General features: G+C 68.3%; 52 protein-coding genes, 1 pseudogene and 1 riboswitch (2 of these 54 only partly in view). Of the genes and pseudogenes, 31 read left to right on the forward strand and 22 right to left on the reverse strand.

What is annotated here, in order from left to right; translation table 11 throughout:
* The 3 genes from thrS to KBC94_RS12085 all read right to left on the reverse strand — a co-directional run.
* A protein-coding gene (gene thrS, locus KBC94_RS12075) for a threonine--tRNA ligase (RefSeq protein ID WP_294370281.1) crosses the window boundary here: on the reverse strand, positions 1-1,779 show its 5' portion. 129 nt of this gene lie to the left of the window's left edge; only the first 1,779 of its 1,908 coding nucleotides appear in the window; it begins with the start codon at positions 1,777-1,779; its stop codon lies beyond the left edge, outside the window.
* Positions 1,780-2,164: 385 nt separating this feature from the next.
* A complete protein-coding gene (gene aceA / locus KBC94_RS12080; protein ID WP_043113209.1) occupies positions 2,165-3,496 on the reverse strand; it encodes an isocitrate lyase in 1,332 nt (443 codons plus the stop codon).
* A 339-nt stretch (positions 3,497-3,835) separates the two neighbouring features.
* A complete protein-coding gene (locus tag KBC94_RS12085) occupies positions 3,836-4,285 on the reverse strand; it encodes a gamma-glutamylcyclotransferase (RefSeq protein ID WP_294370286.1) in 450 nt (149 codons plus the stop codon).
* Positions 4,286-4,401: 116 nt separating this feature from the next.
* Between KBC94_RS12085 and KBC94_RS12090 the strand changes: the two genes are divergently transcribed.
* Together KBC94_RS12090 and KBC94_RS12095 are read left to right on the forward strand one after the other, a co-directional pair.
* Positions 4,402-5,289, forward strand: coding sequence for a DMT family transporter (locus KBC94_RS12090; RefSeq protein WP_294370288.1), 888 nt, complete (start codon positions 4,402-4,404; stop codon positions 5,287-5,289).
* Positions 5,290-5,449: 160 nt separating this feature from the next.
* Complete coding sequence (locus tag KBC94_RS12095; protein ID WP_294370290.1) at positions 5,450-5,848, forward strand: SWIB/MDM2 domain-containing protein; 399 nt, start codon at positions 5,450-5,452, stop codon at positions 5,846-5,848.
* A gap of 114 nt (positions 5,849-5,962) precedes the next feature.
* Here the strand turns inward: KBC94_RS12095 and KBC94_RS12100 are convergent, their stop codons facing one another.
* The gene (locus KBC94_RS12100; RefSeq protein WP_294370293.1) at positions 5,963-7,669 is read right to left on the reverse strand and encodes a thiamine pyrophosphate-binding protein; all 1,707 of its coding nucleotides are present in this window, start codon (positions 7,667-7,669) and stop codon (positions 5,963-5,965) included.
* A gap of 102 nt (positions 7,670-7,771) precedes the next feature.
* On the opposite strand from KBC94_RS12100, the gene KBC94_RS12105 reads away from it, so the two are divergent.
* The 12 genes from KBC94_RS12105 (at position 7,772) to KBC94_RS12160 (ending at position 19,629) form a co-directional block, all read left to right on the forward strand.
* On the forward strand, positions 7,772-8,416 hold the full coding sequence (locus KBC94_RS12105) for a TetR/AcrR family transcriptional regulator (RefSeq protein WP_294370297.1): 645 nt from the start codon (positions 7,772-7,774) through the stop codon (positions 8,414-8,416).
* A gap of 100 nt (positions 8,417-8,516) precedes the next feature.
* On the forward strand, positions 8,517-9,494 hold the full coding sequence (locus KBC94_RS12110; protein ID WP_294370300.1) for a tripartite tricarboxylate transporter substrate binding protein: 978 nt from the start codon (positions 8,517-8,519) through the stop codon (positions 9,492-9,494).
* A 64-nt stretch (positions 9,495-9,558) separates the two neighbouring features.
* Positions 9,559-10,299: a phytanoyl-CoA dioxygenase family protein gene (locus tag KBC94_RS12115; protein ID WP_294370302.1), complete on the forward strand. Its 741-nt coding sequence runs from the start codon at positions 9,559-9,561 to the stop codon at positions 10,297-10,299.
* A complete protein-coding gene (locus KBC94_RS12120) occupies positions 10,299-11,120 on the forward strand; it encodes an ABC transporter permease (protein ID WP_294370304.1) in 822 nt (273 codons plus the stop codon). The genes KBC94_RS12115 and KBC94_RS12120 overlap by 1 nt, the downstream gene beginning before the upstream one ends.
* A 45-nt stretch (positions 11,121-11,165) precedes the next feature.
* Positions 11,166-12,164 carry an ABC transporter substrate-binding protein gene (locus tag KBC94_RS12125; RefSeq protein ID WP_294370306.1) on the forward strand — a complete coding sequence of 333 codons (999 nt, stop codon included), beginning with the start codon at positions 11,166-11,168 and terminating at the stop codon, positions 12,162-12,164.
* 31 nt (positions 12,165-12,195) lie between these two features.
* On the forward strand, positions 12,196-13,023 hold the full coding sequence (locus KBC94_RS12130; RefSeq protein WP_294370308.1) for an ABC transporter ATP-binding protein: 828 nt from the start codon (positions 12,196-12,198) through the stop codon (positions 13,021-13,023).
* Complete coding sequence (locus KBC94_RS12135; RefSeq protein ID WP_294370309.1) at positions 13,013-14,470, forward strand: hypothetical protein; 1,458 nt, start codon at positions 13,013-13,015, stop codon at positions 14,468-14,470. The genes KBC94_RS12130 and KBC94_RS12135 overlap by 11 nt, the downstream gene beginning before the upstream one ends.
* Positions 14,471-14,510: 40 nt before the next feature.
* Entirely contained in the window at positions 14,511-15,686 is a 1,176-nt protein-coding gene (locus tag KBC94_RS12140) for a Gfo/Idh/MocA family oxidoreductase (protein WP_294370311.1), read from the forward strand.
* Between the two features lie 25 nt (positions 15,687-15,711).
* Entirely contained in the window at positions 15,712-16,899 is a 1,188-nt protein-coding gene (locus KBC94_RS12145; protein WP_294370313.1) for a dihydrodipicolinate synthase family protein, read from the forward strand.
* Positions 16,899-17,777, forward strand: coding sequence for a sugar phosphate isomerase/epimerase (locus KBC94_RS12150; protein ID WP_294370314.1), 879 nt, complete (start codon positions 16,899-16,901; stop codon positions 17,775-17,777). Before KBC94_RS12145 ends, KBC94_RS12150 begins: the two co-directional genes overlap by 1 nt.
* Before the next feature lie 71 nt (positions 17,778-17,848).
* Entirely contained in the window at positions 17,849-18,763 is a 915-nt protein-coding gene (locus tag KBC94_RS12155; protein WP_294370317.1) for a DMT family transporter, read from the forward strand.
* 64 nt (positions 18,764-18,827) lie between these two features.
* Positions 18,828-19,001: riboswitch (FMN riboswitch) on the forward strand.
* A 124-nt stretch (positions 19,002-19,125) separates the two neighbouring features.
* Positions 19,126-19,629: a 6,7-dimethyl-8-ribityllumazine synthase gene (locus tag KBC94_RS12160; RefSeq protein WP_294370319.1), complete on the forward strand. Its 504-nt coding sequence runs from the start codon at positions 19,126-19,128 to the stop codon at positions 19,627-19,629.
* 54 nt (positions 19,630-19,683) lie between these two features.
* On the opposite strand, the gene KBC94_RS12165 is transcribed toward KBC94_RS12160, so the two are convergent.
* Positions 19,684-20,151 (reverse strand): EVE domain-containing protein, encoded by a 468-nt coding sequence (locus KBC94_RS12165; RefSeq protein ID WP_294370321.1) that lies wholly within the window; start codon positions 20,149-20,151, stop codon positions 19,684-19,686.
* A 75-nt stretch (positions 20,152-20,226) separates the two neighbouring features.
* The gene (locus KBC94_RS12170) at positions 20,227-21,063 is read right to left on the reverse strand and encodes a methyltransferase domain-containing protein (protein WP_294370322.1); all 837 of its coding nucleotides are present in this window, start codon (positions 21,061-21,063) and stop codon (positions 20,227-20,229) included.
* A gap of 29 nt (positions 21,064-21,092) precedes the next feature.
* Here KBC94_RS12170 and arsC point away from each other — a divergent pair.
* A pseudogene (gene arsC, locus KBC94_RS12175) lies at positions 21,093-21,446 on the forward strand (arsenate reductase (glutaredoxin)); the annotation flags it as partial.
* 125 nt (positions 21,447-21,571) lie between these two features.
* On the opposite strand, the gene KBC94_RS12180 reads toward arsC, so the two are convergent.
* Positions 21,572-22,819, reverse strand: a complete 1,248-nt coding sequence (locus KBC94_RS12180) for an MFS transporter (protein ID WP_294370324.1) — start codon at positions 22,817-22,819, stop codon at positions 21,572-21,574.
* Positions 22,820-22,973: 154 nt separating this feature from the next.
* Between KBC94_RS12180 and KBC94_RS12185 the strand changes: the two genes are divergently transcribed.
* The gene (locus KBC94_RS12185) at positions 22,974-23,885 is read left to right on the forward strand and encodes a helix-turn-helix transcriptional regulator (RefSeq protein WP_294370326.1); all 912 of its coding nucleotides are present in this window, start codon (positions 22,974-22,976) and stop codon (positions 23,883-23,885) included.
* Here the strand turns inward: KBC94_RS12185 and KBC94_RS12190 are convergent.
* Positions 23,833-24,777 carry a LysR substrate-binding domain-containing protein gene (locus tag KBC94_RS12190; RefSeq protein ID WP_017758801.1) on the reverse strand — a complete coding sequence of 315 codons (945 nt, stop codon included), beginning with the start codon at positions 24,775-24,777 and terminating at the stop codon, positions 23,833-23,835. The genes KBC94_RS12185 and KBC94_RS12190 overlap by 53 nt on opposite strands.
* Positions 24,778-24,876: 99 nt before the next feature.
* Here KBC94_RS12190 and KBC94_RS12195 point away from each other — a divergent pair, with 99 nt between their 5' ends.
* From KBC94_RS12195 to KBC94_RS12210, 4 genes are all read left to right on the forward strand, one after another.
* Positions 24,877-25,977 carry a tartrate dehydrogenase gene (locus KBC94_RS12195; RefSeq protein ID WP_294370330.1) on the forward strand — a complete coding sequence of 367 codons (1,101 nt, stop codon included), beginning with the start codon at positions 24,877-24,879 and terminating at the stop codon, positions 25,975-25,977.
* A 124-nt stretch (positions 25,978-26,101) separates the two neighbouring features.
* Positions 26,102-27,187, forward strand: a complete 1,086-nt coding sequence (locus KBC94_RS12200) for a patatin-like phospholipase family protein (protein ID WP_294370331.1) — start codon at positions 26,102-26,104, stop codon at positions 27,185-27,187.
* A 105-nt stretch (positions 27,188-27,292) separates the two neighbouring features.
* A complete protein-coding gene (locus tag KBC94_RS12205; protein WP_294370332.1) occupies positions 27,293-29,020 on the forward strand; it encodes a SulP family inorganic anion transporter in 1,728 nt (575 codons plus the stop codon).
* A 131-nt stretch (positions 29,021-29,151) separates the two neighbouring features.
* Entirely contained in the window at positions 29,152-31,323 is a 2,172-nt protein-coding gene (locus KBC94_RS12210) for a histidine-type phosphatase (RefSeq protein WP_354322063.1), read from the forward strand.
* Positions 31,324-31,342: 19 nt separating this feature from the next.
* Here the strand turns inward: KBC94_RS12210 and KBC94_RS12215 are convergent, their stop codons facing one another.
* Positions 31,343-31,963, reverse strand: a complete 621-nt coding sequence (locus KBC94_RS12215; RefSeq protein ID WP_294370334.1) for a LysE family translocator — start codon at positions 31,961-31,963, stop codon at positions 31,343-31,345.
* 113 nt (positions 31,964-32,076) lie between these two features.
* On the opposite strand from KBC94_RS12215, the gene KBC94_RS12220 reads away from it, so the two are divergent.
* Positions 32,077-32,550 carry an Lrp/AsnC family transcriptional regulator gene (locus tag KBC94_RS12220; RefSeq protein ID WP_294370335.1) on the forward strand — a complete coding sequence of 158 codons (474 nt, stop codon included), beginning with the start codon at positions 32,077-32,079 and terminating at the stop codon, positions 32,548-32,550.
* A gap of 58 nt (positions 32,551-32,608) precedes the next feature.
* Here KBC94_RS12220 and KBC94_RS12225 read toward each other — a convergent pair whose 3' ends face one another.
* Complete coding sequence (locus KBC94_RS12225) at positions 32,609-33,550, reverse strand: SDR family oxidoreductase (RefSeq protein ID WP_294370336.1); 942 nt, start codon at positions 33,548-33,550, stop codon at positions 32,609-32,611.
* Between the two features lie 85 nt (positions 33,551-33,635).
* Here KBC94_RS12225 and KBC94_RS12230 point away from each other — a divergent pair, with 85 nt between their 5' ends.
* Positions 33,636-34,685 (forward strand): CDP-6-deoxy-delta-3,4-glucoseen reductase, encoded by a 1,050-nt coding sequence (locus KBC94_RS12230; RefSeq protein WP_294370338.1) that lies wholly within the window; start codon positions 33,636-33,638, stop codon positions 34,683-34,685.
* A gap of 88 nt (positions 34,686-34,773) precedes the next feature.
* Complete coding sequence (locus tag KBC94_RS12235) at positions 34,774-35,745, forward strand: tripartite tricarboxylate transporter substrate binding protein (protein ID WP_294370392.1); 972 nt, start codon at positions 34,774-34,776, stop codon at positions 35,743-35,745.
* 107 nt (positions 35,746-35,852) lie between these two features.
* On the opposite strand, the gene KBC94_RS12240 is transcribed toward KBC94_RS12235, so the two are convergent.
* The 8 genes from KBC94_RS12240 to KBC94_RS12275 all read right to left on the reverse strand — a co-directional run bounded on the left by KBC94_RS12240 (position 35,853) and on the right by KBC94_RS12275 (position 44,909).
* Entirely contained in the window at positions 35,853-36,569 is a 717-nt protein-coding gene (locus tag KBC94_RS12240; RefSeq protein WP_234194907.1) for an ABC transporter ATP-binding protein, read from the reverse strand.
* A gap of 10 nt (positions 36,570-36,579) precedes the next feature.
* A complete protein-coding gene (locus KBC94_RS12245; RefSeq protein ID WP_017757258.1) occupies positions 36,580-37,350 on the reverse strand; it encodes an ABC transporter ATP-binding protein in 771 nt (256 codons plus the stop codon).
* 22 nt (positions 37,351-37,372) lie between these two features.
* A complete protein-coding gene (locus tag KBC94_RS12250; RefSeq protein WP_294370341.1) occupies positions 37,373-38,563 on the reverse strand; it encodes an ABC transporter ATP-binding protein in 1,191 nt (396 codons plus the stop codon).
* 16 nt (positions 38,564-38,579) lie between these two features.
* On the reverse strand, positions 38,580-39,509 hold the full coding sequence (locus tag KBC94_RS12255) for a branched-chain amino acid ABC transporter permease (RefSeq protein WP_043118477.1): 930 nt from the start codon (positions 39,507-39,509) through the stop codon (positions 38,580-38,582).
* Positions 39,510-39,736: 227 nt separating this feature from the next.
* The gene (locus tag KBC94_RS12260) at positions 39,737-41,044 is read right to left on the reverse strand and encodes a replication-associated recombination protein A (RefSeq protein ID WP_294370342.1); all 1,308 of its coding nucleotides are present in this window, start codon (positions 41,042-41,044) and stop codon (positions 39,737-39,739) included.
* Between the two features lie 29 nt (positions 41,045-41,073).
* Positions 41,074-41,706, reverse strand: coding sequence for an outer membrane lipoprotein chaperone LolA (gene lolA / locus KBC94_RS12265; RefSeq protein WP_294370343.1), 633 nt, complete (start codon positions 41,704-41,706; stop codon positions 41,074-41,076).
* Positions 41,707-41,716: 10 nt separating this feature from the next.
* Positions 41,717-44,107 carry a DNA translocase FtsK gene (locus tag KBC94_RS12270; RefSeq protein WP_294370345.1) on the reverse strand — a complete coding sequence of 797 codons (2,391 nt, stop codon included), beginning with the start codon at positions 44,105-44,107 and terminating at the stop codon, positions 41,717-41,719.
* A 127-nt stretch (positions 44,108-44,234) separates the two neighbouring features.
* The gene (locus KBC94_RS12275) at positions 44,235-44,909 is read right to left on the reverse strand and encodes a Crp/Fnr family transcriptional regulator (RefSeq protein ID WP_017757252.1); all 675 of its coding nucleotides are present in this window, start codon (positions 44,907-44,909) and stop codon (positions 44,235-44,237) included.
* A gap of 166 nt (positions 44,910-45,075) precedes the next feature.
* Between KBC94_RS12275 and trxB the strand changes: the two genes are divergently transcribed.
* The 3 genes from trxB (at position 45,076) to rpmG (ending at position 46,755) form a co-directional block, all read left to right on the forward strand.
* On the forward strand, positions 45,076-46,035 hold the full coding sequence (gene trxB / locus KBC94_RS12280) for a thioredoxin-disulfide reductase (RefSeq protein ID WP_294370393.1): 960 nt from the start codon (positions 45,076-45,078) through the stop codon (positions 46,033-46,035).
* A 295-nt stretch (positions 46,036-46,330) separates the two neighbouring features.
* Positions 46,331-46,564: a 50S ribosomal protein L28 gene (gene rpmB / locus KBC94_RS12285; RefSeq protein ID WP_043118471.1), complete on the forward strand. Its 234-nt coding sequence runs from the start codon at positions 46,331-46,333 to the stop codon at positions 46,562-46,564.
* A 17-nt stretch (positions 46,565-46,581) separates the two neighbouring features.
* Positions 46,582-46,755: a 50S ribosomal protein L33 gene (gene rpmG / locus KBC94_RS12290; protein WP_017757249.1), complete on the forward strand. Its 174-nt coding sequence runs from the start codon at positions 46,582-46,584 to the stop codon at positions 46,753-46,755.
* A 233-nt stretch (positions 46,756-46,988) separates the two neighbouring features.
* On the opposite strand, the gene KBC94_RS12295 is transcribed toward rpmG, so the two are convergent.
* The 3 genes from KBC94_RS12295 to purN form a co-directional block, all read right to left on the reverse strand.
* Positions 46,989-48,203, reverse strand: a complete 1,215-nt coding sequence (locus tag KBC94_RS12295) for a fatty acid desaturase (protein WP_294370350.1) — start codon at positions 48,201-48,203, stop codon at positions 46,989-46,991.
* Between the two features lie 130 nt (positions 48,204-48,333).
* Positions 48,334-49,608: an RsmB/NOP family class I SAM-dependent RNA methyltransferase gene (locus KBC94_RS12300; protein ID WP_294370352.1), complete on the reverse strand. Its 1,275-nt coding sequence runs from the start codon at positions 49,606-49,608 to the stop codon at positions 48,334-48,336.
* A gap of 37 nt (positions 49,609-49,645) precedes the next feature.
* Positions 49,646-50,230 carry a phosphoribosylglycinamide formyltransferase gene (gene purN / locus KBC94_RS12305; protein ID WP_294370354.1) on the reverse strand — a complete coding sequence of 195 codons (585 nt, stop codon included), beginning with the start codon at positions 50,228-50,230 and terminating at the stop codon, positions 49,646-49,648.
* A gap of 202 nt (positions 50,231-50,432) precedes the next feature.
* On the opposite strand from purN, the gene KBC94_RS12310 reads away from it, so the two are divergent.
* The 4 genes from KBC94_RS12310 to KBC94_RS12325 all read left to right on the forward strand — a co-directional run bounded on the left by KBC94_RS12310 (position 50,433) and on the right by KBC94_RS12325 (position 55,117).
* The gene (locus KBC94_RS12310) at positions 50,433-51,614 is read left to right on the forward strand and encodes an acyl-CoA dehydrogenase family protein (RefSeq protein ID WP_294370355.1); all 1,182 of its coding nucleotides are present in this window, start codon (positions 50,433-50,435) and stop codon (positions 51,612-51,614) included.
* Between the two features lie 12 nt (positions 51,615-51,626).
* Positions 51,627-52,742: an acyl-CoA dehydrogenase family protein gene (locus KBC94_RS12315; RefSeq protein ID WP_294370356.1), complete on the forward strand. Its 1,116-nt coding sequence runs from the start codon at positions 51,627-51,629 to the stop codon at positions 52,740-52,742.
* A 122-nt stretch (positions 52,743-52,864) separates the two neighbouring features.
* The gene (locus tag KBC94_RS12320) at positions 52,865-54,247 is read left to right on the forward strand and encodes an alpha/beta fold hydrolase (protein ID WP_294370358.1); all 1,383 of its coding nucleotides are present in this window, start codon (positions 52,865-52,867) and stop codon (positions 54,245-54,247) included.
* Between the two features lie 81 nt (positions 54,248-54,328).
* On the forward strand, positions 54,329-55,117 hold the full coding sequence (locus KBC94_RS12325; RefSeq protein WP_294370359.1) for an enoyl-CoA hydratase: 789 nt from the start codon (positions 54,329-54,331) through the stop codon (positions 55,115-55,117).
* A gap of 21 nt (positions 55,118-55,138) precedes the next feature.
* Here the strand turns inward: KBC94_RS12325 and KBC94_RS12330 are convergent, their stop codons facing one another.
* Positions 55,139-55,696: an HNH endonuclease gene (locus KBC94_RS12330; RefSeq protein ID WP_043118462.1), complete on the reverse strand. Its 558-nt coding sequence runs from the start codon at positions 55,694-55,696 to the stop codon at positions 55,139-55,141.
* A 197-nt stretch (positions 55,697-55,893) separates the two neighbouring features.
* Between KBC94_RS12330 and KBC94_RS12335 the strand changes: the two genes are divergently transcribed.
* Positions 55,894-56,193, forward strand: the start of a protein-coding gene (locus KBC94_RS12335; protein ID WP_294370362.1) for a bifunctional riboflavin kinase/FAD synthetase. 798 nt of this gene lie beyond the right edge of the window; 300 of the gene's 1,098 nt are visible here — the first part of the coding sequence; the start codon lies at positions 55,894-55,896; its stop codon lies beyond the right edge, outside the window.

The raw sequence follows: 56,193 nt of genomic DNA on the forward strand, positions 1-56,193 counted from the left end.
GAGGATGTAGGGAAGCTTTTGCAGCGAATGCTTGCGTATTTTATACGTGATCTTCTCGTTCTGCAGATCGAGCTGCACCCTAAACCCTTGATGGCGCAGCGTTTTCGCAACTTCCGCAGCATAGTCGGCCTGCGCATCCGTGATGTTCAGCACCGAAATCTGCACCGGCGCGAGCCAAACAGGCATGGCGCCGGCGTGGTGCTCGATCAGCATGCCGATGAAACGCTCGAGGCTGCCGACGATGGCTCGGTGCAGCATCACCGGATGGGCGCGGCCACTCGACTCCGTCACATACTCGGCGCCCAGGCGCTCGGCCATGTTGAAGTCCACCTGCATCGTGCCGCATTGCCACTGGCGGCCGATGGCGTCGCGCAACGTGTACTCGATCTTGGGGCCATAGAAGGCCCCATCGCCCGGGGCGATGACGAAGTCCACGCCCGATCGGCGCAGCGCTTCCATCAGCGCGCCTTCGGCCTTGTCCCAGAGCTCGTCGGAACCGATGCGGTGCTCGGGGCGCGTGGCCACCTTGTAGAGGATGTCCGTGAAGCCGAAGTCCGCATACACCGTGAGCAACTGCGACGTGTAGGCCACGCATTCCTCGAGGATGTGGTCCTCCGTGCAGAAGATGTGGCCGTCATCCTGCGTGAAGCCGCGCACACGCATGATGCCGTGCAGGCCGCCCGAGGGCTCGTTGCGGTGGCACTGGCCGAACTCGCCGTAGCGCAGCGGCAGTTCGCGGTAGCTGCGCAGGTCGCTCTTGAAGATGAGCACATGGCCGGGGCAGTTCATCGGCTTCAGCGCGTAGTCGCGCTTTTCCGACTCCGTGACGAACATGTTCTCGCGGTAGTTCTGCCAATGGCCCGTCTTCTCCCACAGGCTCTTGTCGAGGATCTGCGGGCCCTTCACTTCCTGGTAGCCCGTGTCCTTGTAGACCTGGCGCATGTACTGCTCGACGGCCTGCCACAGGGCCCAGCCCTTGGGATGCCAGAAGACCACGCCGGGTGCGACGTCGTCGATGTGGAACAGATCGAGTTCCTTGCCCAGCTTGCGGTGGTCGCGCTTCTCGGCCTCCTCGATGCGCTGGATGTACTGATCGAGTTGCTTCTTGTCGGCCCAGGCCGTGCCGTAGATGCGCTGCAGCTGCTCGTTCTTGGCATCGCCGCGCCAGTAGGCGCCGGCCAGCTTCGTAAGCTTGAAGACCTTCAGAAAGCGCGTGTTGGGCACGTGCGGTCCGCGGCACATGTCCACATATTCCTGGTGGTAGTACAGGCCCATGGCCTGCTCGTCGGGCATGTCCTCGACCAGGCGCAGCTTGTAGTCCTCGCCACGGGACTTGAACACCTCGATCACCTCGGCGCGCGGCGTCATCTTCTTGATGACGTCGTAGTCCTGGGCGATCAGCTCCCTCATGCGCTGCTCGATGGCGGCCATGTCGTCGGGCGTGAAGGGGCGCTCGTAGGAGATGTCGTAGTAGAAGCCCTCGTCGATCACCGGGCCGATCACCATCTTTGCAGTCGGATAGAGCTGCTTGACCGCATGGCCGACCAGGTGGGCGCAGGAGTGGCGGATGATCTCCAGCCCTTCCTCGTCCTTCGGCGTGATGATCTGCAGGCGGGCATCGTGGTCGATGAGATCGCTGGCGTCCACCAGCTTGCCGTCCACCTTGCCGGCCACCGTGTTCTTGGCAAGACCGGGGCCGATGGACTGGGCCACTTCGGCGACCGTCACGGGGCTGGGGTATTCGCGGCGAGAGTTGTCGGGGAGCGTGATCTGGATCATGGAAAACCTCGGAGCGGAAAACAAAAAAGCGCGGGGGTGAGCCGCGCTTCGTGCTGGATGAGCGAGCCGGACCTGCCGGCGCTGCGCGGGCCTACCGGCCGCTTCCTTCGGAAAGCGGACCGAACGATTCGGTGCCTGTAGTTCGCGGTGTCATAACCAGATTGCCTTTCTCGCCCTTGTTGGTGGACAGACGGTGAGCCGGCGATTGTAGCGGGCCCTCGCCTCGAGGCGCCGATGCACAACGCACTGCCAAAAAGGATGAAGGCGCTTTCGCAGGCCACAAGAGGCCGCGCCAGTCCAGCGCGCGCCCAAACCCGCACGCCAGAAGCAAAAAGGGCCCGGCCAGTGGCCGAGCCCTGCTCCCTGAGCAAACCTGCTGAACCGATCAGTGGAACTGCTCTTCCTCCGTCGAGCCCGTCAGCGCCTTCACGCTGGACGAGCCGCCCTGGATGACGGTGGTCACGTCATCGAAATAACCAGCGCCGACCTCCTGCTGGTGCGACACGAAGGTGTAGCCCTTCTCGCGCGCGGCGAACTCGGGCTCCTGCACCATCTCGGTGTAGTGCTTCATGCCTTCGCCGCGGGCATAGGCATGGGCGAACTGGAAGGTCTGGAACCAGTTGATGTGGATGCCGGCCAGCGTGATGAACTGGAACTTGTAGCCGAGCGCCGACAGGTCTTCCTGGAACGAGGCAATCTGCTTTTCGTTCAGGTTCTTCTTCCAGTTGAACGAGGGCGAGCAGTTGTAGCTCAGCAGCTTGCCTGGGCAGGCGGCATGCACGGCCTGGGCGAACTCGCGGGCGAAGCCGATGTCGGGCACACCGGTCTCGCACCACACCAGGTCGGCATAGGGCGCGTAGGCGACGCCGCGGCTGATGGACTGCTCCAGGCCGTTCTTGACGCGGAAGAAACCTTCCTGCGTGCGTTCGCCCGTCAGGAAGGGCTTGTCGTTGGCGTCGTGGTCGCTGGTGATCAGGTTGGCAGCCTCGGCGTCCGTGCGGGCCAGCACGATCGAAGGCACACCCATCACGTCAGCGGCAAAACGCGCGGCGATCAGCTTCTCGACGGCCTCCTGCGTGGGCACCAGCACCTTGCCGCCCATGTGGCCGCACTTCTTGACGGCGGCCAGCTGGTCTTCGAAGTGCACGCCTGCAGCGCCGGCCGCGATCATGTTCTTCATCAGCTCGAAGGCGTTGAGCACGCCGCCAAAGCCGGCTTCGGCATCGGCCACGATGGGCAGGAAGTAGTCGACGAACTCCGCATCGCCGGGGTTGATGCCACGGCCCCACTGGATCTCGTCGGCACGCTTGAAGGTGTTGTTGATGCGGCGGACCATGGTGGGCACCGAGTCGTACGCGTAGAGCGACTGGTCGGGATACATGGTCTCGGACGTGTTGCCGTCGGCAGCGACCTGCCAGCCCGACAGGTACACGGCCTCCAGGCCGGCCTTGGCCTGCTGCATGGCCTGGCCTGCGGTGATGGCGCCGAAGGCGTTGACGTAGCCCTTCTTGGCACCGCCGTTGATCTTCTCCCACAGCTTCTCGGCGCCGCGCTGGGCCAGCGTGTATTCGATCGGCACCGAGCCGCGCAGGCGGACCACGTCGGCGGCGCTGTAGCCACGCTTCACGCCCTTCCAGCGCGGGTTGGTCGCCCAGTCCTTCTCGAGGGCGCTGATTTGCTGGTCGCGGCTGAGTTGTTCGGTGATGGCTTGAGGCATGGTGCTGGACTCCAAGGTTGCAATGCGTGGTCGGAAGGCTCGGCGGCGAGATCGCTGCTTGGCCTCTACTGTACGAGCACCTCTTGTGTCTTATGTCTTATATAAGACTTTTTTTAGTCCAATGAATTCAATGAGTTAGAGAACGAATTCCGCATCAAGAAATCAACTTCTTTGTCATGAAAGACGAAAGTGCGTCCGTCCACCGCCTCATCTCACCATGAGAAATGCCTTTTCCTTGCGTGGAAGGCGAAGCCCCTGGCCATCGAACGGCGGCCACGCGCAAGCCCACAGGTGCACCGCGGGCAAAAAGACGGAGCCTTGACCTCATGGAGCCATCGCTCATCCGCGCCCTTGTCGCGCCTGCCAATGCGCGATCCAGTCGCCGGAAGGAATCACCGGCGTCCCGCGGACATGCCGGGGATGGATCTCGTAGACCAGGCACGTGACCTGCCGGCCCCCGTTGAGCGCAACCGACACGTGGCGCCGGCGGTACTCGCCTTCGTCGTCACCCTGGACCTCCTCCAGCGCATCGAGTGCGCGCTCGACCTCCGGCGCGACCTCGTACACCTCGCCTACGACCAGGCCGACTCCCCCGAGTACCACACCCGGATACGGCCCCAGGTCGTGCAGTACACCGGCGATGCAGCCTGTGCCGCCGAAGCGCGGGGCCGGTGGTCCGAAGCGATGGATGTCATTGCTGCCCCCGCGCCGCAAGGTGCCATAGACGAACACGGTGCGTGGCTGCGCCGGGGAGCGATCCGGAAGGAAGGTGTTCAGGGGCTCAGGCATGATCGACCGCCCCGCTAGCGCGGGGCATGAAGGAAAGAAAGAACAGTCTAGTGACGCCCTCCTCTGCGCCGACCTCGTCCCATCGCCTGCTTTCCTATGGTTGCCTGGCGCTCAGCATGACGCTCGTCGGCAGCTATGTGGCGCTGTCCAAGCCACTGGTGGCGACCTTTCCCGTGCTGCTGCTAGCCTGGCTGCGCTTCGGCATCGCCGCACTCGCGATGCCGCACTGGCTGCGCAAGCCCGCCGACGAGCCGCCGATGACCGGGCGAACGCGCGGGCTGGTGTTCCTCGAATCCTTCCTCGGCAACTTCCTCTTCTCCATCTTCATGCTGTTCGGCGTGCGCATGACGAGCGCGGTCTCGGCGGGCGTGATCATGGCGGCCATTCCCGCGATGGTGGCCATCGGCAGTTGGCTGTTCCTGCGCGAGCGCATCGGCGCGCGGGTGGTGGCAGCCATCGGCTGCGCCGCCGCGGGCATCGGCCTGCTGGCGCTGGCACCCCATCAGGCCCATGCGGATGCCACGGGTGGTGGGCCTGCCATGCCGTGGCTCGGCAACCTGCTGGTGTTCTGCGCGGTGCTGTGCGAAGCGGCCTATGCGGTCATCGGCAAATCGCTCACGGGTCGGCTGGGGCCTCGCCGCATCTCCGCACTGATCAACCTGTGGGGCTTTGCGCTGAGCACCCCGTTTGGCGTCGCGCTGGCCTGGAACTTCGACTTCGCCGCGGTTCCGGCGGGCATGTGGATGCTGCTGGTGGCCTACGCCCTGGCGGCCAGCATCTGGACGGTGTGGCTCTGGATGACCGGACTGAAGGGCGGCGTGCCAGCCTCGCAGGCCGGTGTGTTCACGGTGATGTTGCCGGTGGCGGCGGCGCTCGTGGGCGTGTTCGTGCTCGGCGAGTCGCTGTCGGCGTTGCAACTGTTGGCCTTTGCTGCCGCGCTGGCCGGCGTCGTGCTGGCCACATGGCCTTCGCGCAGCAGCCGGACGACGCAAACGCAGCTTTGAGCGACGCGGGCCTGTTTCTCTCGGAAAAAAGCAACGCGCCCCTTTGAAAAGCCTTGTTCTCCCTTGGAAAGGCGTTTCTTCTCCATTAGCATCAGGGACACCCAGGAAGACACCGTTTTCATTGGGAAGACTGCATCTATCCAACGACAAGGACTCAACCATGGCAACTGCAAAGAAAGCTCCGGCGAAGGCGCCAGCGAAGAAGGCCGCCGCGCCCGCAAAGAAGGCGGCTCCGGCGAAGAAGGCGGCTCCGACCAAGACGGCCGCCGCACCGGCGAAGAAGGCTGCCGCCAAGAAGGTCGCGGCCAAGCGCACCCCCAACGCCGCCTTCATGAAGGCCCTCACCCCCAGCCCCGCGCTGGCCGCCGTGGTCGGCAGCACCCCGCTGCCCCGCACTGCCATCGTGAGCAAGCTGTGGGACTACATCAAGAAGAACAACCTGCAGGACAAGGCCAACAAGCGGATGATCAACGCCGACGCCAAGCTGAAGGAAATCTTCGGCAAGGCCCAGGTCTCGATGTTCGAACTGGCCTCGCTGATCGGCTCGCACGTCAAGTAAGACGCGCCTTCCGGCCAGCAGAAAGGGACGTGCAATGCACGTCCCTTTTTCTTTGCCTATCGGGCCTGACAGTGGGCCTGGATCGAAAAAGCCGACACCCGGCCGTTCAGCACGTCAGCCAGCAGCCGCGCCCTTGGCGATGGCAGCCTCCCGGATCGCGCCGAGCGTCGTGCGCGTAGTGATCACTTCGGGGTCGAGCGGAATCTCGATCAGCGTGCCGGTCGGCGCCTCCAGCGCGCGCAACAACGCCGCCTCGAAGTCCTCTGTGCGCGTCACGCGTTCCGACGCATAGCCGTAGGCGCGGCCGAGTGCGCAGAAATCCGGATTGCCCAGGGCCGTCCCGCTGATGCGCGTGGGGTACTCGCGCTCCTGGTGCATGCGGATGGTGCCGAACATTCCGTTGTTGAGCAGCACCACGATGCTGCGGCCACCGTGCTGCATGGCCGTGGCCAGTTCCTGGCCGTTCATCAGAAAGTCGCCGTCGCCCGCCACGGTGAAGGCCACCCGGCCCGACACGATGCTGGCGGCGATGCCCGCCGGCACGCCGTAGCCCATCGCGCCGCTGGTGGGCGCGAGCTGCGTCTTGAAGCCCTTGGCCAGGCCATGGTGGCGAAAAAAGCGGTGCATCCAGCTGGCGAAGTTGCCGGCGCCATTGGTCACCACCGCATCGGCGGGCAGGCGCTTCTGCACGACGCCGACGATGGCGGCCATGTCGACAGGGCCGGGCAGTGGTTGCGGCACCAGGTTGGCCTCGTAGCTGGCGTGCAGCTGCTGCGCCCAGCCGGCCCAAGGCACCTCCGGCGGGGCGGTCAGCACTTCCAGCGCACGGGCCGCGGCATTCATGGTGGTGTTGAACGCCAGGTCGGCCTGGTACACGCGGTGAAGCTCTTCCCCGCTGGCGTGGAAATGCACCAGCTTCTGGCAACTTCGCGGCGCCTCCAGCAGCGTGTAGCCGCCCGTAGTCATCTCGCCCAGCCGCGGACCGATGGCGATCACAAGGTCACTCTCGCGCACATGCGCCGCCAGGCGCGGGTTGATGGCGATGCCCACGTCGCCGGCGTAGAGCGGATGGTGGTTGTCGAAGGTGTCCTGGAAGCGGAAGGCATTGGCCACCGGCAGTTGCCAGTTCTCGGCAAAGCGCTGCAGCGCCTGGGCGGCCTGCGGCGTCCAGCCACCACCGCCCACAATGACGAGCGGCCGCTCGGCGGCCAGCAGCATCGTGCGCAGGGTGCGAAGCGCGCCCGGGTCGGCCCAGGCCTGCGGCGGTTCGACGCGCGGCAACGGCCGGGCAGTCGTGGGCGCCCGCAGCATGTCCTCGGGCAGCACCAAAACCACCGGGCCCGGGCGGCCGCTCATCGCGGTCGCGAAGGCACGGGCCACGTACTCCGGCAAGCGATCGGCATCGTCCACGCGCTCGACCCGCTTGGCGAAACCCTTCGTGCTGGGACCGAAGAAACTGGCGAAGTCCACCTCCTGGAAGGCCTCGCGGTCGCGGAAATCGCTGCCCACATCCCCGACCAGCAGCACCATCGGCGTCGAATCCTGGAAGGCGGTATGCACGCCGATGGATGCGTTGGTGGCGCCCGGCCCGCGCGTCACGAAGCACACGCCCGGACGCCCGCTCAGCTTGCCGTGGGCCTCGGCCATGAAGGCGGCACCGCCTTCCTGCCGGCAGGCCACGAAGCGGATCTGCGCCTCGTGGTCATGGAAGCCGTCGAGCGCCGCCAGAAAGCTTTCGCCCGGCACGCCGAACACATGGGAAACACCTTGGGCGACGAGGCATTCGACCAGCAGATGGCCGGCGGGACGGGAAGCGGTCATGAGGTGAAGTGAGGCGCGGGCGCCGGAAGCTGCAGAAAGTTGGGCGATTATCGGCAGCCCGCGTTGCCGGCGCGCTTAGTTAACCATATAGTGAATTAGAAGATGAGCGACGATCCCACCCTCTCCGAAACGCGCCTGCGCGATGCCGACCGCTCGCAGGCCGCCATCCTGCTGGCTGCGCGCGAGGAGTTCGCCGGACACGGCCTTGCCGGCGCACGGATGGACCGCATCGCCGAACGCGCCGATGTGAACAAGCGCCTCATCTACTACTACTTCGGCAGCAAGGACGAACTGTTCCTGGCCGTGCTCGAACGCGTCTATGCCGACATCCGGACGGCCGAGCAGCAGCTGCACCTGGACGAGGTCGAACCGGTGGAGGCGGTGCGGCGCCTGATCTCCTTCACCTGGCACTACTACCTGGAGCATCCGGAGTTCATCACCCTGCTCAACAGCGAGAACCTGCACCGCGCCGAGCATCTGCGCCGCTCCGACCGCATCCAGGAGATGAACTCGCCGCTGGTGCAGCTGCTGGACGGCGTGGTCGAGCGAGGCCGCCGTTCGGGCGTCTTCCGTGCGGGCGTCGACCCCATCCAGCTCTACATCTCGATCGCCTCGCTGTGCTACTTCTACCTGTCGAACAACCACACGCTCTCGGCCATCTTCGGGCGTGACCTGCGCGCGCCCAAGGCCATGGCGCAGCGGCTGTCGCACATGACGGAACTGGTGCTGGGCTACCTGATGCACTGACCCGGGTATCTACCGACGACGACGCGTTGACGGCGCGAGAGCCCCGGAGACAGAATCTCCTAAATTCACCAATTGGTGAATAAAACAGGAGACAAGACCGATGCGCTTCGTTGCCGGCGCCGCCCTGGCGGCCGCTTTCACCCTGTCCGTCGCCCCGGTGCCCGCGCTTGCCGAGGCCGCCTACCCTAGCAAGCCGATCCGCGTGATCGTGCCCTTTGCGGCCGGCAGCACCACCGACATCATTGCCCGCGCCATCACCGACAAGATGAGCCAGAGCATGGGCCAGCAGCTGGTCATCGACAACCGCGGCGGCGCGAGCGGCACCATCGGGCAGGCGGCCGTCGCCTCGGCCGCGCCGGACGGCTACACGGTGATGATCCATTCGTCCTCGCACACCGTCAGCCCGTCCACCTTCGCCAAGCTGCCCTTCGACACGGTGCGCGACTTCGCAGGCGTGACACCGATCTCCTCGCTGTCCAATGCGCTGGTGGTGTCGCCGCAGAAGGGCTACCGCACGCTGGGCGACCTGCTGGCCGCTGCCCGCGCCCAGCCGGGCAAGCTCAACTTCGCCTCGGCCGGCCAGGGCAGCGCCACGCACCTCAATGCCGAGAAGTTCAAGCTGGCGGCGCGCATCGATGCGACCAACATTCCCTTCAAGGGCTCGGCCGAGGCCGTCACCGAGGTGCTGGCCGGCCGCGTCGACTACTACTTCTCGCCCATCGCCCCCGTGATCGGGCAGATCCGCGAAGGCCAGTTGCTGGCCCTTGCGGTGGGATCGCCGCAACGCGCCAGCGCCCTGCCCGACGTGCCGACCACGGCCGAAGCCGGCGTGCCCGGCTCCGAATTCAACTTCTGGATCGGCATGATGGCCCCGGCCAAGACACCGCGCCCCGTGATCGAGCGGCTGCATGCCGAGGTGCTCAAGGCCCTGGCCACGCCCGAGGTCAAGGAGCGCTTCGCCAAGCTGGGCGCCGACACCTGGACGCTCAAGCCCGAGCAGTTCGACGCCTACATCAAGGACGAGATCGCCAGCAACGCTTCGGTGGTCAAGGCCGCCGGCCTGGCGGCCCAGCAGTGACGTACGGCGGCGGCGCCGCCGCCCCGGCCCCTTCCGCCTTCCAAACCTCGAGGAGCGAAGTCCCATGATGGACGCGTACGACGCCGCCTATTACCGGCACCATGGCCACCTGACGGTCAATGGCGTGTTCACCCCGACCGAGATGGATGCCGTGGTGCACGACATCGAGGCCTGGGGCGAGTCCTTCCTGGGCGCCCTGCCGCCCGAGCAGCGCGCCTGGTACGTCGACGGCGGCGTTCAGGCCCGCACCGTGTTGCGCAAGCTGGACAACCCCCACACCCAGCGCATGGCCGTGCAGGCCCTGGCGCGCGACCGACGACTGCTCGATCTGGTGGAGACGCTGATCGGCCCGGGCGTGTCGGTGTACTTCAGCCAGATCTTCTTCAAGCCGCCCGAAGGGGGTGGCCCCAAGCCAGCGCACCAGGACAACTTCTACTTCGGCCCCGAGGATCCGGAGGGCATGGTGACCGCCTGGATCGCCCTGGACGATGCCACGCTGGAGAACGGCTGCCTCTACTACGGCGACGGCACCAACCTGGGGCCGGTGTACGAACACTTCGCGCCGGAGAACGAGCCCTACAACCTGCAGGTGCCGCACGAGATCCTGGACCGCCAGCCGATGACCCCCGCGCCGGTGCGCAAAGGCGGGGTGAGCTTCCACCATGGCAACACCTTCCACTACTCCGGCCCCAACCAGAGCCGCCACTGGCGCCGGGCCTGCGCGCTGCACTTCGTGAGCAACACCAACCATTTCGCGAAGCCGGCCCTGCCCTATGACCACTCGCTGAAGCTGCAGGTGTCGTGATGGATGGATCGCCCCCCTCTGCCCGCCCGCGCTTCGAGCTGCAACGCTGGCTCATGCATCCGGCCACGCGCCCCGTCTGGCTGCTCGTGCTGCTGCTGTTGCTGTGGGACCTGGCCGTGCGCATCTTTTCGATCCCGCCCTACCTGATCCCGCCGCCGGCCGCCGTGGTCAAGCAGTTGGTGGCGGAGTGGCCGATGCTGCTGCAGCAGAGCCTGCCCACGCTCTATGCCACGCTGGGTGGCTTCATCGCCTCGGCGGTGATCGGCGTGCCGATCGCGATGTGGATCGCCTATTCGCGAACGGTCGAGAGCTTCGTCTACCCGCTGCTCGTGTTCTCGCAGTCCGTGCCCAAGGTGGCGGTGGCACCGCTGTTCGTCGTGTGGTTCGGCTTCGGCATCGTGCCCAAGGTCATCGCCGCCTTCCTCCTGGGCTTCTTCCCCGTGGTCGTGTCCACGGTGCAGGGCTTCAAGTCGGTGGAGCCGGACGTGATCGACCTGGCCCGCTCGATGGGCGCCAACCCGCTCAAGATCTTCCTCAAGTTCCGCCTGCCGCAAGCCCTGCCCGCCATCTTCAGCGGACTGAAGGTGTCGGTCACGCTGGCCGTGGTGGGCGCGGTGGTCGGCGAATTCGTCGGCGCCAACTCAGGCATCGGCTTCGTGCTGCAGCGCGCCACGGGCACCTTCGACCTGCCGCTGATGTTCGCGGCGCTGGTGGTGCTTTCGATGATGGGTGTGCTGCTGTTCCTGGCGGTCGAGGTGGTGGAGCGATGGCTCATGCCCTGGCACGCCTCGCAGCGCCACGACCTTCAGGCCACGGCCTGATCGACGCCGCCCCCTTTCGCCTTCGCCCTTCAAGGAGACACTTGCATGGAACGTCGACACCTTCTGCGCGCGGCCGCTACCGCCGCCCTGGCCGCCAGCATGGCCGCGCCTGCCTTCGCGCAGCAGCGCGACAAGGTCACGCTGCTCTTGAACTGGTACGTGTACAGCGAGCACGCGCCCTTCTTCATCGGCAAGGAGCGAGGCTTCTATGCCGACGAGGGCATCGACCTCGACATCCAGGAGGGCCGCGGCTCCGCGGTCTCGATCCAGGCCGTCGCGGCCAACTCGGCCACCTTCGGCTACGTGGACGTGCCGACCATGATCAAGGCCGCCACCAAGGGCGCGCCGGTCAAGGCGGTGGGCGTGGCCCTGCAGGTCAGCCCCATGTCGGTGATGGGCCTGGCCGAGAAGAACATCAAGACGCCCAAGGACATCGTCGGCAAGACGGTGGCCATGACGCCCGGCGACTCGATGAGCCAGATCTGGCCGCTGTTCCTGAAGAAAACCGGCCTGCAGGAAGGCCAGTACAAGGTGGTCTCCGGCGATGCGCAGACCAAGCTCAATGCCGTGATCCACGGCCAGGCCGACCTCCTGCTGGGCTACCTGATGGACCAGAACATCAAGGTGCAGGACGCCACCAAGAAGCCGGTGCAGGTCATCCGCTTCGCCGACTACGGCGTCAACCTGATCAGCTCGGGCATCGTGGCCCACAAGGACACGCTGGCCAACAAGGGCGACCTGGTACGTCGCTTCATGCGCGCCACCACGCGCGCCTTCGAGGCCACCGAGAAGGAGCCGGAGGCCGCCATCGATGCGTTGCTCAAGGCCAACAGCAAGGCCGGTCAGCGCGACACGCTGATCATCGGCATCAAGCTCACCACGCCGCTCTATCACTCGCCCGAGACCCAGAAGCTGCGGCCGCTGCGCGCCTCGATGAAGGACATCGACGAGTCGCTCGACCTGCTCGTGCAGTACGGCGGCCTCGACGCTGCCCAGCGCGGCAAGGCCCAGGACTGGGTCACCAACGACTTCCTGCCGCAATGAGCGCGGCATTGGCCACCCCGAAGGCGAATCCATGAGTGCCGTGCCGTCCAACGTCGTCCCGCTGGCCGCCGGCGCCCGCACCGGCCAGGTGCTGATCGAAGGCCGAGGCGTTCGCAAGGTCTACCGCACCCGCGAGGGCGAGGTCGAGACGCTGCGGCCGCTGGACTTCCAGATCCGCGCCGGAGAGTTCGTCTCGGTGGTGGGGCCTTCGGGCTGCGGCAAGAGCACGCTGATGAAGATGGTGGCCGGCCTGCTGCCCATCTCCGGCGGCGAGCTGCGGCTGGCGGGCAAGCCGGTGACCGGACCGCAGACCGACGTCGGCATCGTGTTCCAGAGCGCACTGCTGCTGCCCTGGCGCAGGGTGATCGACAACATCCTGCTGCAGGCCGAGATCCGCGGCATGCCCATGGCCGCGGCTCGCCAGCGGGCCGAGTCGCTGATCGCCATGGCGGGCCTGCAAGGCTTCGAGCACAAGTACCCGTGGCAGTTGTCGGGCGGCATGCAGCAGCGCGTGGCCATCCTGCGCGCCCTGCTGCACGACCCGCCCGTGCTGCTGATGGACGAGCCCTTCGGTGCGCTGGACGCCATGACCCGCGAGCGCATGAACCTGGAGCTGCAGCGCATCTGGCAGGCCTCGGGCAAGACGGTGCTGCTGATCACCCACAGCATTCCGGAGGCGGTGTTCCTGTCCGACCGCGTGCTGGTGATGAGCGAGCGGCCCGGCCGCATCGCCGCCACCTACGACATCGACCTGCCCCGCCCCCGTCCGCTGGACGTGATGGGCACCGAGGCCTTCGCCGCCTACGCGCGCCAGCTGCGCGCGCACTTCTACGCGCAGGGCCACCTGGATGCGCACTGAGGCGGGTTCATCGTCGGCCGGCGCCGGGCTGCCGCTGCGCGTGCGGCGGGTGGAGGCCGGCGTGCGCGACATGCGGTTGCGCCTGCCCTTCCGCTTCGGGCAGGTCACGCTCACCCGCTGCCCGCAGCTCTTCGTGCGGGTCGAGGTCGAGGTGGCCGGCCACGGCAGCGCATTCGGCCATGCCGCCGAGATGATGGTGCCGCGCTGGTTCGACAAGCGCTCCGAGCGCGATGCCGCCCACAACATCGCCGACCTGGCCACCGCCTTCACACGCGCCGCACAGGCCTACGAGAACGACCAGCCCGCCAGCGCCTTCGGTCTCTTCGAGCGGCACTGCAGCGCTCTGGCCGTCGCGGGTCGATCCGCTGGCGAGACCGCCCTGAGCACCACCTTCGGCCAGGCCGTGCTGGACCGCGCCGTGCTCGACGCCCTGTGCCGCGCCGCCGGGTTGCCGGTGCACGAGGCCCTGGCGCGCAACCTGCCGGGCCTGGCCGACACGCCCCTGCTGCCCGACCTGGCCGGCTGGGACTGGAACGGCTGGCTGCGCACGCGCCATCCGGCTGCCACGCTGCAGGCCCGCCACACCATCGGCATGCTCGATGCGCTGGACGACGAGCCGGCCGGCGTCGACGCCCAGGCACTGCCCGCCACCCTGCCCGCGGTGATCCGCCGCTACGGCCACCGCTTCTTCAAGATCAAGCTCGGCGGCGACCCGCAGGCCGACCTCGACCGGCTGGACGCCGTGCTGGCTGTGCTGGACCGCCTCTGCCCGCAGCACCGCTACACGCTCGACGGCAACGAGCAATACGCCGACATCGACCGCCTGGCGCACCTGGCCGACGGCCTGCGCACGCTGCCGCGCGTGGCGCAGCGGCCGCAGGCGCTGCTCTACCTGGAGCAGCCGCTGCCGCGCGACGGCAGCTTCGTCGACGGCCTGGCGGCATTGCGCCTGCCCGTTCCGCTGCTGCTGGACGAGGGCGATGCCGCGCTGGACAGCTTCGTGCAGGCGCGCGCCGCAGGCTGGGCCGGCATCTCCAGCAAAGGCTGCAAAGGCATCTGGAAGGCACTGGCCAATCGCGCGCGCCGCGAGCAGCAGGCGAGCGCCCATGGCACGCCGCCTTTCCTTTCGGCCGAAGACCTCACCTGCCAGGCCGGCCTGTCGGTCCAGCAGGACCTGGCCTGGGCCGCCCTGCTCGGCCTCACGCATGCGGAGCGCAACGGCCACCACTACGTGGATGGCTTCGGTACCGCACCGGATGCCGAAGCCCAGGCCTTTGCCAAGGCCCACCCCGATCTGTACGAGTGCAGCGCCGGCCGGCCCCGGCTGGCGATCCGCGAGGGCGCCATCGCGCTGGACTCGCTGTTCGCCCAGCCTGGCTTTGCCACCGGCGCCCTGCCCCACTTCGACCACCTCGCACCGCTCGATCACGCCTCGTCGATGGTCTGAGCCGCCCCTTTCCCCTGCAATTTCTAGAGAGGAGCCTTCCATGGCCACACAACGACTCGGACTGATCATGCACGGCGTCACCGGACGCATGGGCATGAACCAGCACCTGATCCGCTCCATCTGCGCCATCCGCGCGCAGGGCGGTGTCCAACTCGCCAACGGCGACCGCGTGATGCCCGACCCCATCCTCATCGGCCGCAATGCCGAGAAGATCGAGGCGCTGGCCCGCGCCCATGGCATCGATCGCTGGGGCACCGACCTGGAGGTGGCGCTTGCCAATCCGCAAGACACCGTCTTCTTCGACGCCGGCACCACCCAGATGCGCCCGCAACTGCTGGCCCAGGCCATCCGCGCCGGCAAGCACGTGTACTGCGAAAAGCCCATCGCCACCAACCTCAACGAGGCGGTGGAGATCGCGCGCCTGGCCGACGAGGCCGGCCGCACGAAGGGCATCAAGCACGGCGCCGTCCAGGACAAGCTCTTCCTGCCCGGCCTTCGCAAGCTGGACATGCTGCGCCGCGCCGGCTTCTTCGGGCGCATGCTGTCGGTGCGGCTGGAGTTCGGGTACTGGGTGTTCGAAGGCGACCTGCAGCCGATCCAGCGCCCCAGCTGGAATTACCGCAAGGAAGACGGCGGCGGAATGATCCTGGACATGATGTGCCACTGGCGCTATGTGCTCGACAACCTGTTCGGCGAGGTGAAGTCGGTCAGCTGCCTGGGCACCACGCACATCCCCAAGCGCTGGGACGAGGCCGGCCAGCCCTACGAGGCCACGGCCGACGACGCGGCCTACGCCACCTGCCAGCTCACCGGCCACAACGGCGAGCCGGTGATCGCGCAGATCAACATGAGCTGGGTCACGCGCGTGCGCCGCGACGACCTGGTGACCTTCCACGTCGACGGCACCGACGGCTCGGCCGTCGCAGGCCTGCAGAGCTGCCGGGCGCAGTCCCGCGTGGCCACGCCGCGGCCGGTGTGGAACCCGGACATCAAGCAGACGATGAACTTCTTCGACCAGTGGCAGGAGATCCCGGACGTCGAGACCTACGACAACGGCTTCAAGATCCAGTGGGAACACTTCATCCGCCACGTGGTGGAAGACGCGCCCTACAAGTGGACCCTGCCCGAAGGCGCCAAGGGCGTGCAGCTGGTGGAGGCCGCGCTCGACTCCTGGAAGGAGCGGCGCTGGATCGACGTGCCGCCGCTCAAGGTCTGATGGTCGCCGAACCGAGGTACACGCCATGGCCCTGACCCTTCGCCTGCCCGACGCCGACGGCCGCCTGGCCCCCTACACGCTCAGCGGCGCCGCGCCCGTGCAGCCGCAGCCGGGCGCACGCTTCAACCGCATCGCCTACTCGGCCGCGCACGTCGTGGCCGACCCGCTCGCGGCCATCGACCCGTGGCTGCAATGCGCCGTCGACTGGGACGCCACCCTGGCCTACCGCCGCCACCTGTGGTCGCTGGGCCTGGGCGTGGCCGAGGCCATGGACACGGCCCAGCGTGGCATGGGCCTGGACTGGCCCACGTCGCTGGAACTCATCGGCCGCTCCATCGACGCCGCGCGCGACGTGCCGGGCGCCTTCCTCGCCTCCGGCTGCGGCACCGACCACCTGGATCTGGCCGAGGTGCGCAGAGTGGACGACGTGATCCGGGGCTACGAGACGCAGATGGCCGCCATCGAAGCCCTGGGCGGCAAGCTGATCGTGATGGCCAGCCGCGCGCTGGCCCGCGTGGCGAAGAGCCCCGCCGACTATGAGCGCGTGTACGACCGGGTGCTGAGCCAGGCGAAGCAGCCGGTGGTGCTGCACTGGCTGGGCGACATGTTCGACCCTGCGCTGGCCGGCTACTGGGGCACCACCGATGTGGATGCCGCCATGGACACGGCCCTGGGCATCATTGCCGCGCATCCGCACAAGGTCGATGGCATCAAGATCTCGCTGCTCGACAAGGACAAGGAGATCGCCATGCGCCGCCGGCTTCCCGCCGGCGTGCGCATGTACACCGGCGACGACTTCAACTATGCCGAGCTGATCGCCGGCGACGGCGCCGGCACCGAACCCACACACGGCAAGAGCGATGCGCTGCTGGGCATCTTCGACGCCATCGCGCCGGCAGCGAGCGCGGCGCTGGCCGCACTGGCACAGGGCAACACGGCGCGCTTCCACGAGATCCTGGCGCCGACGGTGCCGCTGTCGCGCCACATCTTCCGGGCGCCCACGCGCTTCTACAAGACGGGCGTGGTCTTCATGGCCTGGCTCAACGGCCACCAGTCGCACTTCACCATGGTGGGCGGGCAGCAGAGCACGCGCTCGCTGCCGCACCTGGCCGAGCTGTTCCGCCTGGCCGACGCGGCGCACCTGCTGGCCGATCCGGAACTGGCGGTGCGGCGCATGAAGGCACTGCTGGCCACGCACGGGGTGGAGGGCTGATGCGCGACCTGTCGCAGGACAGCCGCTGGCTGTCGATCAACACCGCCACCCTCCGCCGCCAGCGCGGCGCCGAGGTGCCGCTGGCGCGCATCATCGACCAGTGCGCCGAGCAGGGCATCCGCGCCATCAGCCCCTGGCGCGACCAGGTGGCCGCCGCCGGGCTGCAGGCCATCGGCCGGCAGCTGCGGGCGCTGGACATGCAGCTGTCGGGCTACTGCCGCGGCGGCTTCTATCCTGCCGCCGATGCGGCCGGCCTGCGCGCGGCGCTGGACGACAACCGCCGGGCCATCGACGAGGCCAAGGCGCTGGATGCGCCCTGCCTGGTGCTGGTGGTCGGCGCGCTGCCCGGCGCCCTGGAAGGCAAGCCGATCCACAAGAACATTACCCGCGCCCGCAGCGAGGTCCGCGATGGCATCGCCGCCTCGCTGGAGTACGCGCGCAGCGTCGGCATGCCGCTGGCCATCGAGCCGCTGCATCCCATGCAGGCCGCGGAACGGGCCTGCGTCAACACGCTGGAGCAGGCGCTGGACCTGTGCGACGCGCTCGACCCGGACCGCACGGGCATGCTGGGTGTCGCCCTCGATGCCTACCACTGCTGGTGGGATCCGAAGCTCGAAGCGCAGACCGCACGCGCCGGCCGGGACCGCCTGCTGGCCTACCACGTGTGCGACTGGCTCACGCCCACGCGCGACCTGCTCAACGACCGCGGGATGATGGGCGACGGCGTGATCGAGCTGCGGCAACTGCGCGGCTGGGTCGAGGCCGCGGGCTACGCGGGGCACTGCGAGGTGGAGATCTTCTCGACGCAGGACTGGTGGCAGCGCGACGGGGAGGAGACGCTGCGCATCTGCATCGAGCGGCATCGCAGCGTGGTGTGAGGGGCGCGCGCCGTTCGGCCCTTCGACGCGCCCAGGGTGAACGGATTGAGGCCGCGTTACCCTCGCCCTCCGTGCCTTCCCTCCCCTCCCCCGATCCGACCCGTCGCGGCCGACGCGCCATCGGCTGCATGCTCGGCGCCATGGCGTGCTTCGTCGTCAACGACGCGCTCAGCAAGTTCGTCAGCCAGGGCCTGCCGGCCGGCCAGCTCATCTTCCTGCGCGGGCTGATGGCCACGCTGCTGGTGCTGGCCGTGGCCGTCGTGCTCGGCGAGCACCGGCGCCTGGGCGCCCTTCGCCATCCGCGCGTGCTGCTGCGCGCCGGCGTGGATGCCTGCGCGACGGTGATGTACCTGCTCTCGCTGTTCAGGCTGCCGCTGGGCAACGCCACCGCCATCAACCTCGCGGCACCGCTCTTCATGACGGTGTTCGCCGCCATCTTCCTGCGCGAGCGGCCGGGCGCGGCGCGCTGGTGGGCCGTGGGAATCGGGTTCGTCGGCGTGCTGCTGGTGGTGCAGCCGCGCGGCGACGGCTTCAACGCCTGGGCGCTGCTGTGCCTGGCGGCGACGCTGTTCCATGCCACGCGTGACCTGCTCACCCGCGGGCTGGATCCGGCCATTCCCTCCATCGTGGTCACGCTCTCCACCGCATTGGCCGTCACCCTGCTGTCGGGCGCGCTGTCGGTGGCCGAGGGCTGGCAGCCGGCCACGGCCGGGCAGCTCGGGCTGCTGGCGCTGTCTTCCGCCTTTCTGGCCACCGCCTACTTCCTGCTGATCCAGTGCATGCGCCAGGGCGAGGTGTCGCTCACCGCGCCCTTCCGCTATTCGGCCCTGCTCTTCGCCGTGGGCCTGGGCTACGCTGTCTGGGGCGACGTGCCCAATGCCTGGGCCTGGGCCGGCATCGCGCTGCTGGTAGGCTCGGGCCTGCAGGTGATCCGCAGCGAGCGCAACCGCCAGCCGGTGCGCACGCTGGAGGCGCAGGCGGAATGAAGGCGACAGCAAGGGCTTTGACCCGCTCCTAGAATCCGCCCGCGGTCACCCTCGGGTGGCCGCCAAGCGTTCTCAGGGCAGGGTGAAATTCCCTACCGGCGGTCATGGTGGAAGGCGACTTCCGCACGAGCCCGCGAGCGCCCGCCGCTGCAGCCTTGACGGGCCGTGGTGGCGGGGTCAGCAGATTTCGGTGCGATTCCGAAGCCGACGGTCACAGTCCGGATGAAAGAGAGCGCGAGATGCGGCCAGGCCCCTGGCCGCGTGCGGCGCCATGCCGTGCGCGGTCTGCGGGTCGGGCGCGGCTTTTCGTGCGTGTTCTCGATGCCCTGATTCAGGCCCACCCTTTGTTCAAAGGTAACACCATGAGTCAGCTCAACGACCTTCCCCTCCAGATCCTGCCCGCCCTGGGCGACCGGCGCATCGCGCTGGTCGAGGCCCAGTGGCATGCAGACATCGTCCACCAGGCGCGCGACGCCTTCCTCGCCGAGATGGAACGCCTGAGCGTGCCCGCCTCGCAGATCGACATCTTCGACGTCCCCGGCGCCTTCGAGATTCCCCTGCATGCCAAACGCCTGGCTCGAAGCGGCCGCTATGCCGCGGTGGTGTGCTGCGCGCTGGTGGTCGACGGCGGCATCTACCGCCACGAGTTCGTGGCCAGCACCGTGGTCGAGTCGCTGATGCAGGTGCAACTGGAGACCGAGGTGCCGATGATCTCGGCCGTGCTCACGCCGCACCACTTCCACGAGCACATCGAGCACCGCAAGTACTTCCACCGCCACTTCGCGGTCAAGGGCACCGAAGCCGCCGAGGCCTGCGTGAAGACCATCGCCGGACTTTCGCGGCTGGACGCGCTGCTGGCCGCCTGAGGGCGCGCAGTCGCGGGGCGGCCTGGCGGCGGGCCGCCCGAGCCTTGCGTCGGCTCAGCGATCCGCCAGCGCCAGCACGGCCGCCCACTCGGCCGGCGTGACCGGCGTGATCGACAGCCGGTTGCCCTTGCGCAGCAGCAGCATGTCGGCAAGTGCCGGCTCGGCGCGCAGTTCGGGCAGGCCGAGCAGCCGCGTCTTGCGCACCGCCTGCACGTCCAGCAGCAGCCAGCGCGGCGCATCGGGCTTGGAGGCAGCGTCGTGGTACGGCGAGGCCGCATCGAACTGCGTCGGGTCGGGCCGCACGCCCGAGGCCACGCGGGCGATGCCGGCCACACCCGGCTGCGGGCAGCTGGAGTGGTAGAAGAGCACGCCATCGCCAACCTGCATCGCATCGCGCATGAAGTTGCGCGCCTGGTAGTTGCGCACGCCCGTCCAGGGTACGGTCTGCAAAGGCGCGGTCAGGGCGTCATCGATGGAGCATTCGTCGGGCTCCGACTTCATCAACCAGTAGCGGGGACTCATGGCGGCATTGTCCGGGCTGGTGCGCGCACCGGCTCACCACTTGCAAGCATGCGTACCCCAGCGGGACAGGCGGGCTCAGGACGGGCAGCCGGCAGCGGGCCGCCGCGCGAGGCGGATGCCGTCCGGCAGTCCTGGAATGCCGCGCCGCACCAGCAACTGGCCGTCGCTCCAGATCAGCCAGGGCCGCAGTTGGCCACCGACCGGCGGCGGCAGGCTCGCGCCGTCGATGCGGCCGCGCCACTGCACGGGGGTCCCGGCGCCGCGCGCGAAGGTGGCCTGGTACGCCAGCATCGACTGACGAAAGCTGAGCTGGAAGCCGCCCGGCGCGCACCATGCGCCTTCGACCGGTGCCGGCACGCGCCAGAGAGAGATGCGCTGCGTCCGTAGACGGCCGGGACTGCGGTCGGGCAGCTCCACGGTCTGCGTCTGCTCGGCCGGCCAGCCGGACAACCCGTCCGTGTCGGAGATCACCCGCGTGCCCGGCGCCAGACGCAGCAGCGCCGGACGCAACTGCTGCTGCGATTCGGGCGGGAGGTGCATCACGATGACGCTGGCGCCGGTGAGGCGCGTGCGCAGGAGGTCTTCCTCGCGGAACACGACCCGGTCCGCCACGCCCGCCTGGGCCGCGCGCTGGCGGGCGCGGTCGAGCAGCTCGGGTTCGGTCTCGACGCCGGTGGCGCGCGCACCGGCCAGCGCCGCGGCCACGACCACGCGGCCTTCTGCCGTGCCCAGGTCGAGCAGATGGTCGTCGCTGCGCAGCGCGGCCATCCGGACGATGGCCTGGGCGAGCCGCTCGGCCGCCACCATCGATGCCACGGCGGCTCCATCGCCCCGCGGCTGCGCCACGACCGTGGGCACCGCGGCCATCGCCGCGGGCCCAAGCAGCAGAAGCAGGAGAGGTCGGCAGCGCATCCGGCCAGTATGGTGGGAATAATTCCCGGATGCCAAGCAACGACGCCACGATCTATCACAACCCCGCCTGCGGCACCTCGCGTAACACGCTGGCGATGCTGCGCGAGCGGGGCATCGAGCCCACGGTCATCCACTACCTGAAGACACCGCCCGACCGCGACACGCTGCGGCGCCTGTGTGCGGACAGCGGCCTCGGCGTACGGGGCGTGCTGCGCGAGAAGGAGGCGCTGGCCGCCGAACTCGGCCTGCTCGATCCCGCCCGCAGCGACGAGGCGTTGCTGGATGCGATGCTGGCCCACCCGGTGCTCATCAACCGCCCGCTGGTGGTCACGCCGAAGGGCACGCGGCTGTGCCGGCCCAAGGAGGTGGTGCTGGAGATCCTCTGAGTGCCGTCGCCCGGTGTCGGGCGAAAGCGCGACAGCGACGGCACGGCGGATCGGTCGGCGGCGGCCTGGAAGTCCTCGCCGTGTTCCTGCGGCCTGCACTGCCGACCCGTGGCGCGGGAAAGTCAGGCCGAAGCCGGCGTCAGCAGCTCGCGCCGCGCCCGGCGCACATTGAAAGCGCTGGCGATCAGCACGGCCTGCACCATCGCCAGCCCCAGGATCACGCTGGTGTACTGGCCGGCGTCCATCAGGCGGCCGAAGATCAGCGGCGCCACCGCCTGGCCGATGTCCAGGCCCGCGTACACCACGCCGTAGACCCGCCCGCTGGCATTGGCCGGCGTCGAACGCTTGACGATCAGGTCGCGCGAGGGGCCGGCGATGCCCGAGGCGAAGCCCATGGCGCCGAACAGCACCGGCACCACCGCGGGCGGAAAGCTCGCCAGGCCCAGCACCAGCGCCAGCACGGCGGCGATACCGAAGCCCGCCCCCACGATGCGCTCGCAGCGCGTCGGGTCCGAGGCCAGGAAGCCGCCCAGCACCATGCCCACTGAGCTGGCCACCATGTACACCGTCACGCAGATGGCCACCAGCGCCACCGGCACCTCGTGCAGCCGGCCGGCAGCCTGGGGCGCGAAGGTCTGCACCACGCTGATGACCATGGCGTAGAAAAAGAAGAAGCCGAAGCACATCCACACCGCCGGGATGCGCAGGAAGGCGAAGGCGCCTTCGCTGCCCGGACCCTGGCCCGTCGCTTTCTGCACCGCCTTGACGTCCAGCGCCAGCGCGGCGCGGCCGAACCACAGCACCACCAGCACTGTCAGGGCCAGGGCACCGGCGCTGGCCAGCGCCACGCGCCAGGAGAAGGCAATGGCCAGCGGCACCACGAAAGCCGGCGCCAGCGCCCAGCCCAGGCTGCCGGTGATGCCGTGCACGCTGTAGGCATGGCCCAGGCGGGTGGGCGCCACCTTGCGGTTGAACAGGGTGTAGTCGACCGGGTGGAAGACGCCATTGCCCACTCCCGCCACGATGGCGCTCCCGACCAGGCCCCAGTAGTTGGGCGCCATGGCGTACCCGAAGGCCGCCAGCCCCAGGCAGCCGAGCCCCACGAAGAGCACCGGCCGCGGCCCCAGCTTGTCGACGATGAAGCCCGAGCCCGCCTGTACCGCACAGGAGGTGACGAAGAACACGGTCAGCACCGCACCCAGCTCGGTGTAGCTGACGCCGAAGGCGTCCTTCAGCCAGGGGAAGAGCGGCGGCAGGATCAACTGGCTGAAATGGCTGATGGCATGCGCCAGGCCCACCAAGCCGATGAGGGTGGCATCGGAGCGCAGGGACGTTGAGCCGCCGGAGGGCGACGAGGAAGCAGTGGTCATGGCAGCGGGCCGCGCGTCCCGGGGACGCGGCAGGCGGGTTTCTTGTCGTTGGAGGAAGCGGCTGCGTCACCCGACCCGGGCCCCGCAGCGCCCCGCCATGGTAGGCGGCGGAAAACGGCAGAATGCCGACACCCTGCCAACCTCTGTCGAGAACATGCCAGATCTTGCAACGCCTGCCGAAGCGGCCCCGGCCGCGGCCTTCCCCGCCCGGAAACGGCGCTCGTCCGGCACGCGCCATGTGCTCTCCGCGACGGCCCCGGCCGCCCTCGCCCACAGCGTGGGCCCGCTCACGCCGCACCTCTACGCACCCGACGCCGTGCGGCCATTGCGGGCCAAGGAGCATTTCCTCTCGGCCGACACCCAGGTCGAGCCCCACACCCATCCCTGGCCGCAGCTCACCTTCTCCACCCGCGGCGTGATCCGGCTCTCGACGCGGGATGGCAGCTACATCATCCCGCCCTCGCGCGCGCTCTGGGTGCCGGCCGATGTGCCGCACAGCATCACGCTGGTGGAAGATGCCGAGCTGCGCACCGTCTACCTGCACCGCTGGCTGGGCCCGGACTGGGCGCGCTGCGAGGTGCTGGAGATCAGCCCGCTGCTGCGCGCCCTGATGCTGGCGCTGGACACCACGCCGGACGGCCTGCCGCCCGCCGACCCCGCCTCGCCGCAGCGCGAGCGCTGGATCGCCCCGCTGCTGGTGGACGAGCTGGAGCGCGCGCAGCAGATCCGCATCGACGTGCCGCTGCCGCAGGACAAGCGCCTGCGCCAGCTGTGCGAGGCGGTGCTGCGCGCGCCCGACGACCGCGCCACGCTGGCCGAGCGCGCCCGCGGCATCGGCGCCAGCGAGCGCACCGTCGCGCGCCTGTTCCGCGACCAACTGGGCATGAGCTGGCAGGCCTGGCGCCAGCAGGCGGTGCTGGCCCATGCGCTGCCGCTGCTGGCCCGCGGCATGGCCGTGAGCCAGGTGGCCGACGCCTGCGGCTATGCCACAGACAGCGCCTTCTGCGCCATGTTCAAGCAGGCGACGGGGAAGTCGCCGACGGCCTTCCAGCATCGGCGGCGCTGACCTCAGCGAAAGCCTCGATCAGGTACTCGACGCAGACCCGCACCTTGGCTGAGCTGGCGAGGCGCTCGGGGTAGACGGCCCAGACGTTGGCCTCCTGCCGCCATTCGGGCAGCAGCTGCACCAGTTGACCGTCGGCCAGCAGCGGTGCCACATCCCACAGCGAGCGCAGCACCACGCCGTGGCCGTCCACGGCCCATTGCACCGCCACCTCGCCATGGTTGGACGACAGCGGGCCGGTGACCTTCACCGCCTCCTCCTGCGCGCCGGCGCGCAGCCGCCACACGCCGAAGGGATGGTCGCGCTCCTTGATCACCAGGCAGTCGTGGCTGGCCAGGTCCTGCAGGGTGCGCGGCGGCTCGCGACGGGCCAGGTAGGCGGGCGCGGCGCACAGCACGCGGTGGTTGGACGCCAGCCGGCGGGCGATGAGGTGCGGCGCGATCTCGTCCCCCACGCGCACATCCACGTCGTAGCCTTCGGCGGCCACGTCCACCAGCCGGTCCAGCACCTCCAGCCGCACCTGCAGGCCCGGATGCCGGCGCGCCATGGCCGACAGCATCGGCGCCACCACCCGACGACCGAAACCGAAGCTGCTGCTGATGCGCAGCAGGCCCCGCGGCTCGCCACGGGTGACGGCCACCTCCTGCATCAGCTGCTCCACGTCGTCGAGCACGCGCTGCGCCCAGTGGAAGACGCGCTCGCCCTGGTCGGTCACGCTCACGCGGCGCGTCGTGCGGTGCAGCAGGCGCACGCCCAGCGTCTCTTCCAGCACCCGGATGCGCTTGCTGACATAGGCGGTCGAGACGCCCAGTTGCTCGGCCGCCGCTGCAAAGCTGGACTGGCGGGCCACGATGAGGAAGACGCGCAGGTCTTCATTGGCGGGGATATTGCTCACGATTCGTGGCCAATGTCTTCACGGATGCAGGATTGTATGAATAGCGTGCGCAACGAGAATGCACGCCATTCCTTCCCTTCCCGCATCTGGAGACCCACCATGGCCGCAGGCACCCCAACCCGTCCCTTCCGCATCGCCGTCCTGCCCGGCGATGGCATCGGCAAGGAAGTCATGCCCGAGGGCCTGCGCGCCCTGGACGCTGCCGCACAGCGCTTCGGCATCGCCATCGAGTACAGCCACTTCGAATGGGCCAGCTGCGACTACTACGCCGCGCACGGAAAGATGATGCCGGACGACTGGAAGGCCCAGTTGCAAGGCATGGACGCCCTGTTCTTCGGCGCCGTGGGCTGGCCGGCCACCGTGCCGGACCATGTGTCGCTGTGGGGTTCGCTGCTGAAGTTCCGCCGCGAGTTCGACCAGTACGTGAACCTGCGCCCGGTGCGCCTGTTCGAGGGCGTGCCCTGCCCGCTGGCCGGCCGCAAGCCGGGCGACATCGATTACTTCGTGGTGCGCGAGAACACCGAAGGCGAATACACCTCGCTGGGCGGCGTGATGTACGAGGGCACGGAGCGCGAGATGGTGATCCAGGAGTCGGTCTACTCCCGCGTCGGCGCGCAGCGGCTGCTCAAGTTCGCCTTCGAGCTGGCGCAATCGCGCCCCCGCAAACACGTCACCCTGGCCACCAAGAGCAACGGCATCGCCATCAGCATGCCCTGGTGGGACAAGCAGGCCGACGAGGTGAAGAAGGCCTATCCGGAGGTGGCGCTGGACAAGCAGCACATCGACATCCTGTCCGCGCGCTTCGTGCTGCAGCCGGGCCGCTTCGATGTGGTGGCGGCCACCAACCTGTTCGGCGACATCCTGTCGGACCTGGGCCCGGCCACCACCGGCACCATCGGCCTGGCGCCCTCGGGCAACCTGAACCCGGACCGCACCTTCCCCTCGCTGTTCGAGCCGGTGCACGGCTCGGCGCCGGACATCTATGGCAAGAACATCGCCAACCCGATCGCCATGATCTGGTCGGGCGCGCTGATGCTGGACTTCCTGGGCCGCGGCGAAGGCGCCTGCCGGCAGGCGCACGACGCCATCCTGGCGGCCATCGAGGCGGTGCTGCGCGAAGGACCGCGCACGCCCGATCTGGGTGGGCAGGCCAGCACGACGGAACTGGGCGAGGCCGTGGCGCGGCACATCGCGGGCTGATGCATGAGCCCCTCTCCGCTCGCGGGAGAGGGAGCCAGAAGAGATGCCGCGGGGGTCCCGTGTCCCGTGTCCCGTGCGCCGCGGGCCGGGCACTTTTCGCCGCTGTCACACTCCGTCCTTTCCGATGACAGCAGGACTTTCTTCTTCCCTTTCCCGCCGCGCCCGCATCCGCGGGTGGCGGCCCATCGTGGCCCTCGGCCTGGCGGCACTTGCCGGCTGCGGCAGCGCGCCTCGCACGCCCGCAGCTGCGACTAGCGCCGCGCCCAGTACGGCGGCCTCTCCCGCCCCCGCCGGCAGCAGTGCCCCCATCCGCATCGGCATCGCCCTTGGCGGCGGAGCCGCCAAAGGCTTTGCGCATATCGGCGTGATCAAGATGCTGGAAGCCAACGGCCTCGCACCTGCCGTGGTGGCCGGCACCAGCGCCGGCAGCGTGGTCGGCGCGCTGTATGCCAGCGGCATGAACGCCTTCGAACTGCAGCAGAAGGCCGTCGCACTCGACGAGGCAAGCATCCGCGACCTGCAGTTCTCGTCCGGCGGCCTGGTGCTGGGCCAGAAGCTGGAGGACTACGTCAACGCCCAGGTTCACAACAAGCCCCTGGAGCAGTTGGCCAAGCCCTTCGTGGCCGTGGCCACGCGGCTGGAGGACGGCGAGCGCACCGTCTTCGCCCGCGGCAACACCGGCCAGGCGGTGCGGGCTTCCAGCAGCGTTCCGGGCGTGTTCCAGCCGGTGGCCATCGGCAAGTACCACTATGTCGACGGCGGCGTGGTCAGCCCCGTGCCCGTGGATGCGGCCCGGCAACTCGGCGCGGACGTCGTCATCGCCGTCGACATCTCCAGCAAGGCCCGTGGGCGTGCGCCGGGCGACCTGCTGGGCACCGTGGGCCAGTCGATCGCCATCATGGGCCAAAAGCTGGGCCATGCCGAGCTGGCCAGGGCGGACGTGACCATCCGGCCGGCCGTGCTGGACATCGGCGCCGCCGACTTCACCCAGCGGGCCAATGCCATCCTCGAAGGCGAGAAGGCGGCCCTGGCCGCCATGCCCCGCATCAAGGAGCGCGTGGCGCAGTTGCAGGCGCAGCGCGCACAGGCCGCCCAGCAGGCACAGGCCCAGGCGGCGCAGGCCCGGCAGAAGAGCTGCCTGGAGCAGCGCTCCAGCTGGCGCAAGCTGGCCGGCGTGGCCGGACTCGACGACAGCTGCACGGCGCCCTGAGCAGCCGCGCTGCGCAGGCAGCGGCCGACACCCGGATGACGCCGATCTGCAGGCCAGTGGGCGGACAATCGCGCGCCACCGTCGCCTGAGCACGGTGCCCGCTTCATGACTGCACCTGCCGATCCCGACCTCCCCGACTCCCCCTCGCCAGCCTCCCAACCCACAGGCCGGGCCCGCGTCCTGAAGCAGTGGCTGCCCTTCCTGAACTGGCCCCACCCCACGCGCGGTCTGTTGGTCAGCGAGGCGCTGGCGGGCATCACGGTGGCCCTGATGGTGATCCCGCAGGGCGTGGCCTATGCGGCGCTGGCAGGCATGCCGCTGGTCACGGGCATCTATGCGGCGCTGCTGCCGGCACTGATCGCGGTGCTGTTCAGCTCGTCGGCGCGGCTGTCGGTGGGGCCCACCGCGCTGACCAGCCTGCTGGTGGGCGCGACGCTGGCGCCCATGGCCGTGCCGGGCAGCGCCGAATGGGTGTCGCTGGCGGTGTGGCTCACCCTGCTGTCGGGCGCGATGCAGATCCTGCTGGGCGCGGCGCGCTTCGGCTGGCTGCTGCGGCTGGTCAATTCCCCGGTGCTGATGGGCTTCACCCAGGGCGCGGCGGTGCTGATCACGCTGTCGCAGCTGCCGGCGCTGCTGGGCTACACCGGCCGCACGCCGCTGCAGGTGATGCAGGGCCCGCCGCCGGACTTCATCGCCATCGGTTTCGGCCTGGGCAGCATGGCGCTGCTGTTCTTCGGCAAGCGCTTGTCGCCGCGCATGCCGACGACCATGCTGCTGGTGGCCGGCACCGCCTTGATCAGTGCACTGCTGGGCTATGCGCTGGGCGGCGGCGCCGTGGTCGGCCAGTTGCCAGGCGGCCTGCCCGGCTTCTACCTGCCACAGGCGCCGGGCTGGCACGAACTGGGCACGCTGCTGCTGCCGGCCTTCCTGATCACGCTGGTGAGCTTTCTGGAGACGGCCTCCAGCGCCAAGGTGGACAACGCCCGCGCGGGCAAGCTCTGGAACGAGAACCAGGATCTGATCGGCCAGGGCCTGGCCAAGGTGGCCTCCGGTCTCACCGGCAGCTTTCCGACCAGCTCGTCCTTCTCGCGCTCGGCCATCACGCTGTACGCCGGCGCGCAGACGCAGTGGGCCACGCTCTTCAACGTGGCGGTGGTGGCGGTGGCGCTGCTGTGGGCCATGCCGCTGCTCTACCACGTGCCGCAGGCCGTTCTGGCGGCCATTGTGGCGACGGCCACCATCGGGCTGCTCAAGCCGCGGTCCTTCGTGCAGCTGTGGCGCATCTCGCGCATCGAGGCTGGCATCGCCTTCGGCACCTTTGTGCTGACCATCGCGACGGCGCCGTCCATCTACTGGGGCGTGCTGGGCGGGCTGCTGGCGGCGCTGTCGCACTACATGTACCGCCACCTGCACCCGCGCATCATCGAGGTGGGACTGCACGCGGACGGCAGCCTGCGCGACCGTCACCTGTGGCACCTGCCGCCGCTGGCACCCGACCTGTATGCGCTGCGCATGGATGCGGAGCTGGACTTCGCCTCGGCCAGCACACTGGAACGCCACATCACCGAGGCGCTCGCGCGTCATCCGGCCCTGCGCCACGTGTGCCTGTTCGCCCAGCCCATCAACCGCGTGGACCTGACCGGCGCGGAAGTCTTCGGCAGCATCCGCCGGCTGCTGGAAAGCCGCGGCGTGATGCTGCACCTCTCGGGCCTCAAGCTGCCCGCGCAGCAGGTGCTGGAGCGCGCCGGTCTGCTCGCCCCGGGGCCATTGTTCGCGCAGTACCGCACGGACGCAGAGGCACTGTCGACACTGGGCCGAGTTCCGCCCTCCTGAATGCCGGGCCGCGGGCAAGGCCCGGGCGTCAGACATGAACGCGTGACGCCCTGGTGCGGCGCGTCACGCGGCCGTCATCAACGCTGCCTATGGTCGGCTTCCCTTTTCTGGACGCCACTAGGCACGACAACATGCGTCTTCCTCCCCTGGCCACTGGCGCGGCCTCGGCCCTGGCCCTCCTGCTTGCCGCGTGCGGCGGCGGGCACGACAACGTCACCTTCAATGCAGCCGGCAGCACGGCCGCCACAGCCAGCGCAGCCACGCCCGGACAGAGCGCCGGCCCCGTCAGCACCTCCGGCGTGGTGGTCGGCAGCTACTTCCGCAATGCCAAGGTGTGCGTGGACACCAATGCCAACCTGCACTGCGACGAGGGCGAGCCCGTGGCAATCACGGACAACGATGGCCGCTTTGTCCTTGCCGGGCAGGGCGCGGTGGTCGCGGAGCTCGGCACCGCCACCATCGAGTACGACCCGAGCACCGGTACTGCCACACCTGTCGCGCAGCGGCTGGTGCTGCGCGCGCCGAAGGAGGCACCCGGTGTGGTTTCCGCCCTGTCCACCTCGGTCGTGGCCGAGATGGAAACCGGAATGGACTTTGCCGCGGCCGTGGCCAAAGTGGCCCTGGCCACCGGCGTGCCGGCGGCGAAGCTGCTGACGGACTTCAACCATGAAGCGGATGCCACGGACAAGGCGGCACTCCAGGCCGGCTCGGACGACACGCTGACCCGGATCGGACATGCACTCGCCGAGGCGGACACCAACGCCGACCTGCGCACCACGCTGGCCGCTGCCGCCCTGACCGATCGCTTCTACCAGACAAAGGCACCCTACCGTCCCCAGCAGGACGTCTCCACCTACGAAGCACCGCCGGCCGGCTTCAGTGCGGTCGCGGTGCAGATGGTGGCGCGGCACGGCTCGCGCGGCCTGTCCAGCCTCAAGTACGACCTGGCCGTCTACAACATGTGGGCCAAGGCGAAGGCCGACGGCGCGCTGACGCCGCTGGGCCAGCAGCTGGGCGCGGATGTGCTGGCCATCATGAAGGCCAACTTCCTGCTCGGTTACGGCGTGGCCGGCATTTCCACGCCTGGCTACGGCAACGAGACGCAGGCGGGCATCCAGGAGCACACGCTCCTTGCAAAGCGAATGCTGCAACGGCAAAGCGCACTCTGGAAGCAGGTGGGCGATGCCGCCAGCAGCGCACCGCGCCAGATCGTCACCGTCACCTCGGGCGTCGACCGGGCCGTGGACAGCGGCAACTTCTTCGTGCAGTCCCTCAAGAGCGCACAACCCGCACTCGCCAGCCTGGTGAGCTACCCGCCGGCACCAGCGCCCTATCCGGACAACGGCAATGCGGTTGCACAGCCGGCCGGCACCGACCGCTTCCTGCTGTACTTCCACAAGCTGGTCAAGGCCACAGACCTGGTGAGCAACACGGCCGACCCGCGCTACGTCACTTATCAGGACAGCCAGACCTACCAGAAGTACAAGTCTTCGGATGCCGACCTGCTGGCCAAGCAGGCGGGGCTGTTCTCCAGCGACGCGGCCCGTTCGGCAGGCCGCACGCTGCTGCTGCGCCTGTTCACCGCGGCCTTCGTCGACAAGATCGACAACGGCAGCTACAGCTTCGCCAACACTGGGAGCTACACCTACACCAGCAGCGACGGCAAGTTCAGCAGCACGCTGTCGGGCGACGGCAAGACCACCATCAAGACACTGGGCGATGCCGGCGCTCTGCTCTACGAGCTCTACGTCATTGCACCTGCCATGAAAGCCGAGGCGGGCGTGGACTTCACGCCCTACATGCCGGCGGCGCAGGCCAAGTTCTTCGCCGAGGCCAACGACACCTCCGACTTCTACGACAAGGGCCCCGGCATCACGGAGAAGGGCGAGGCCACCTACAAGATGGCCCAGATCCTGGTGGACGACCTGTTCAACGAGGTGGACGCCATCGCTCGCGGTGACCTGTCGCATGCGGCCAAGCTGCGCTTCGCCCATGCCGAGATCATGATTCCCTTCGCCTCGCGCATGGGTCTGAAGAACGTGCTGCAGCAGGTGCCGGTGGCACAGACCTACGGCTGGACGAACAACCCGTGGCGCGGCGAATACGTGTCGCCCATGGCCGCCAACATGCAATGGGACGTGTACCGCAACAGCGCCGGCGCGCTGCTGGTGAAGATGCTCTACAACGAGCGCGAGACCGACTTCAAGGCCGGCTGCGACGGCGCCCGGGCAGCGGGCACGCAGCACTTCTACGACTGGGAAAAGCTCAAGGCCTGCTACGGCCATGTGGCCAAGGCGCCCTGACCAAGGCACCCGGCCTCGTTCATCGCAGCCCGACGGCCAGCCGCAGTCCCAGGCCGACCAGCACAAAGCCCGCCAGCCGTGCCGCCAGCCGGCGCGCGGCCGGCCGATGGACGAGCCGCCGCGCCACCTGGCGACCCAGCAGCACCAGCAGTCCCTGCCAGAACAGGCTCAGCACGGTCACGTGCAGCATCATGAGCGGCAGGGTGGCCGCCGAGGCGCCCGGCGCGATGAAGAGCGGGAAGAAGGCCACGAAGAACAGCATCACCTTGGGATTGGCCAGGCTGATGGCGAAGGCCCGCCAGGCATACGCGCGCGGGCTGCGTGGCACCTCGGTCGCGGTGGCCGTCACGCAAGCGGTCGAACGCAGCATGCCGCAGCCCATCCACAGCAGATAGCCCGCGCCCACCCGCTGCAGGGCACCGAAGAGCGCCGGACTCGCCTGCAGCAGCGCAGCAAGCCCCAGTGCGGCGCCGGCCATGAACAGCGCGTCGCCCGCCAACGTGCCCCCCACGCAGGCCATGCCGGCACGCACCCCGCCGCGCGCAGTGGCGTCGAGGATGGCGACGGTGCCCGCGCCCGGGACGGCCTGGAAAATCAGGATGGCGATGAGGAAGCTGCCGTAGTTCTGGATGTCGGCCATGGGAATCTCCGAGTCGGGTCGACAACGATCATCCGACGTCGGCGTCGGCAGTCCCAGCCGATATTTCCGGCACCAGGTTTGATTTCGCACTCCTTTTACGGCCCAATGCACCGATGGCCAGAACATCCACCGACCCGCTCGACGACACCGCCTGGCTGCTGCTCGGCGCCTTGCAGCAGGAAGGCCGCGCGCCGCTGAAGAGCCTGGCCGAGCAGGCCGGCCTTTCCGTCGCCGCCACGGCGGAACGGCTCAGGCGCCTGCAGGAGTCCGGCGTGGTGCGACGCATCGGCGCCGAGCTGGAGCCGGCGCTCGCTGGTTACCCGGTCAAGGCGATGGTGGGCATCACGGTCCATCAGCCGGGCAAGAAGGCCTTCCTGGAGCGGCTGCGCACCGCCGCGGAAGTGCTGGAGTGCCATCACGTGGCGGGCGCCGACTCCTACCTGATGACCGTGGTCGCGCCCAGCCTGCCCGAGCTCGAACGCTTCCTGGGCACGATCAACGGCTATGGCGAGACGCGGACCTCGATCGTGTTCTCCACGCCCATCGAGCGCCGCGGCCTGGTGCCGGTGGGCAGCCGGCGCGCGTGACCGATCCGCGGCAGGCGAACCATGGCGGCGTCCCTGTCCAGTGCGCCGCCTGCGAAAGCTACGAGGCGCTGCCCTGGAGGCCCCGGGCCACGTCGGGCCAGGCCAGCCGCACCCGCAGTTCCTGCTTGAGCCGCCGGTTTCGCAGCCGCCGCGACTCACTCATGAAGCTCATCTGCATGGGCGACAGCTGCGCGACCGCCTCGGTACGCGACAGCCGCGGCGGCCGGGGCAGGCCAAAGAGGTCTGCCGCCAGGTCGAAGTACTCGCCCATGCGCAACTGCGTGTCGTCGCTCGCGTGGTAGACGCGCTGCGGCCGGCCCCGGAAGAGCCCGGCAATGCAGGCGCGCGCCAGGTCGTCGGCATGGATGTGGTTCGTGTAGACGTCGTCTTCCGCGCGCAGGGCGGGCGTGCCGCGCAGCAGGCGCTCGCGCGGCGTGCCCGCTGGCCGGTCGGGCGCATAGATGCCCGGGATGCGCAGGATGCTGGCGCGCAGGCCGCGCGTGCCGGCCTCGCGCACCGCACGTTCCGCATCGACGCGACGCCGGCCGCGTGCCGTGGCGGGCGCGACCGGACGGGTCTCGTCGATCCAGTCACCGCCGCAATCGCCGTACACGCCGGTGGTGGAGCCGTAGACCAGCACGTCCGGCGCGGCCACCGCGCCGCTTCGGGCCAACGCCTGCAGCAGCGCGCGGGTGCGGCTGTCGCGGTCGTCACCCGCCCCGGACTCGCGCGGCGGCGGCGCCAAATGGAGCACACGGGGCGCCAGCCCAGCCAGGCGGCGCAGCGTGGCAGGCCGGTCCAGGTCGCCCACCAGCGGAACGGCGCCCGCCGCGCGCAGGGCCGGCACCCGCTCGGGCGAGGAGGTCAGTGCCAGCACGCGCATCCGCCCGCCGAGCTGGCGCAGCGCCCGCTGGCCCACGTCGCCGCAGCCGACGACGAGCAGCCGCATGCGGCGGAAGCGCGCCGGCAGCGCACCGAGGGGAAGACGGTTTGAAGGCAAAATCGAACGCTTTCCGCAGTCTTGACCGGCCGCGCCCGCCCCACGCGGCGCCAGCGCCGGCACAACCCCCGAAGAATACCCACCCATGTCCGACACCGTGTTCTCCGTGAGCGTGGAGCCCAGTGGCCGCCGCTTCGACGCCGAGGCCGGCGAATCCATCCTGTCCGCCGGCATCCGCCAGGGCATCGGCCTGCCCTACGGCTGCAAGGACGGCGCCTGCGGCTCCTGCAAGTGCAAGAAGCTCTCGGGCGAAGTGACGATGGAGGCCTACCAGTCCAAGGCCCTCAGCGCCGAGGAAGCCGCCGCCGGCTACATCCTGACCTGCCGCGCCCATGCCACCAGCGATGTGGTGCTCGAATCGCGTCAGGTGGTCGATGCCGACGCCTTCCCCATCCGCAAGATGCCCGTGCGGGTGCAGACACTGGTGCGCCTGTCGCACGACGTGATGCAGCTGCGCCTGCAGTTGCCGGCCGGCGAGCCGATGAAGTTCCATGCCGGGCAGTACGTCGAATTCCTGCTGCGCGACGGCGCGCGGCGCAGCTACTCGATGGCCAATGCGCCGCACACGCTGGCCGAGCCGGGCACGGGCATCGAGCTGCACATCCGCCACATGCCGGGCGGCAAGTTCACCGACCATGTGTTCGGCGCGATGAAAGAGAAGGAGATCCTTCGCGTCGAAGGCCCCTACGGCAGCTTCTTCCTGCGCGAGGACAGCACCAAGCCCATCGTGCTGCTCGCTTCGGGCACCGGCTTCGCGCCCATCAAGGCGCTGATCGAGCACATGAAGTTCAAGCGCATCGAGCGGCCCGCCACGCTGTACTGGGGCGGCCGCCGGCCGCAGGACCTGTACATGGACGGCTGGATCCGCGAGCAGCTGGCCGAGATGCCGCAGCTGCGCTATGTGCCGGTGGTGAGCAATGCCGTGCCCGAGGACAACTGGACCGGTCGCACCGGCTTCGTCCACCAGGCAGTGCTCGAGGACACGCCCGACCTCTCCGGCCACCAGGTGTATGCCTGCGGCGCGCCGGTGGTCGTGCAGTCGGCACAGCGCGACTATGTGGCCCAGGGCGGACTGCCCGAAGAGGAATTCTTCGCCGACGCCTTCACCTCCGAGGCGGACAAGGCTGCACCCTGAGCGCCTGCTCCGCCGCATGCCGCGCCTGCCGTCGACCGACGGCAGGCGGCCTTCCGATCCCAAGACAACCAGAGACACCATGACCCGCCTGATCACCCGACGCCCCGTGCTCTCCCTGCTGGCCGCCAGCGCCGCTCTGCCCTTCGCGGCGCGCGCCGACAGCCGGCCGATCCGCCTGGTGGTGCCCTATGCCGCGGGCGGTCCCATCGATGTGACCGCACGTGCCCTGGCCGAGCGGGCCAAGGACGCATTTGGCGGCCCGATCATCATCGACAACAAGCCGGGCGCGGGCGGCAACATCGGCGCCGACATGGTGGCCAAGGCGCAACCCGACGGCCTGACCATCGGCATCGCCGCCACGGCGACGAACGCGGTCAATCCCTGGCTCTACAGCCGCATGCCCTACAACGCGGCCACCGACTTCGCGCCCATCACCCAGATGGTGCGAGTGCCCAACGTGCTGGTGATGAATGCCGAGACGGCACAGCGCCTGAAGATCAACAGCCTCAAGGACCTGATCGCCTACGCCAAGGCCAACCCGGCCAAGCTGAACTACGGCAGCGGCGGCAACGGCAGCGCCGGCCACCTGGCGGGAGAGATGTTCAAGAAGGCGGCGGGCATCTTCGCCGTGCACATCCCCTACAACGGCGGCAATCCGGCCCAGTTGGCGCTGCTGAGTGGCCAGGTCGACTTCAACTTCGACAACCTGGCCACGGCCGCGCCCAACATCCGGGGCGGCAAGCTCAAGGCCCTGGCCGTGACCACGCTGCAGCGCAGCCCCTTCCTGCCGGAGGTGCCGCCGGTGGCGGACACGCTCAAGGGCTTTGCCATCGACACTTGGTGGGGCCTGGTGGCGCCGGCCGGCACGCCGCGCGACATGATCGACCGGCTGAACCAGGCCTTCGTCGGCGCGCTGAACGCGCCCGAGACCAAGACCCGCTTCGCCGCCCTCTTTGCCGAGCCGGTGCCGACCACACCGGAGCAGTTCGGTGCCTTCATGAAGAGCGAACTGGCCAAATACGAGCAGGTGGTGAAGGCCACGGGCGCGAAGGTGGATTGAGCGCCTGCCGCCGCCCCGGCGGTGCGCCTCCAAAGCAGAACGGGCCGGCGAAAGCGCGGCCCGTTTTCTTTTCCTGGCTGTGGCGGCCCACAGGGCCGCCTGCCACGTCACTCGCCCAGGTAGGCCGCGCGCACCTTGGGGTCGCTCAGCATCACCTTGGCGTCACCATCCATGGTGATCAGGCCCGACTCCATCACATAGCCACGGTCGGCGATCTGCAGCGCGCGACTGGCGTTCTGCTCCACCAGCAGCACCGTGACGCCCTGGTCGTAGACCTGCTTGACCACCTCGAAGATCTTGTCGCACATGATGGGCGACAGGCCCATGGTGGGCTCGTCCAGCAACAGCACCTTGGGCCGCGCCATCAGCGCACGGCCCATCGCCAGCATCTGCTGCTCGCCGCCGGACATGGTGCCCGCCAGCTGCGTGGCGCGCTCCTTCAGCCGTGGGAACGTGGTGAAGACGCGGTCGATGTCCTGCGCGATGCCGGCCTTGTCGTTGCGCGTGTAGGCGCCGATCTGCAGGTTCTCGGTGATCGTCATGCGGGTGAACACGCCACGGCCTTCTGGCACCATCACCAGACCTTCCTTGACCAGGTCCCAGGCGCCACGGCCCTTGATGGACTTGCCCATGAACTCGATCTCGCCAGCCAGCGCCGGCAGCGTGCCGGTGATGGCCTTCATGGTGGTGGTCTTGCCGGCGCCGTTGGAGCCGATCAGCGAGACCAGCTCGCCTTCGCGCACCTCGAAGTCCACGCCCTTGACGGCCTGGATGCCGCCGTACGCGACCTTCAGGCCGCTCACTTTCAACAGAGTCTGTGCCATGCGCGGCCTTTCAGTGTCCACCGGTGCCGAGGTAGGCCTCGATCACCTTCTCGTTCTTCTGCACCTCGGCCGGCGTGCCTTCGGCGATCTGCTTGCCGTAGTCGAGCACCGTGACGCGGTCGCACAGGCCCATGATGAGCTTCACGTCGTGCTCGATGATGAGCACGGTGCGGTTGTCCTTGCGGATGCGGTCGATGAGCTCGCGCAGTTGCACCTTCTCGGTGGCGTTCATGCCGGCGGCGGGTTCGTCCAGCGCGATGAGCTGCGGGTCGGTGGCCAGCGCGCGGGCGATCTCGAGCCGGCGCTGGTCGCCGTAGCTCAGCGTGCGGGCCTTGAAGTCGGCGTACTTGCCCACGCCCACATAGTCGAGCAGCTCGCGTGCGCGATCGGCGATGGCCCGCTCTTCGGCCTTGAAGCCCGAGGTGCGGAAGATGGCGCCGAACACGCCCGAATGCGTGCGCACGTGGCGGCCGACCATCACGTTCTCCAGCGCCGTCATCTCGGCGAAGAGACGGATGTTCTGGAAGGTGCGCGCGATGCCGGCCTTGGCCACTTCGTGCACCGCCGTGGGCTGGTAGGGCTTGCCGGCCAGCTCGAAGCTGCCGCTGTCCGGCGTGTACAGCCCGGTGATGACGTTGAAGAAGGTGGTCTTGCCCGCGCCGTTGGGGCCGATCAGGCCATAGACCTGGCCGCGCTCGATGCGGATGCCCACGTCCGACAGGGCCTGCAGCCCGCCGAAGCGCTTGGAGATGCCCTTCACGTGAAGGATGGTGTCTGCCATGGGAGGAGTCCTTTCCGTCGGCTCAGGGGTTGATGGACATCGGCCGGCTGGCGCCACCAGGCACCTCTTCGGCCGGCGTGTCGATGCCAGGCGTGACAGCCTGGGCCGAGCCGGCAACCGGATCAGGCGCACGCGGCACGCCCTTGAGCGACTTGCCATGCTCCGGCGACGGCCACAGGCCGCGCGGACGCACCAGCATGATCAGGATCATGGCCAGCGCGATGAAGAGCTGGCGCAGGATGGAGGCATCCAGCCGGCCATCGGTCATGTCCTGCAGCGGACCGGCCACATAGCGCAGCACCTCGGGCAGAGCCGCCAGCAGCACGGCGCCCAGGATCACGCCGGGCAGGTGGCCGATGCCGCCGAGCACCACCATCGAGACGATCATCACCGACTCCATCAGGCTGAAGGACTCGGGCGAGACGAAGCCCTGGAAGGCCGCGAACATGGCGCCGGACACGCCGCCGAAGCTGGCACCCATGCCGAAGGCCAGCAGCTTCATGTTGCGGGTGTTGATGCCCATGGCCTTGGCGGCGATCTCGTCCTCGCGGATCGCCATCCAGCCACGGCCCACGCGCGAGTTCTGCAGGCGGTGCGACAGGATGACGGTGAAGATGACCAGCACCAGGAACAGGTAGTAGTACAACGACACCGAAGAGATGGTGTAGTCGCCGATCTTCAGCGGCCGGCCCAGGTTCAGGCCGAAGATCCTGATCGGATCGATGCTGCTGATGCCCTTGGGACCGTTGGTGATGTTGTAGGGATGGTCCAGCGTGTTCATGAACACGCGGATGATTTCACCGAAGCCCAGCGTCACGATGGCCAGGTAATCGCCGCGCAGCTTGAGCGTGGGCGCACCGAGCAGCGCGCCGAAGATGCCCGCCAGCACCAGCGCCGCCGGAATCACCAGGATCAGCGAGGTGTGGAATCCGTTCGGGAACATCGCCTGCAGCGCCGGGAAGGAATCGGTCAGCTGCGTGGAGCCGAGCAGCGCATACAGGTACGCGCCGATGGCAAAGAAGGCGACGTAGCCCAGGTCCAGCAGGCCGGCGTAGCCGACCACGATGTTCAGGCCCAGGGCCAGCATCACGTAGAGCAGCGCGATGTCGACGATGCGCACCCAGGCATTGCCCTGCGTCTGCAGCAGCAATGGGAAGGCCAGCAGCGCGACGGCAGCAATCAGGAAGACGACGAGGTTCTTGGAATTCTTCATGGAGCCTCCTTGGCCGTCAGGCCCGGTCCGCCACGCGTTCGCCGAGCAGGCCGGACGGCCGCACGGTCAGCGTGATGATGAGGATGATGAAGGCGAAGATGTCGCTGTGCTGGCTGCCCAGCACGCCGCCGGTGACGTCGGACAGGTAGCCCGCGCCCACGGCCTCGATCACGCCCAGCAGCAGGCCGCCCACCACGGCGCCCGCCAGGTTGCCGATGCCGCCGAACACGGCCGCCGTGAAGGCCTTGAGGCCGGGAATGAAGCCCATGGCGTGCTGCGCGATGCCATAGTTGGAGGCATACATGACACCCGCGATGGCCGCCAGCACGGCACCGATGATGAAGGTGGCCGAGATGACCGTGTCGGGCCGGATGCCCATGAGCGCGGCCACGCGCGGGTTCTCGGCGGTGGCCCGCATGGCGCGGCCGAGCCGCGTGTAGTTGACCAGCCAGGTCAGCACCGCCAGCGAGATCGCGGTGACCACCAGGATCATGATCTGCGTCGGCGAGATGGCCGCCCCCGCGATGTGCACCGAGTCGCTGGGCAGCAGCGTCGGATAGGCCTTGTTGGTGGGGCGCCAGATGATCATGGCCAGCGTCTGCAGCAGGATCGACATGCCGATGGCCGTGATCAGCGGGGCCAATTTGGGACTGTTGCGCAGCGGCCGGTAGGCGACCTTCTCGATGGTGAAGTTGAGGGTGGCCGCCACCACGCAGGCGATCAGGGTGGCCAGGATCAGGATGATCCAGCCGGGGGTGCCCGGCATGGCCGACTGCATCCAGCCGATGATGGTCCAGCTGGTCAATGCGCCGACCATGAGGACCTCGCCGTGGGCGAAATTGATGAGGTTGATGATGCCGTACACCATGGTGTAGCCGAGGGCTATCAGGGCGTACATGCTGCCGAGAACCAGACCATTGATGATCTGCTGCAGCAATATTTCCATAAAGAGAGGTCCCTTTTGTTATGCGTCCCGGTGAGGACGCCTTCTGCCAAGCCGGAGCACCGGATTGGCGCCGTGGTTCAGGTAGCAAAAAACCCGCCAGCATGGGTGGGAGGCGGGTTGAAGTGGGCGGGATTGTAGACACGGCCCCGCGCCAATCTGGTGCAGGCGGCGTGGGGGTTTTCCGCAAGCCTGGAGTGGCTCGACGGAGCGCCGGCGTCAGGCCGGTGTCAGCCCTCGCGGGCCTGTTCGTCCAGTTGCCGCAGGTGGGCGAGCTTGTCGGCGATCTTCGTTTCGAGCCCACGCGGCACGGGCTGGTACCAACGGGGTTCGGCCATGCCCTCGGGCAAATAGGTCTCGCCGGCCGCATAGGCTTCGGGCTCGTCGTGCGCGTAGCGGTAGGCCTTGCCGTGGCCCAGGGACTTCATCAGCTTGGTGGGCGCGTTGCGCAGATGAATGGGCACTTCGCGCGACTTGTCCTGCCGCACGAAGGCCCGCGCCTGGTTGTAGGCGTTGTAGCCCGCGTTGCTCTTGGGCGCGATCGCCAGGTAGATGACGGCCTGGGCCAGGGCCAGGTCGCCTTCGGGCGAGCCGAGCCGCTCGAAGGTGGTGGCGGCATCGTTGGCCACCTGCATCGCGCGCGGGTCGGCCAGGCCGATGTCCTCCCAGGCCATGCGGACGATGCGCCGCGAGAGGTAGCGTGCATCGGCACCGCCGTCGAGCATGCGCGTAAGCCAGTACAGCGCCGCATCGGGATGTGAGCCGCGTACCGACTTGTGCAGGGCGGAGATCTGGTCGTAGAAGTTGTCGCCGCCCTTGTCGAACCGCCGGGCGTTGAGCGTGAGCGCGCTCTGCAGGAACTCGGGTGTCACTTCCTCCACCCCGGCGGCACGCGCCGCGGTGTCGGTCTGCTCCAGCAGGTTGAGCATGCGGCGCGCATCGCCGTCGGCATAGCCCACCAGCGTGTCGACGGCGGCATCGCTCAAAGCCAGGTGGGTCAGCACCTTCTCCTGCGCACGGCGAACCAGTTGACGGAGTTCGTCCTCGCTGAGGGACTGAAGCGTGTAGACCTGGGCCCGCGACAGCAGCGCGGAGTTGACCTCGAAGGACGGGTTCTCGGTGGTGGCGCCGACGAAGGTGACCAGCCCCGATTCGACGAAGGGCAGCAGGCCGTCCTGCTGGCTCTTGTTGAAGCGGTGGATCTCGTCGACGAAGAGGATGGTCTTGCGGCCCAGCGCCAAGTGCTGCTCGGCCCGCTCCATGGCGGCGCGGATGTCCTTGACGCCCGAGAACACGGCCGACAGCGCAATGAACTCGTAGCCGAAGGCCTTGGCTGTGAGCCGCGCCAACGTGGTCTTGCCCACGCCGGGCGGACCCCACAGGATCATGGAATGCGGCTTGCCCGATTCGAAGGCCAGCCTCAGCGGGCGGCCGGGGCCGATCAGGTGGCTCTGGCCGATGACCTCGTCGAGGCTGGCAGGGCGCAGTGCCTCAGCAAGAGGCGCCGCAGGCGAAGGGGAATCAAACAGATCGGCCATGCGCCGATTGTCCGACCGTCAGCGCGGTCTCACTGCCGGACGACGTCGGCACCCGCGGGCGGCTTGAACTGGAAGCTGCCGACGGGCAGCGAAGGATTGACCTGCACGTTGGAAAAGCGCAGCACCGAGCGCTGGCCGAAGGCGTCCAGGATATCGAGGGCCGCCAGCGCATCGCCCTGAAAGCCGATCTCCACGCTCTGCAGTTGCGCGTCGCGTGACTTGGGCGTGGCCTTGACCCATTGCAGGCCGTCGCGCGCCGGCGCATCGGCCAGAGTGAAGTCAGCCTCCAGCGCACGCAAGTCGGCAGCCGAGGCGATCAGCGCCGCTGGCGTGGAGCCCAGGGCCTGGGCCTGCGGGCGCTGCGTCACCTGGTTGAGGTCGGCGTCATAGAGCCACAGCGTCTTGCCGTCGGCAACGATGGTCTGCGCAAAGGGCTTACGGTATTCGAAGCGGAATTGGCCGGGCCGCTGGAACTCGAAGGTGCCGGTGGACGTCTTGGCGCGCATGGGCTGACCGTCCTTCGGGGGGGCGGTCACCGTCTGTGTGAAGTCGGCCTTGCCGGAGCGCACGCTTTTCAGAAACGCACCCAGGCTGTCCAAGCCACCGGCCCACGCGCCACATGCCATGGCCGCGAAGACACAGCCCGCCATCAACTTCCGCATTCCGTTCCTTTCACTCGCTGCGCGCCGGCACGAGGATCTCGCGCTGGCCCGCACCGCTCATCGCACTGACCAAGCCCGCGTTCTCCATGTCCTCGACCAGCCGCGCCGCGCGGTTGTAGCCAATCTTGAGGTGGCGCTGCACCAGCGAAATGCTGGCCTTGCGGTGCTTGAGAACGACCTCGACCGCCTGGTCGTACATCGGATCCTTTTCGCCGCCCGCGTCGCCGCCCTCACCCATCGGACCGTCCTCGCCATCCACAGTTCCGCCTTCGAGCACGCCCTCGATGTAGTCGGGCTCGCCCTGGCTCTTGAGGTAGGCCACCACACGGTGCACCTCGTCGTCGCTGACGAAGGCGCCGTGCACACGGATGGGCAAGCCGGTGCCGCTCGGCATATAAAGCATGTCGCCCATGCCCAGCAGCGCTTCGGCCCCCATCTGGTCGAGGATGGTCCGGCTATCGATCTTGCTGCTGACCTGGAAGGCGATGCGTGTAGGAATGTTGGCCTTGATCAGGCCGGTGATCACGTCGACGCTGGGTCGCTGCGTGGCGAGGATCAGGTGGATGCCGGCCGCCCGGGCCTTCTGCGCCAGGCGGGCGATCAGCTCTTCGATCTTCTTGCCGACCACCATCATCAGGTCGGCCAGTTCGTCGATCACGACCACGATGTGCGGCTCGCGGCGCAGCGGCTCGGGATCGTCCGGCGTCAGGCTGAACGGGTTGTAGATGAACTCCTCGCGCGACTTGGCCTCGTCGATCTTGGCGTTGTAGCCCGCCAGGTTGCGCACGCCCAGCTTGGACATGAGCTTGTAGCGTCGCTCCATCTCGGCCACGCACCAATTGAGGCCGTGGGCCGCCTGCTTCATGTCGGTGACCACCGGCGCCAGCAGGTGCGGAATGCCTTCGTAGACCGACATCTCCAGCATCTTGGGGTCGATCATGAGCACGCGCACGTCGCTCGCTTCGGCCTTGTAGAGCAGCGACAGGATCATCGCGTTGATGCCCACCGACTTGCCCGAGCCCGTGGTACCGGCCACGAGCACGTGCGGCATCTTGGCCAGGTCGGCCACCACGGGATTGCCGATGATGTCCTTGCCCAGGCCGATGGTCAGCATCGACTTGGCCTCGTGGTAGACCTGCGAGCCGAGGATCTCCGACAGGCGGATCGACTGCCGCTTGGCATTGGGCAGTTCCAGCGCCATGTAGTTCTTGCCCGGGATCGTCTCGATCACGCGGATGGACACCAGCGACAGCGAGCGCGCCAGGTCCTTGGCCAGGTTGACGATCTGCGAGCCCTTCACGCCGGTGGCGGGCTCGATCTCGTAACGCGTGATGACCGGGCCCGGCGAGGCCAGCACCACGCGCACCTCGACGCCGAAGTCCTTGAGCTTCTTCTCGATCAGGCGGGATGTCATCTCCAGCGTCTCGGGCGACACCGTCTCCTGGCGGCCGGCGGCGGCGTCGAGCAGGTCCACCTGCGGCAGCTTGCTGTCGGGCAGCTCCTTGAAGAGCGGCTTCTGGCGCTCCTTGACCACGCGCTCGCTCTTGGGCACGTCGGCCACGGCAGGCTCGATCTGCACGGGTGCTGCCTTCTCCCGTCGGCGCGGCGCGGGCGGCGGCACGTCGTCGAATGCAGGCTCCCTGTCGTCGGAAGGTGACGGCGCATCGCGGTCGTGGGCCGCCACCTCTTCACGTTCACGGCGCGCCTTCCGGCCCATGGCCAGGTCCTGCGCGAGTTCGCGCTTTTCGCGACCCCGCTCGAAGAGCGAATAGAGGCGCGCGCCAATCGCCTCGGCCACCTGGGCCCAGGAGAAACGGAAGACGAGGGCGGAGCCGATCACACCCGCCGCAATGGCCACCAACGCGGAGCCCGTGAACCCCAACCAGCGCACACCGGCCGGCCCCACGAGGTAACCCAGCACACCGCCGCCATGCCCGGGCAGCCGGAACTCCAGGCGATAGAGCCGCGACCATTCAAGCATGGCGCTGGCCACCAGCAGCAGAACCAACCCCAGCCAGAACATGAGCCGGCTGCGGTTCAGGCGCGGCAGTTCGGGCTCGCCCTGCGGCCGACCACCGCGCAGCCACTGCGCGAGGGACGACAGCCAGACGCGCACCGACGCCGCGAATGCCCACCAAATCGAATAACCGGCCAGGTAGTAGCTGGCGTCGGCCAGCCATGCCCCCAGCGCGCCGCCCCAGTTCTTGATGACGCCACCTGTGCCGGACGTGGACCACGCCGCATCGGACGGCGTGTAGCTGAGCATCGCGAGCAGCCAGAACAGCATGAGGGCAAAGCCCGCGACGAGCGAGATTTCATGCGCGAAGCGCAAGGCGCGCTGGCGCACGGGCGGCACTTCTGGCGCCGCCGTGTTGTGAAGTGTGTGCAAGGAATAGGTCATGGACGCAGACACGCACGGCCATGCCGCGCGCAATGCGCAAGCCTAAACCATCTTGGGCCGGACACACCGCAGGCAGGCTTCGGGGCGGGCCCGTCGGCGCAGCGCCGCGCGTCCGGATACCGCGGACTCAGCCCAGCGCGGACAGGCGGTCCTTGACCAGCATCGAGCCATCGGGCTGCGTCTGCACGAAGCCGCGCTCCTCCAGGTCCTTCATGACGCGGCTGACCATCTCGCGCGACGCGCCCACCATCTTGGCCAGGTCCTGTCGCGAGATCCGCTCCCGGACCACGAAGTTGCCGGCACCGTCCTCGGTGACGAAATCCATCAGCGCACGCGCCACGCGGCCGTAGACATCCATCAGTGCCAGCGACTCGATCTTTCGATCCGCATGGCGTAGGCGCCGGACCAGCCCGCGCATGATGTTGTAGGACATGGAGGAACTGTCCGGCAGGCAACGCGAGAATGCCTCGCGGCCGAGGACGAGCACGTCCGTCTGGACGTCGGCACGCACCGTGGCCGAATGCGGCTCGTCGTCGATGAGACTCATCTCGCCGATGTAGTCGCCGGACTGAAGAGTTGCCAGGATCACCTCTCGACCGCGGCTGTCCGCACTGAGCACCCGGGCCCGGCCGGCCAGGATGATGTAAAGGGCATTCGTCTTCTTGCCCTGTTCCACGATGAGTTCGCCGCGCTTGAAGCGCCGCTTGACGATCGCATCGGCAATGTTCGCCGCCTGAGAAGGCGTGAGCGCGGCAAAGAGCGGCACCCGGCGAAGCAGTTCCAGGTTCGAAAGCATCGACATCTATTTCCTCCCTGTGCCGCGCCCTTCGAGGGACGCAGCATCAATAAATACAATCACGCACATAAGAAGAGCGCTCCGCATGCATTGAACCTGAACAGGATACTGACGTCCCACCGGTGACCCAATGTACACGCGGTCCCCCGTTCACCATTCAGGCTCGCAGTTTATGACCACTCCCTTGCATACCCAGGTCCTCATTCTGGGCTCCGGCCCCGCTGGCTATACCGCCGCCATCTACGCCGCCCGTGCCAATCTCAAGCCTTTGCTCGTTACGGGCCTGGCTCAGGGCGGGCAGTTGATGACCACGACCGAAGTCGACAACTGGCCTGCCGACGTGCACGGCGTTCAAGGCCCGGAGCTGATGCAGCGCTTCCTGGAACACGCCGAACGCTTCAACACGCAGATCGTGTTCGACCACATCAACAAGGTCGACCTGAGCAAGCGCCCGTTCACGCTGACGGGCGACAGCGGCACCTACACCTGCGATGCGCTGATCATCGCCACCGGCGCCTCGGCCAAGTACCTGGGTCTGCCGTCGGAAGAGAAGTTCATGGGCCGAGGCGTCTCAGCCTGCGCCACCTGCGACGGCTTCTTCTACCGCGAGCAGGACGTCTGTGTGATCGGCGGCGGCAACACCGCCGTGGAAGAGGCGCTCTACCTGTCGAATATCGCACGCCAGGTCACGCTGGTCCACCGCCGCGACAAGTTCCGCGCCGAGCCCATCCTCATCGACAAGGTTCACGAGAAGGTCAAGGAAGGCAAGATCGTGCTCGAACTGCACAGCGAACTGGACGAGGTGGTGGGCGACGACAGTGGCGTCACCGGCATCCGGCTGCGCAACGTCCAGTCCGGGGACAAAAAGCAACTCGACCTCAAGGGCTGTTTCATCGCCATCGGCCACCATCCCAATACCGATCTGTTCCAGGGGCAGATCGAGCTCAAGGACAACTACATCGTCACCCGCTCCGGCCTGAACGGCTTTGCCACCATGACCAGCGTGCCGGGTGTCTTCGCCGCAGGCGACGTCCAGGACCATGTGTACAGGCAGGCCATCACCAGCGCTGGCACCGGGTGCATGGCTGCGCTTGATGCGCAACGGTTCCTGGAACAGGAAAGTACCGCCTGACCGAGCATTCAGAGAGGCGGGACCGCTTCAACGGCTTGAAACCGGAGTCCCTTGCAGTACAGCCGCGCCTCGCGGTTCGCCTTGTGTTTGCGGAGCCGGCGCACCGGGCCGTGGACAAAACTCCGCCACCCTTCATATAATCGTTGGCTTTGCCGCTTGAGCGCCCCGGCGTGCGAGCGGCATCCGGGCCACCGCCACCCGTTTTCTGGCGAGGTCAAGCCGATCCACCCCACGGTCTGTGCGTCACGCGCAGACCGCAGCGTCTGGTGACGGCTGTTCATGAAAGAGTGTCCTCATGGCACGCGTATGTGAAGTCACGGGCAAGGGCCCGATGGTCGGGAACAACGTTTCCCACGCCAACAACAAAACCAAGCGCCGGTTCATGCCGAACCTGCAATACCGTCGTTTCTGGGTTGAGAGCGAAAACCGCTGGGTGCGTCTGCGCGTCTCCAGCGCCGCCCTGCGCCTGATCGACAAGAACGGCATCGACGCCGTGCTCGCAGACATGCGCGCACGCGGCCAAGCCTGAGCTGAAAGGAGCACACCATGGCAACGAGCAAAGGCGGACGCGAAAAGATCAAGCTGGAGTCCACCGCGGGCACCGGCCACTTCTACACCACCAGCAAGAACAAGAAGACGACGCCTGAAAAGATGTTGATCATGAAGTTCGACCCCAAGGCGCGCAAGCACGTCGAATACAAGGAAGTGAAGCTGAAGTAATTCGGCTCACGCGATCTGCAAGAACCCGCTGCGATCCAGCGGGTTTTTTGTTGCGCGCATGAGAGCCGACCGGTTGCACGCTGCCTGTATAGTGCGCACCGGCGGCCGGCCGCAGGGAACCCTCCCTGTTGCAAGTCGCGCGCGCAACGCGGCCGGGCAACAAAAAACCGGCACGAGGCCGGTTTCTTGAGTTCGCCGGATGCCTAGGCAAACGGCCGAGGAGCGTGGTCAACTCAAACGTGCGCCGCGCGCAGCCGGATCGAGAACTCCTGCAGCGCCTTGATTCCGCTGGCTTCGGCGCGGTGGCACCAAGCCGCCAGATCAGCGGCGAGTTGTTCGCGCGACTGGGACGTGTTCATCCACATCTGGCGCAGTTCTTCGCGCATGGTCACCATCTTGTCCAGCACAGGATGGGCGGCGCGGGCCTCGGCGAGCTTGGGCCGAGCGGCGGCCGGGACCTTGTCGTCGTCGCGGTGCAGCCAGCGGCGGGCCGCCTTCAGCACCGACAGGTCGGCGCCACGGGCCTGCAATTGCGACAGCTCCTGCTTGCACGTGCGACGCATCTCGCGGGCGTAGCCAGCCATGACTTCGTAGCGGTTGGCGATGACGGCCTCGAGCGTCTTCTCATCGGCCACTGGGCGCACCTCGCCCATGCGCAGCTTCGGCGGCACCTTCTTCACTTTGGCCCAGCCCAGCTTTTGCATCAGCACGATGTAACCCCAGGCGATGTCGAACTCGTACTTCTTGACCGAGAACTTGGCCGCCGTGGGATAGGTGTGGTGGTTGTTGTGCAGTTCTTCGCCACCAATCACGATACCCCAGGGCACCAGGTTGGTGCTGGCGTCCTGCGCCTCGAAGTTGCGATAACCCCAGTAGTGGCCCAGGCCGTTGACGACGCCGGCCGCCCAGAAGGGAATCCACAACATCTGGATGGCCCAGATGGTGGCGCCGATGCCACCGAAGAGCGCCAGGTTGAGGATCAGCATGAGGCCAACGCCCTGCCAGCCGAAGCGGCTGTACAGGTTGCGCTCGATCCAGTCATCGGGCGTACCGTGGCCAAACTTGGTGATGGTCTCGTTGTTCTTCGCCTCGGCGCGGTATAGCTCGGCGCCGCGCCACATGACGGTGTCGATGCCGCGGGTCTGCGGGCTGTGCGGATCCTCCTCGGTCTCGCACTTGGCGTGGTGCTTGCGGTGGATGGCGACCCATTCCTTGGTCACCATGCCCGTGCCGACCCACAGCCAAAAGCGGAAGAAATGGGAGGGAATGGGCCCCAGGTCCATGGAGCGGTGAGCCTGCGTGCGGTGCAGGAAGATGGTCACCGCGAGGATGGTGATGTGCGTCGTGGCGAGCGTGTACAGCACGATCTGCCACCAGGACAGATCCCACAGGCCATGGGCAAGCCAGTCGAGGGCCGAGCTCAGAACGGCGGAATCGAAAATCATCAAGTTGGGTACTCCACACGGACGGACGGGGTCGTCCTGTCAGAACAGTCCGACAATTTTAGTGTGCCGGGCTTGAAATCCACCCCGTTTTTCGTGTAACGGCGTTGAATCCCTAGGGATTGGACGCCGTGCTCTAGCGCCGGTTCCACGCGGCGGCGAAAAAACCGTCGGTGGCGTGGCGGTGAGGCCACAACCGCAGGTAGCGCGTGCCGCCCTCGCCGCCGGCGCACAGCGAGGCGGCGTCCGCCACCTTCTGGGCGGCCAGCAGCTCCGCGGCCTCCAGCGGCAGGAAATCGGGATGCGCGGCGCCGAAGGCCTCGGCGATGGCCTCGTTTTCCTCCGGCAGCACGCTGCAGGTGGCATAGACGAGGCGCCCGCCCGGCTTCACGAGCCGCGCGGCGCTGGCAAGGATGGCGGTCTGCTTGGCCACCAACTCCTGCACCGCCTCGGGCGACTGGCGCCATTTGAGGTCGGGATTGCGGCGCAACGTACCCAGACCCGAGCAGGGTGCATCGACCAGCACGCGGTCGATCTTCCCGGCCAGCCGCTTGATGCGGTCGTCCCGCTCGTGGGCAATGGCAGCCGGATGCACGTTCGACAGGCCGCTGCGCGCCAGCCGCGGCTTGAGCGCGTCCAGCCGGTGGGCGGAGGTGTCGAAGGCATAAAGCCGGCCGGTGCTGCGCATGGCCGCTCCCAGCGCCAGGGTCTTGCCGCCGGCACCAGCGCAGAAATCGACCACCATTTCGCCGCGACGCGCCTCGACCAGCAGCGTGAGCAGTTGCGAACCCTCGTCCTGCACCTCGATGGCGCCGCGCTCGAAGGCGGGCAGGCGGTTGACGGCCGGCTTGCCGTCGGTGCGCAGGCCCCAGGGCGAGAACGGCGTCATCTTCGCGGCGATGCCGGCGGCCTTGAGTTCGCGCTGCACCTCATCGCGCTTGGCGCTCAGGGTGTTGACCCGCAGGTCCAGCGGCGCCGACTGCTGCAGCGCGTCGGCCAGGGCCATGAAGTCGGTGTCGCCCAGCTGGGCGCGCAGCGGCTGGGCCAGCCAGTCGGGCAGGTTGTGGCGGTGCTGGGCCATCAGCTCCGAGGGCGCGACGGCGTCGCAGGCGTCCAGCCAGCGCTTTTCGGCGTCGCTCAGCACGGTCTTGAGGAAGTCGCGCGAGCCATGGAAGCCCAGGATGGCCAGGCGCCGCTCGCGCGCGCCGCTGCCGGAGCGGGCCAGGTGCTCGAACAGCAGCTTCTTGCGCAGGATGGTGTAGACGGTCTCGGCGAGCGTCGCGCGCTCGCGGGGACCGAGCGACCGGTGCTCACGGAAATAGCGAGAGACGATGGCGTCAGCCGGATGATCGAATCGGAGCACGCGGCCGGTGAGTTCGGCGCAGGCTTCCAACAGGGCTTGGGGATGCATAAGGGGGCGATTGTCGCCGCCCACTCCGCCCAGAGACTCAGCGCGCCGCGAGCCAGCCCTCGATGGCCTCGGGATAGAGCCGGTGCTCCTGGCTCAGCACCCGGGCCGCCAGCGCCTCGGGCGCGTCGCCGGCCAGCACCGGCACCACGGCTTGGGCCAGGATCGGGCCATGGTCGAGTTCAGCCGTCACCAGGTGCACCGTGGCACCGGCGACCCGACAGCCAGCCTCGATGGCGCGCCGATGCGTGTGCAGGCCCGGGAAGGCCGGCAGCAGCGATGGATGGATATTGACCAGCCGGCCTTCGTACCGCGCCACGAAGCCCGGTGTGAGGATGCGCATGAAGCCGGCCAGCACCACCAGCACGGGCTGCCAGCGGTCGATGGTGTCGGCCAGCGCGGCGTCGAAGGCCTCGCGGCTGTCGAAGCCGCGGTGGTCGACGGCGGCGGTCTCCAGGCCCAGTTCGCGGCCCAGTTCCAGGCCGCCCGCATCGGGCTTGTTGCTGACGACGGCTGCCACGCGCACGCCGAAGCGCTCGGCCCAGCGGCGCGCCTGCGCCGCCCGTGCGATGGCCGCCATGTTGGAGCCGCCGCCGGAGACGAGGATGACGATGTTGCCGCTCATCGGCGACCTTGCGCGCCGGCATCGGCGGCCGCGCGGCGTCGACGGCTGGACGCTGCGGCGGAGACTGGCACCCGGTTGAAAACCCCGGCGCCGCGTAGAAGGGAACTCTGCATACTGGCGGCGGATTATCCGTGTGTCGCACGGCGGACTCGGCCTTGCGAACGAGCGTGCTAAAAATCCCGCTTCTCTGGAGACAACCCCCATGGATCTGGCATTCACCCCTGAAGAACAGGCGTTCCGCGAAGAGGTCCGCGCCTGGGTGGCGGACAACCTGCCCCAAGACATCGCCCACAAGGTCAACGAAGGCCTGGAGCTTTCCAAGGAAGACCACCAGCGCTGGGCAAGGATCCTCGGCAAGAAGGGCTGGCTGGGCTACGGCTGGCCCAAGCAGTTCGGCGGCCCCGGCTGGACGGCCGTGCAGAAGCACCTGTTCGAGGAAGAGACCGCACGCGCCGGCGCGCCGCGCGTGATCCCCTTCGGCCCGGTGATGGTGGCGCCCGTCATCATGGCCTTCGGCTCGCGCGAGCAGCAGGAGCGCTTCCTGCCCGGCATTGCCAGCGGCGAAGTGTGGTGGAGCCAGGGCTACAGCGAACCCGGCTCCGGCTCCGACCTGGCCTCGCTGCGCACCCGCGCAGAGCGCCGCGGCGACAAGTACATCATCAACGGCCAGAAGACCTGGACCACCCTGGGCCAGCATGGCGACTGGATGTTCAACCTTGTGCGCACCAGCACCGAGGGCAAGCCGCAGACCGGCATCAGCTTCATCGTCCTGGACATGAAGTCGCCCGGCGTGAGCGTGCGCCCCATCCGCCTGCTCGACGGCAGCTACGAGGTCAACGACGTGTTCTTCGACAACGTCGAAGTGCCGGCTGACCAGCTCATCGGCGAGGAGAACAAGGGCTGGACCTATGCCAAGCACCTGCTCAGCCACGAGCGCACCAACATCGCCGACGTCAACCGCGCCAAGCGCGAACTGGAGCGCGTCAAGCGAATCGCCAAGGCCGAAGGTGTATACAACGACCTGCGCTTCCGCGACGAGATCGCCAAGCTGGAAGTGGACATCGTGGCGCTGGAGATGCTGGTGCTGCGCGTGCTCTCGGCCGAGAAGTCCGGCAAGAACTCTCTGGACATCGCCGGCCTGCTCAAGATCAAGGGCAGCGAGATCCAACAGCGCTATTCCGAGCTGATGATGCTCGCGGGCGGCCCCTTCTCTCTGCCGCTGATCCGCGAAGCCATGGCGGCCGGCTGGCAGGGCGACTTCCCGGGCGGTCACGCCTCGCTGGCGCCGCTGGCCTCCACCTACTTCAACTACCGCAAGACCACGATCTACGGCGGCTCGAACGAAGTGCAACGCAACATCGTGGCCCAGACGGTGCTGGGCTGACAGGAGGCAGACATGGATTTCGATTTCACTGAAGACCAGCAGCAACTGCGCGACGCCGTCGGCCGCTGGGTCGAGAAGGCCTACGACTTCGACCGCCGCCGCGGCATCGAGAAGGACGGCGGCTTCTCCCGCGACGCCTGGAACGAGCTGTCCGAGCTGGGCCTGGGCGGGCTGTACATCCCCGAGGACGACGGCGGCCTGGGCATGGGCCCGGTTGAGGCCATGGTCGTGATGGAAGAGTTGGGCCGCGGCATCGTGCTGGAGCCGCTGGCGCAGTCCTTCATCGCCGGCGCCGTGCTTGCCCGCCATGCCGACGAAGGCGTGCGCGGCGAATGGCTGCCGGGCATCGCCAGCGGCGAGAAGCTGGTCGTGCTGGCCTACCAGGAGCGGGGCGCGCGCTACCGCCTGGACCGCTGCGAAGCCACGGCCACCAAGGCCGGCGACGGCTACGCCGTGAGCGGCACCAAGAGTGTGGTGCCGGCCGGCGACGAAGCGGCGGCCTACCTGGTGCCGGCGCAGCTGGACGGGCGCATCGCCCTTTTCCTGGTGCCGCGTGCCGACGGCAGCATCAAGGCCTCGGGCTATCCCACGCAGGATGGCAGCCGCGCCGCGGAAGTCGTCTTCAGCCAGGCCGCCGCGCAGCTCGTGGCCGCCGACGGCCTGCCGGTGCTCGAAGAGGCCGTGGACATCGGCATCGCCGCCACCTGCGCCGAAGGCGTGGGCGTGATGGACAAGACGCTGGCGCTGACGGTGGAGTACCTCAACACCCGCAAGCAATTCGGCGTGACCATCGGCAGCTTCCAGGCCCTGCGCCACCGCGTCGCCGACATGAAGATGCAGCTGGAACTGGCCCGCTCCATGAGCTACTACGCCACGCTCAAGCTGGGCGCGCCGGCGGCCGAGCGCCGCCAGGCCCTGGCCCGCGCCAAGTACCAGCTGGGCGTGTCGATGCGCTTCGTCGGCCAGCAGTCGGTGCAGTTGCATGGCGGCATCGGCGTGACCGACGAATACATGGGCAGCCACTACTTCCGCAAGCTGACGCAGATGGAGATGGTGTTCGGCGACACGCTGCACCACCTGGGCGAAGTGTCGGCGCGCATGGAAGACAGCGCGGGGGTGTTCGCCTGAGCGCAGGTGCTTGCACTTCATGAAACCGCAGGCCCGCCGGCTTACGCTGGCGGGCCTTTCTTCTTTCCGGCGGCCTGACCACGCGCGCGCCGCCGGTCGGCCCTCTTGCCAGGAGCTTCGGGATGATCCGTCGCCGTACCTTGTTGATCACCGCCCCCGCCAGTCTCGCGCTGGGCGCCTGCGCCACGCCGGGCACCGGGCCTCGTCGCGACACGCCCGTCGTCTTCATGCACGGCAACGGCGATTCGGCCGCGCTGTGGCAGACGACGCTGTGGCGCTTCGAATCCAACGGCTGGGCGCGCGACCGGCTGTTCGCGCTCGACCAACCGATGCCCCTGGCGCGCGATGACGATGCGGTGGCGCAGCCCGGCCGCAGCTCCACGGCTGAGTCGATGGCCTTCCTCAGCAAGGAGGTCGAGCGCGTGCTTCGCCAGACGGGCGCACAGAAGGTCGTGCTGGTCGGCAATTCGCGCGGCGGCAACACCATCCGCAACTACGTGCAGAACGGCGGCGGGGCGGCCAGGGTCAGCCATGTCGCGCTGGGCGGCAACCCGGCCCATGGCATCTGGGCCATTCCCGGCTGGCGCGAGGGCAGCGAGTTCTCCGGCCTGTCGCCCTTCATGCGGCAGCTGAACGCGCCCAAGGGCCCGGGCGGCGACGAGGTGACGCCCGGCCCGCGCTGGCTGACGCTGCGCTCCGACGGCAACGACAAGTACGCCAAGCCGGACGGTCTGTGGATCGGCGCGCCGGGCAAGCCCACCAACATCACGGCCGACGGGCCGGCCCTTCGCGGTGCCACCAACATCGTCCTGCCGGGCGCGGATCACCGCGAGGTGTCGTTCTCCCCGGCGGCCTTTGATGCCACCTGGCGCTTCCTCACAGCCGATGTACCGGGTGCCACGGCCGTTGCGTCCGAGCCGCGGATCGTGCTCGACGGACGCATCACCGGGCTCGGCCTGAATCCAGCCGACCCCACCAGCGGCGATTTCGTCAACAACCTGCCGCTGGCCGGCGCACAGCTCAGCGTCTACGAAACCGATCCGGCCACCGGCGAGCGCCGCGGCGGGCCTGCCTGGCGCAAGACGGTGGGCGCGGACGGCCGCTGGGGGCCGTTTCCGGCACGCCCCGGCACCGGCTACGAGTTCGAGATCGTGGCACCCGGCTATGCCACCACGCACATCTACCGCAGCCCCTTCCCGCGCTCCAGCGACGTGATCCACCTGCGGCCCGAGCGGTTGGCGGCTGCGGACCGGCAGGCGGGTGCGGTGGTCGTGTTCAGCCGGCCGCGCGGCTATTTCGATGCCCAGCGCGACCGCATGCGCTTCGATGGCCAGACGCAGCTGCCCGGCGTTCCGCCGCGCGGCGCGGGCGTGGCGAGTTCGCGGCTGCGCCTCGCAGCCGGGCCGGCACGCGCGGTGGAAGGCGAATTCAATGACGAGCGAATCGTCGGGCGAAGCTGGCCGGTGGCCGAGGGGCACCTGAGCCTGCTGGAGCTGACCTACTGACCGCCCGCCGACGGCCTGGCAGAACCCTCATTGAAGGCCCGGCCCGGTCCCGGTCGACCCCCACCGACGGAGGAAGGAAACGTGACGAACACCGACGAGCCCATCCTGCTGGAATCGCGTGACGCCCGCGGCGTGGTCACGCTCACCCTCAACCGGCCGGCCGCCTTCAACGCCTTGTCCGTCGCCCTGATCGATGCGCTGCATGCGGCCTGCGAGCGACTGGCGCTGGACGCCGGCCTGCGCGCTGTCGTCATCGCCGCCAACGGCCGAGCGTTCTGCGCCGGCCACGACCTGCGGGAGATGCTGGCATCGCCCTCGCAGTCGGCCTATCAGGCGCTGTTCGACCGCTGCAGCGCCATGATGCTGGCGCTGCAGCGCCTGCCGGTGCCGGTCGTCGCGCGCGTGCATGGGCTGGCGACGGCGGCGGGCTGCCAGCTCGTCGCGCTGTGCGATCTGGCGGTGGCCGCCGACAGCGCCAGCTTCGCCACCAGCGGCATCAACGTCGGCCTGTTCTGCGCCACGCCCAGCGTGTCGCTGTCGCGCAACCTGCCGCGCAAGAAGGCCTTCGAGCTGCTGGTGACGGGTGACTTCATCGACGCGCGGACCGCCCTGGCCCAGGGCCTGGTCAACCGCGTGGTGCCCGCCCAGAACCTGGACGCCGAGGTGGAAACGCTGGTGGCGAGCATCGTCGCCAAGCCGCGCATTGCGCTGGAGATGGGCAAGGCCCTCTTCTACCGCCAGTTGGAGACCGGACTCGAAGCCGCGCTGCACGACGCCGCCCGCACCATGGCCTGCAACATGGCCGATGCGACCGCGCAGGAGGGCGTGCAGGCCTTCATCGAAAAACGGGCGCCGTCCTGGCGCCCGTGAGACTTCTGTCCAGCCGCGCCGCTAGCCGTGCAGGCGGGAGCTCGACGGCAGGTGCGCCGACAGGAACTCCATCTGGTCCGCCAGGATGCGGCGGTTGCGCAGGATAAAGTCCTCCCACAGGCTGGGCACGTAGGGCGTGTAGAGCAGAGGCATGTGCGCCTGCTCCGGCGTGCGGTTGCCCTTGCGGTGGTTGCAGGCCCGGCAGGCCGTCACCACGTTCATCCAGTGGTCCACGCCGTTCTGTGCGAAGGGCACGATGTGCTCGCGGGTCAGGTCGTCCTCGTGGAAATGGTCGCCGCAGTAGGCGCAGACGTTACGGTCGCGCGCGAAAAGCTTGCTGTTGGTGAGGCCCGGGCGCAGGCTGAAGGGGCTGATGCGGGGCACGCCGCGGGTGCCGATGATGCTGCTGACGGCGATCTGGGACTGCTCGCCCGTCATTGCGTTGTGGCCGCCGCGGAACAGGGCCACCTGTTCGCCGGCCTCCCAGCGCACCTCGCCGGCCGCGTAATGGATCACCGCCTGCTCGAGCGAGATCCACGACTGGGGCAGCCCTTGGGCCGACAGCTTCAATACCTTCACCACAAACGCCTCCTCGTCGAACGAAGAAAACACAGGGAACGTACGCCACGCAGAACCGTCCGCACCGCCAGCCAAGGGCGCCGGGCGGCCCGACAGTGCTGGAAAGCGACACAATATAACCGGCATTCATGACAGCCCGTTCACGCGCGGAGGATTCCCGAGCGGACGCGGCCAGCTATCAAAAACATAACAGGACCATGCAGATCTTCCGCGGATTCCGCCATCCGGGCGTAGCGCCTGCCAGCGCCGTCACCATCGGCAATTTCGATGGCGTGCACCGCGGTCACCAGGCCATGCTGGGTCTGCTGCAGACCGAGGCCCGCCACCGCGGCCTGCCCAGCTGCGTGCTGACCTTCGAGCCCCATCCCCGCGACTACTTCGCCGGCGTCGCCAGGCGGCCCGAGCTGGCGCCCGCGCGCATCGCCACGCTGCGCGACAAGCTCAGCGAGTTGCAGGCCTGCGGCGTGGCGCAGACCGTGGTGCTGCCTTTCGATGCG

This window comes from Pseudacidovorax sp., assembly GCF_017991995.1.
Taxonomy (GTDB): Bacteria; Pseudomonadota; Gammaproteobacteria; order Burkholderiales; family Burkholderiaceae_C; genus Xenophilus.

Excerpts from the sequence above, each read along its gene's own strand:
- KBC94_RS12100 (WP_294370293.1), bottom strand. The coding sequence starts at position 7,669 with ATGACCGCTTCCCGTCCCGCCGGCCATCTGCTGGTCGAATGCCTCGTC.
- KBC94_RS12230 (WP_294370338.1), top strand. The coding sequence starts at position 33,636 with ATGTCCGACACCGTGTTCTCCGTGAGCGTGGAGCCCAGTGGCCGCCGC.
- KBC94_RS12185 (WP_294370326.1), top strand. The coding sequence starts at position 22,974 with ATGCCAGATCTTGCAACGCCTGCCGAAGCGGCCCCGGCCGCGGCCTTC.
- KBC94_RS12220 (WP_294370335.1), top strand. The coding sequence starts at position 32,077 with ATGGCCAGAACATCCACCGACCCGCTCGACGACACCGCCTGGCTGCTG.
- KBC94_RS12250 (WP_294370341.1), bottom strand. The coding sequence starts at position 38,563 with ATGAAGAATTCCAAGAACCTCGTCGTCTTCCTGATTGCTGCCGTCGCG.
- rpmG (WP_017757249.1), top strand. The coding sequence starts at position 46,582 with ATGGCAACGAGCAAAGGCGGACGCGAAAAGATCAAGCTGGAGTCCACC.
- KBC94_RS12315 (WP_294370356.1), top strand. The coding sequence starts at position 51,627 with ATGGATTTCGATTTCACTGAAGACCAGCAGCAACTGCGCGACGCCGTC.
- KBC94_RS12130 (WP_294370308.1), top strand. The coding sequence starts at position 12,196 with ATGAGTGCCGTGCCGTCCAACGTCGTCCCGCTGGCCGCCGGCGCCCGC.
- KBC94_RS12255 (WP_043118477.1), bottom strand. The coding sequence starts at position 39,509 with ATGGAAATATTGCTGCAGCAGATCATCAATGGTCTGGTTCTCGGCAGC.
- KBC94_RS12320 (WP_294370358.1), top strand. The coding sequence starts at position 52,865 with ATGATCCGTCGCCGTACCTTGTTGATCACCGCCCCCGCCAGTCTCGCG.
- KBC94_RS12310 (WP_294370355.1), top strand. The coding sequence starts at position 50,433 with ATGGATCTGGCATTCACCCCTGAAGAACAGGCGTTCCGCGAAGAGGTC.
- purN (WP_294370354.1), bottom strand. The coding sequence starts at position 50,230 with ATGAGCGGCAACATCGTCATCCTCGTCTCCGGCGGCGGCTCCAACATG.
- KBC94_RS12270 (WP_294370345.1), bottom strand. The coding sequence starts at position 44,107 with ATGACCTATTCCTTGCACACACTTCACAACACGGCGGCGCCAGAAGTG.
- KBC94_RS12160 (WP_294370319.1), top strand. The coding sequence starts at position 19,126 with ATGAGTCAGCTCAACGACCTTCCCCTCCAGATCCTGCCCGCCCTGGGC.
- KBC94_RS12095 (WP_294370290.1), top strand. The coding sequence starts at position 5,450 with ATGGCAACTGCAAAGAAAGCTCCGGCGAAGGCGCCAGCGAAGAAGGCC.
- KBC94_RS12210 (WP_354322063.1), top strand. The coding sequence starts at position 29,152 with ATGCGTCTTCCTCCCCTGGCCACTGGCGCGGCCTCGGCCCTGGCCCTC.
- lolA (WP_294370343.1), bottom strand. The coding sequence starts at position 41,706 with ATGCGGAAGTTGATGGCGGGCTGTGTCTTCGCGGCCATGGCATGTGGC.
- KBC94_RS12115 (WP_294370302.1), top strand. The coding sequence starts at position 9,559 with ATGATGGACGCGTACGACGCCGCCTATTACCGGCACCATGGCCACCTG.
- KBC94_RS12205 (WP_294370332.1), top strand. The coding sequence starts at position 27,293 with ATGACTGCACCTGCCGATCCCGACCTCCCCGACTCCCCCTCGCCAGCC.
- KBC94_RS12170 (WP_294370322.1), bottom strand. The coding sequence starts at position 21,063 with ATGCGCTGCCGACCTCTCCTGCTTCTGCTGCTTGGGCCCGCGGCGATG.
- KBC94_RS12275 (WP_017757252.1), bottom strand. The coding sequence starts at position 44,909 with ATGTCGATGCTTTCGAACCTGGAACTGCTTCGCCGGGTGCCGCTCTTT.
- KBC94_RS12105 (WP_294370297.1), top strand. The coding sequence starts at position 7,772 with ATGAGCGACGATCCCACCCTCTCCGAAACGCGCCTGCGCGATGCCGAC.
- KBC94_RS12085 (WP_294370286.1), bottom strand. The coding sequence starts at position 4,285 with ATGCCTGAGCCCCTGAACACCTTCCTTCCGGATCGCTCCCCGGCGCAG.
- KBC94_RS12300 (WP_294370352.1), bottom strand. The coding sequence starts at position 49,608 with ATGCATCCCCAAGCCCTGTTGGAAGCCTGCGCCGAACTCACCGGCCGC.
- KBC94_RS12195 (WP_294370330.1), top strand. The coding sequence starts at position 24,877 with ATGGCCGCAGGCACCCCAACCCGTCCCTTCCGCATCGCCGTCCTGCCC.
- KBC94_RS12110 (WP_294370300.1), top strand. The coding sequence starts at position 8,517 with ATGCGCTTCGTTGCCGGCGCCGCCCTGGCGGCCGCTTTCACCCTGTCC.
- trxB (WP_294370393.1), top strand. The coding sequence starts at position 45,076 with ATGACCACTCCCTTGCATACCCAGGTCCTCATTCTGGGCTCCGGCCCC.
- KBC94_RS12150 (WP_294370314.1), top strand. The coding sequence starts at position 16,899 with ATGCGCGACCTGTCGCAGGACAGCCGCTGGCTGTCGATCAACACCGCC.
- KBC94_RS12140 (WP_294370311.1), top strand. The coding sequence starts at position 14,511 with ATGGCCACACAACGACTCGGACTGATCATGCACGGCGTCACCGGACGC.
- KBC94_RS12180 (WP_294370324.1), bottom strand. The coding sequence starts at position 22,819 with ATGACCACTGCTTCCTCGTCGCCCTCCGGCGGCTCAACGTCCCTGCGC.
- KBC94_RS12260 (WP_294370342.1), bottom strand. The coding sequence starts at position 41,044 with ATGGCCGATCTGTTTGATTCCCCTTCGCCTGCGGCGCCTCTTGCTGAG.
- KBC94_RS12200 (WP_294370331.1), top strand. The coding sequence starts at position 26,102 with ATGACAGCAGGACTTTCTTCTTCCCTTTCCCGCCGCGCCCGCATCCGC.
- KBC94_RS12215 (WP_294370334.1), bottom strand. The coding sequence starts at position 31,963 with ATGGCCGACATCCAGAACTACGGCAGCTTCCTCATCGCCATCCTGATT.
- KBC94_RS12145 (WP_294370313.1), top strand. The coding sequence starts at position 15,712 with ATGGCCCTGACCCTTCGCCTGCCCGACGCCGACGGCCGCCTGGCCCCC.
- KBC94_RS12245 (WP_017757258.1), bottom strand. The coding sequence starts at position 37,350 with ATGGCAGACACCATCCTTCACGTGAAGGGCATCTCCAAGCGCTTCGGC.
- KBC94_RS12125 (WP_294370306.1), top strand. The coding sequence starts at position 11,166 with ATGGAACGTCGACACCTTCTGCGCGCGGCCGCTACCGCCGCCCTGGCC.
- KBC94_RS12090 (WP_294370288.1), top strand. The coding sequence starts at position 4,402 with ATGACGCTCGTCGGCAGCTATGTGGCGCTGTCCAAGCCACTGGTGGCG.
- KBC94_RS12135 (WP_294370309.1), top strand. The coding sequence starts at position 13,013 with ATGCGCACTGAGGCGGGTTCATCGTCGGCCGGCGCCGGGCTGCCGCTG.
- KBC94_RS12240 (WP_234194907.1), bottom strand. The coding sequence starts at position 36,569 with ATGGCACAGACTCTGTTGAAAGTGAGCGGCCTGAAGGTCGCGTACGGC.
- rpmB (WP_043118471.1), top strand. The coding sequence starts at position 46,331 with ATGGCACGCGTATGTGAAGTCACGGGCAAGGGCCCGATGGTCGGGAAC.
- KBC94_RS12120 (WP_294370304.1), top strand. The coding sequence starts at position 10,299 with ATGGATGGATCGCCCCCCTCTGCCCGCCCGCGCTTCGAGCTGCAACGC.
- KBC94_RS12165 (WP_294370321.1), bottom strand. The coding sequence starts at position 20,151 with ATGAGTCCCCGCTACTGGTTGATGAAGTCGGAGCCCGACGAATGCTCC.
- aceA (WP_043113209.1), bottom strand. The coding sequence starts at position 3,496 with ATGCCTCAAGCCATCACCGAACAACTCAGCCGCGACCAGCAAATCAGC.